This is a genomic window from Streptomyces sp. 8L (assembly GCF_020176795.1).
GTDB lineage: Bacteria > Actinomycetota > Actinomycetes > Streptomycetales > Streptomycetaceae > Streptomyces.
Genome location: NZ_JAIUKE010000015.1, coordinates 1 through 55,031 on the forward strand (window position 1 = coordinate 1; position 55,031 = coordinate 55,031).

The window sequence follows — 55,031 nt, forward strand, 5'->3', positions numbered from 1 at the left end:
CGTTCCTACGGAACGCTAACGATGCCACCGCGCTTCGCGCGGTTGGTCGGCCTGCGGCCTCCCTTGACCGGTCACCTTCGGTGACCTACGGACCTTCGGTCCGGGCCCGGCCTTCGGCCGGTCCTGCTAGCTGGCTACGAGGGACGGGCCCCGTTTCGGGGAAATCCCCTGGTCAGGCGTGATTCTGACGGGGCGTCTCCGTGGTCCTGGTGCTCGATGCCGGGGGCCGGCCTCTCTCCTCGCGTCCCTGCACCACTACATTATGTATCCGCCCAGCCTCCAAGACAACCCACCACGACACACCGAACTGACAGCCCACCACCGCAACACACCGACAACCACTCCCGACAATTGGTCTACACCACTAATTACCATAAACCCCCTCCTAACCCTGCATCAATTCCATGTCGGGTGGCTTTCACTTACGCTCGATATGGGCTACCCACGTGACGGCCTGAACCTTGCTGGGCACCTCTCCAATTTCCTGCGCGGCGGCGCGGTAGCAGTCGGCGAGCAGGTTGTAGTGTCCGAGTGCGCCAAGCCCTCTTTCCCGCTGCCCATAGATCTCGCTTACCGCGATGTCGTGTGCGTGACGGTCAATCACAACTGCTTGCGGGTCTTCGGGGTTGGCGATGCACACGTAAAAGCATCCCGTTTTGATGTTCATGGGGAGAACTTCGGTGGGGTCGGTCCCGGCCATGATGCGGTTGGCTTTCGTGATCGCGTCGCGGACGTGCCTGCTTGCGGTGCCCTCCGTGAATGCCTTTCGTGCGAGCCTGCAATTCGGCCACCCGCCTCCGGCGGACTGAGGGTGCCGGCGGCCATTTGTATGGTCGGCTGCGCTCCTTCGCGGGATCCTCAGCCTCATCACTACGACTGCGGTAAAGAGCGCCTATCCAGTCAGAGTTGCGAGCAAAGCCGCCACGTCGACACAACTTCCGGCCGTCCCGGCGCGCTGCTCTTCATGCTGATGGCGGGACCGGACATCGGTGACTGCAAGCGGGAGAGGGCGACAGCCAGGTGCTGACCATCAACGTGGCCGTACTACTGGCCTTCATCGTCGTGATGCGACTGCGGCGGCGCACCCAAGCGCGTAGCCGGCTGGACGAGAAGATGACCGTGGTGATCGTCCTGGTCCTGGGAGTTCTCATCGCTCCCACGCCCTTCGGGCACAGTCTCGGGCAGGTGATCGGCCAACTGGCCAGCAGCATCACCCACGCCAACTCCTAATCCGCCGGCGATGGGCAGACCGCTACTCGGCAAGCGGACCCCGTCAGGCTGTGGGGCGCCGCCTGGTGCCGCCGCCGCGGCCGTTGAGCGGGATCAGGGTTTCCAGGTGCGCGCCCTTGACCCAGGAGCCCAGTAGGTCGCGGTGGAGGGCCACGATGTCGTGGCGCAGCGCCAATCCGAGTGCGGCTTTGCTGAACGCTCGGCTGGTGGTGACGAACAGGGCGACATCGGCACCGTGCTCCAGGCGCGCCGTGCCGACGAACTTCTGCATGTCCTCGGAAGGGACGCTCCGGTGCGGCGCGTACTTCTTGCACTGGACCACGAGCTTGCGGCCGTCAGCCAGGTAGCCGACCACGTCCGCGCCCAGGTCACCGCTCTTACCGCTGACCGCGACCCTCGTGCAGCCGTCCCGCCGGCACAGGCCGGCGACGTACCGCTCGAAGTCCTGCCACGACAGACCATCGACCTCGGCCATCGACAGCTCATGCGCCCTGGCCTCCTCCTGAGTCCGCCACACGCGATCCTCGCCCACCGCGCGACGGTGCGCCCCAAGCAGCACCCAGCAGACCGCCGTCGCCACGGCAAGGCATAGCACGCCCACCAGCACGGGCCACACCGCAGCCCAATGCTCGACCAGAACCACGATGAGAATCACCACGACCGGCACAGTCCAGCCCTGGATCTGTCGACGCGTCCGCTTCTTCATGTGCCAAGGCCGTCGACGTCCCGCCATCACTCCCCCACCCCAACCCGGTGCGCACCACAGCACGCCGTGCCCCGCGACGTGCAGTTCCGGATACTGAGGGTCGAGCGGCCCCGGGGGCGGCGACTTCCAGGGACGTGGCGAAAAAAGCGCCCAGGAATGGCCGTGATCAAGCAGGCACTAGGGATCGACGCCCGGCAGCCGCGGTGTGTCGCGAGGACGAACAGCCCCGCCCTCCCGCGGCCGCGCGCCGCCGGTGCCGTGCCGCGAAGACGTCCACGTCAGTGGTGTCGGCGCCCAAGGCATGGCGATCGATTCTCTGGAAGACCACTTTTGGGAGCCGCAGACCGGCTGTCCCGGCATCGAGGCAAAGAGCGGCCGGCTGCGATCGGGGGGTCCGGTGTCCAGCTGCAGCCCGGGCACTCAGGCGGGGGCCGCGGCGCCACGCGGAACGGGAGCGGACCGGAGCGCTTTGAGGCGCCGCCTCACGCCGAGCTCTCTCAGTCAGGAGACAACTTTCAGCTAAGCAGACGCAAAGTGGCTGTGGACAGCAATAAACATGAGCCGCAGGGTTCAAGTGCAGGTGGAGTATGTCGCTCCGCCTGGACAAACAGGGAGATTCCTTGTCAAGATCAAAGAACGCGTCCATGATTTCGATCGCCGTCAGTACCTTATTGACTCTGGTGATGGCCTCCTCATCCCGAGTGATCCACCACTCATTGGGGGACCGGTTACCGGTCGGGCGCCCCAGACAGCCGCCACCCAGATGCGGTCCAACAGAAAAACCGAATCAACGAACAATTAACTGGGCGGCGCGCAAATAACAGACCCGGAGGGTTTGTGCGACCTCACCGGGTCGATCGGAAGGGTGCTGTCGACCGTGAAGGTCTCTTTCGGCACCCCTGTGAGTGGGATACCGATCGTACCTCTGACGATGTCCAGCCCGGACGTTCGGAGTGACACGACGGCTACCGCGGGAACTATAGGATGCGTATTCTTGCAATACGTACCGACGATGGTCCTGACGCTCAATAACGCCGGAGTGGCGAACGTCGACTGGGGCATGGCAAACACAAGTAGCCACTGGGGCTGGGAGGGCGAGGGCTCTCCGCTCACCCGTCAAACCAACGACGCCGTAGCAAACGCCAACCGGGAGGCAATCTGCGATGCAACAAAGGACGACCCGATCGGCCTCCCATCCATTCACGCTTTTACCGCAGATCCCGGAATCACCGATGACTCGTGCGATGAATATCCATTTGCGCACGCTCATGAGAGCGGAGGCGAGAAGAGGTTGACTGGATTCGACTGCTCACAGATCGAACCAGTTCAAGTTGCCGGCGGGTGGCAGGTCAAGAACGTAAGCAACGTGTCCTCGTCGAACAACTGCGTCATCGGTCACGTCCCGCTTCCCGAAAACCAGTCCGTCGGTGGCTCACTTACGGCCTTCTTCAGGGCAGCAAGAGTTGCAGAAGAAGATAAATTCTGGGTGGCAATCATAGCCCCATAACGCATGTCACGAGCGTGGGCGCGCGCCCCGATAGCCGAGGCGGGCGCCCACGCCTGAGTAAAAAATGGGCCTCCTCCCGGCGATCCGTCACGAGATCGAGACTAACCGGCCTCGGGCCCGAGGTTCAGTGCCGGTATTCGACCGGCCAACATCCCTTCCTGCCGTATATCGGGGAACGGGAAATATGTTTCTGGGTACGGTATTGCAACCCCGGTGAGAGACATAGAAAGTGCCAGGTTGACTGCGGAGTAATCTCTAGACTCACCGAAGAATCCGGCACGGCGCATGTTTGGCAAGTAAAGGTCCGGGGAGGCGCCCCTCGGTTCCTCTTTTCCCCTGACATCGCAATGAACAACAAGCCGTCCATTTTCCCATGCGTCAAAGTAGTAAAGTAAGCTTTCCACGACATTCGAGCTGCAAAATACCTTGGTTCCACGAGATGCCTGGCGGAGCCGCTCAGGAATGCTGGCATATACGCTTGTCGGTTCAAGGGCGAATGCCCAACTGCCAGACTTTCCAGCAATCACAATCGGAGCGGTGTCATAGTTTTCCGCATCCTCTAAATATATTTCCTGCATCGCCTCGTTATCGTCAGGCACGAAAAATGAATCCGGGTTGCAACCTAGGCGGCGCAGCAACTCATCCTTTTCGAGATTCTCCGCGATCGTGAGGCAATGACAACGAAAAATCCCGTAGATCCATTTCGGGTCGGTGGTCATCGCCATGCGGCATTTACTCCAAGTGTAAGAACTCGCCGATATTAGGTGATTCGTCCGAATGCGCCAGTTCCACTGACTGATCACTGTAGTTCGATGATTCGCTGCATCGACAGACAGGGGTTACGCGAGAGTGACATCCTTCGTCGGCTCAGCCCACGACATCCTGGTCGTGATCGGGATCGCCTCACCGTCGATCAGATGCACAGACCGTACGCAGCCTCAGCGCGACGCAGCATGGCAGCGGACCTGGAAGACGCTACGGACGCGGTCGTACGGCGCCGTGGGGCGGGGGGCAGGGCCAAGCGGCAGCACAGGCGATGGCGAGACGGACCCAAAATCGGCCACATCCCGTGGCCGAGAACTGAACCGGCACGCAGCGGACTTCGGTATCGGCCGGGTCGATGTGCGTGCGGCGGCCGCGTCGAGGCTGTCGCTGATGATGCCCACGAACGGGGCTCCCTTCGAGGAATCCGAGCATGATCGCCTGTGCGGGCCGTAGAGCGCCGATCTCCGCCCCGGGTGAGGAAAGCTTCAGGGCAGGTGATCGTCGGCGTACGGGGCGCACAGACGGCTTGGCGGGGGCGTGAGGACGATATCCCGCCCGCCGCTACCAGTTGGGTTCGTCCTCGGCGCTCATGTCGCGCAGCCGCGAGTACTGGAACTGGTGGGCAACCGTGACCGTGCACGTGGGCCCGTTGCGGTTCTTGCTCAGGATCAGGTCGCTCTCCCCGGAACGGGCGCTCTCGGGGGTGTAAGCGTCCTGGCGGTGCAGCAGGATGATCCCGCTCGCGTCCCACGATCGCCCGCCAGATCACCTCTGCTGCGGGCTGTACCAGTCCCCCGGGTCCGCGAGGACCCGCGCAGCTCCGGGGATCGGGGCGTAGGCCGGTGTCGTCATCAGGCAAGCACCGGACATCGCGGCCTCCCAGGCGGCGGGAAGCCTTTGTCCGGTCGTGGACCATAGCTGTCTCGGGCTGTGTTCCACGCTTCGGCTGGAGGGAGCGGAGGGAGCGGCTGCTGAACGGTGGCGCCGCAGCAGGCGTCGGCCGTGGTGCTGCAGCTGTCCGGGGCGGTTTCGGTGCTCTTGCCGAGGGTGTCGGCATCGTCCTTGACAGCGTAGACCTTCCAGAGCTCGCGGCCGGGGCCGTGGGCCCAGACCTTGTCCTGGAGGGCGTAGCAGCAGGAGGTGTCGATCTCCTCGAAAGTGGCCAGGCCGGCGTCCTTGAGCCGGTCGGTGGCCGCGGTGACGAGGCCGGTGGACTCCGCTTCGACGCCGAGGTGGTCGAGGCGGGTTTCCTGCCCGGGGTCGCCCTCGATCAGGACGGGCTTGAGGGGGTTGGGTGAGGGCGAAGTTCGCGTAGCCCTCGCGCCGCTTGGCCGGTGCGGTGCCGAACGGCTTCGGGTAGAAGGTGATCGACGCTTCGAGGTCTCATCGACAGCGAGCGGCGTGGCACCTGGGTCTCCTACCTGCTCGTCCCGGAGATGACCGACCGGCTCGCCGACATCCTGACGCGCCTCGCGGGCAAGGCCCTGCCCGAGTCGGCCGGAGGTGCCTCGTGAGCGCATCCGCACCCGTCGGAGGCGGTCGGGGCGGCTGTCATTCCTCGACCGCTGTCTCGCCGTCTGAATCCTCGCCGCGATGGCCCTCGGGCTCGGCCTGGGCCGCCTCGCGCCGGGGTTGGGAGATGTCCGGCGAAGGTCGCCGTCGTGGCGGTGTCCCTGCCGATCGCACTGACCAAGCGGTGGGCCACTCGCCAAGTTCCGACTCTCGCCGAAGACCTGGCAGCCAGACTCGACGAGGATCTGGCCATCAGCGCACGCCTGACGGGTCCCAGTAGCCAAGACGCACCGTAACCGATCACGGATTCTGTGCCAGGGCCGAACTCGTGAGCAGAGCCGCTGGGCGGTACGCGGCGCGCTGTGTGGCGCCGTGGGCCATGCCCCGGAAGAAGGGGGCTCTGAGGGGCTTCTCGCGGCCTTTGCTGCGCCCCGGCGGCCTGCTGCGCCCTGGAGGGCGGGAAGGCCCCCGGTGGCCTGGTGCGGCGTCCCGGGGGCCTTCGGCGGGGTGTGTGGGTCAGGCTCCGATGCTGATGCTCGATACGTAGGCGTAGGCGGCGTACATGGAGTCCATGTCTTGGATGACGTCGAGCCAGATGTCGTCCATGGTGTTGACGTCGCCGTCGGCGTAGGCGGCGACGACGTCGTCCCAGATGTAGCGGCCTTGGATGCTGCGGACCTGGTCGACGTTGTGGCGTGCGCGTCCGCCGGTGCCGGGGCCTGCCGAGTATCCGCCCAGGACGTGGGACTGGTCGACGGGGTAGATCTCGATGCGCCGGCCTTGGCCGTCGTTGTTGAGCAGGCGTACGAGGGCGCCGGAGCGGATCAGGTTCGCGCGGCGCCGTTCCTGGTATGCCTTCTCGACGGCGTCGCGTTTGGCCGCGCTGGGGTGTCCGCCGGCCTTCCAGGAGCGTAGTAGGCGGGGGCTGACGCCGTGTGTGCGGAGGGCTTCTTGCCCGGCGGGGCTGGAGAGGTAGCGCAGGCGGGCGTTGAGGCCGCGGGTGGTGGTGGCGGGTGAGGCGATGCCGCCTTCACGGACGATGCGGTCGACTTCGGCCATGAGGGCCTCGGCGCCCTTCTTGCCCTGGGCCCCGAATTGCTGCCATCCGGGCCACAGCTCGGATGCTCCGGCCATTACTGGTCCCCTCCGAGGGTGTAGGTGCGCTTCTGCTTCACCTGGGCCAGGTCGCGGCCTTCCACGAACACCTGGCGCCAGTCACCGGCGACGTGCAGTTCGTCGGTGCCGGACATCTCGATGACTGTCAGTCCGGACGCGTGTGCCTTCTGCGCTTTGCGCCACAGATTCGCGAATGCTTGCGCTCGGATGATGTGCATCCAGTCCGGCCGCCGAATCTCGCGATTGGCGCTGGATTCTCCGATGGTGGACACGAACTTAGAATACATGAACTTCACGTACTGCGTGGTGAGTTCGTCATTCTTCGCAATGGCTTCCTTGCGTACCTCCACCAGTGCGCGGCGCATTTTCTCCAGCAAGCCTTCGGTGCTGCCCGATGTGAGTGACTCGTGAATTGTCGGTGCTTCGCACAGGCCGTTTTTCGCGCAGTCGAGGAGGAGGCGCAGCGTCGGTTCTGCGATCCACAGGTCGCCTGGGACTTTCCGGGCGCCGAGCGGATTGGGGAGGTCCGAGGTCGTCCACTGGGGCGGGGTGATGCGGTGGATGCCCGAGCGCCGGGGGTCGAGGGCGGCTTCGTCGCCGGGCGAGGGCACCAGCCGGCCGATCGGGAGATGGGTCTTGAGTGCGGCGAGGTAGGCGGCGTTCATGTCCAGGGCGGTGACGTCCAGGCGCAGGAGGCCCGCGCCGGCGGCGCGGTGCAGCTCGGTCGCGCGCCACTTCGGCCGGCCTTCCCAGACCTCGTCGGCGCCCTTCTGGCTCTTCTTCTTCAGCAGGTCGGCGGTCGGGGGGAACTCGGTGTGCTCGTAGCGGCCGCCGACGCGGGAGAACTTGAACAGGGCCATCACGTCCGGGATGGTGCTCTTGGTCAGGGCGGCCCCCGCGGCGTCCAGGTCTCCGTCATGCTCCGTCAGGGTCCGCGTGACCGTCGCGCGGATCTCGTCCGCGAGAGGGGCGGAGGGCGCCGTGCGCCGCCGAGGCGCAGTAGCCGGTGCCGCATCGGCCGCAGGTGCGGCGGCCGGCGGTTTTGGGTCCGGTGACGTCGCCTCGCGGGTTGCCGGCAGCGGCGCGGCAGCGGTCGGCGAGGCGGGTGGGGTGAGGGGTGCGGGACTGCCGGCGGGCACCGGGGCCGGTTGTGGCGCGAGGCGCGTCGTGTGCCGCGCATTTCCCGCGTGCTGGGACAGGGCGAGTTTCTCGGCTGCGTGCGTGGGCCCGGCCAGCAGATCCAGCGGGAGCATCCCGTAGTGCGCGGCCAACAGGTCGACGTCGTCCAGCGACCAGGACCGCTGCCCCTTCAACTTGCGCGACACCTGCGCCTGCGTCTGCCCGATACCCGCGGCCAGATCAGTCTGCCGTTCACCGCTCTGCGCCATCAGGGCAGCCACCGTGAGCCGCAGCAGAGCCTGAGTACTCATCACCATGATCACAACCTAGCATGCCGAATACCAATATGGCATTCGGCATGCTGTTTGTGCCTGAGTGCGGTCTCCACCCCCACGCGCCGCTCGACCAAGAGGCTCTGTTCACGAGAGGAAGTCGTGAACGAAGCCAGTGAGCAGCACGCCGTGCGGCTGGGCGTGTTCCTGAGCAACAGCCAGATCCGCCGGGCGACGCTGAGCGAGGAACGCGCCCAGCAGCTCATCGCACTCGGCATCTGAGCAGCGGCGCATACGGGGGCGTAATCGACCGTTTCCGCCTCCCTGATTTATTGGATGTCGGGCGATGCGACCCGGATCACGGGTGGGCCGTACTGTCCTGCGGGCCACGAGAAGGGCGAAGAGGCGAAGCCCGGGAATCTGCCCGGCGTCAGCAGAAACGGCCTACGCCCATGACTCCGCTCTACCTCGCCCTGCTCGCTCTCGTCGTCTTGGGTGCCCTTGCCGCATACGGCCTCCACCGGGCGCGCGTCCTCGACATCCCCCGCATCCTCCGGACCGGGACCCGGGCCGTGGTCGTCCTCGGCCTCGGTTCCCTGGCCGCGCTCCTGGTCGACCCGGCTGACGTCCCCGCCGTCCTGCGGGCTCTCCTGGGGTGGTTCTGAGGCGGGACCTTCTGCCCTCCCGGTGTGGCCGTTTGCCGGGAGTCCGCTGAACAGCCCTCTCCTACGCGCGACTCGGGAACCGGCCGACGATGCCCGCGCAGAGGCGGGAGTCGGCGAAGGTCTTCGTCCAGCCGCCGAACGACTCCTTGGAAGCGATGGCGACACTGTCCTTCTCCTCGCGCTCGGTCAAAACTTGGAAGAGGAACTCGGCACCGTGGCGGTCGAGTCCCATGGGGCCGGCCCAGCGTGCCGCCGTAGATCTCCCAGTCAGCTGCCGGGCCCCCGCCCGAGCCGCTGCCCGTATCCACATACACCGGCCCCGGCACACTCCGGACCTGAAGAAGCGCAACCGCACGCCCCGTATGCACCATCCCGAACCGCTCCGACACCCAGCTCATCCCAACCCCCAACCCCCGACGCCGCCCCCGGGCATCCGGCCACGAGCATCCCAACCCGAGGAGCGCGCCGAAGAGAAATAAGTGAAATCTTCACCCCCATCAGCGATGCACTGTGCCAATAGATCAGCTGCGCCTTTGCGAGGCAGACCCGGCCCACTTGGTCACGCTCGCCCGCGCCCTCTCACCGCGGGACGAGGGCGATGCCAGTGTTCGTGCGCCTGCTGATCACGGCATGAGCCGATGAGACGGCCGAGACCCAATGGAGGCTGCACGGGGCGGCCCAAGGCGCCTTCGATCAACCGCTGTCCGCGCACAGGCGTGGGCGAGCTGGGTCCGATCGAAGGAAACAGCCCCCTGACCCGTCCCGAGGACCCGTGCACGGACCGCGCGCGCCGCCGTACGAGTGGTCCCCCGCATGAGCACGAACCACACCGCCCGCGCACGACGCCTCAGCAGACACGAACGACATGCACCTGACAGAACCCGGCCTGCCTGTCCCAGATATCACCACGCCCGACGAAGAAACAGCACGCGCTGCAATACGAGAGCCGGAGCAGTTGCGGCACACCTCGGGCACTGCGCCCATGCAGCACCTCCCCGGGCAAAGCCGCCGTCGCCGCCCGCGCATACACCAACCCGCGGCCCGCAGAGGCCACGACGCCCGAAACTCTGAACGTGAAACCGCCCCGGCAAAACGGGGAGACCTGCCAGGGCAGCATATGAGAGTGGTCGCGAAGGACCGTCGCCCCACGGCCAAAGACCCCGTGGGACTTCAACCGAACAATCTCCCCCACGGGCAATGAATGGGTGGAGCCCGGGAACACTCACCCCCCCCACGGCCACGGCCACGATCCGCTACAACACGTCCGCACACCCGCGTGTCCCCTAATCTCGCACTCAGTAGCGCCGCCGCCGCGAGCAGAGTGCTACGCACATTCCATTCGACTAACCCATCGCTGACATACGTCAACGATGATCGGCTCGAACAGCTCAGGGCTCGAAACCTCGAAGAGGAATTGGGTCAGCATCTCAACGTCCGCGTCGTCGATCTCGACACGGTCCAGCATATGAATCGCCCCAGCCCATCGCGGCAATTTGAGAACGTCTAGTTCTCCGGAGATACACCGCTGCAGAACCTCTCTTACGGCATCACGATCCAAGCACGCGGACGGCCCCTCGTATCGATCGCATCGGTTGGCGGCATCGATCAGACCACCCAACGACGACTTCCAGCGAATCAGGTTGACCAAAGCCTGGCAGGCATCCGCTCGCATGGCCTCACCCTCACTTGAACTTGATGCGTGCAATGCTGCCATCCGGAAGGAAGGTTGTCTTGTAAGCCAACTCCGTGCCCCCTTCATGATTCACTCGCTTCCGGTACATAGCGTACGGCCCAGGAACCCTTCCGGGAACCTTGTAGCTGAACTCCGCACCGCCTCCGGGCAGCCGAACGATCTGGGGAATCTCGACATCCCCAGGGTCCTTCGACACAACGTCTGCCGCCAAGACGGCCGTCACGAAAAGGCTGAGTAACGTCACGCTGGGCATGCGCGCCGACAACGAGAGCGACGTGTACGGATGGAAGAAGTTCGACGCCAAATCGGCCGTCCTGTCCACCACCTACAACACACTGCCGAACACACCCACCAGCCTCGGCACCATCCCCTCCAGCGGCGGATGCGACACGACCGCCCCGTACACGACGATCGGCAACACCGACATCACGCTGACCGCGAAGGTCAGCGACCCCGACGGCGGCACCGTCAAGGGCCAGTTTCGGCTGTGGGGCAGCAACAACTACTCCAGCGGCGCGGAAATCTTCAACCAGGCCGTCTCCGTGCCCTCCGGCAGCGTCGCCAAAGTGAAGGTCCCCAAAGCCACCCTGTCGAAATACCTGACCGCTGCCGGAGGAACCTTCGGCTGGAAGGTCCAGACACTGGACACCAGCACCTCATCCGCCTGGGCGCCGAGCACCACGTGCCGCTTCAACTTCGATCCCAACCGGCCCAGCCACATCCCCACCATCACCTCCACCGACTTCCCCGACGGCAGCGACGGATGGCCCGCCACCACCGGCCAGGCCCGCAGCCAAGGCACCTTCACCATCACCAACGCAGGCATCACCGACGTCACCAAGTACGAATACTGGAGCGACTGGGACACCACCGTGCGCACCCTGTCCCCCACAACCTCCAACGATCCAAACGACCAGGCCACACTCAAACTCACCCCGCCCGCCGCCGGCGCCCACCGCCTCGTCGTGCGCAGCCTCGACGCCGCAAGCAACCGCTCCGACCAGGCCGCCTTCTACTTCTACGCCAACGGCCCCTCCACACCCGACAAACCAGGCGACCTCAACGGCGACGGCATCGGCGACCTCTACGGAATCCGCACCGACGGATCCCTCAGGCTCTACGCCGGACAGGGCAACGGCTTTCTCGCGCCCTACACCGCGGCCGGCAACACGGACTTCGACGGCGCCTCCATCACCCACCGGGGAGACTGGAACCGCGACGGCTACGAAGACCTCGTCGCACTCCTCCCCGGCAGCGAGGAAAAGACCCTCGCCGTCTTCCCCAACAACGGAATCGGCTACGCCTGCACCGCACGCGACGAACAGGCTGACGGCCAGTCACAGTCCTGCCTCACCGACGAACAGCCCCTGGACGTCTACGACCCCGCCGACAACCACTGGGCCAACGCTGACCAGATCCTCGCCGTCGGAGACGTCGACGGCCCTCTCGACACCGACGGCGACGGCACCATCGACGTCCCCGGCCACACCGACCTGCTCGTCAAGACCGGCGACCTGCTCTGGCTCTACTACGGATCCGACACCCTCTACCTCGACGAGACCCGGCCCCCCGTCCTCATCGGCAACGGCTCCTGGTCCGACTGCGACATCACCGCACCCGGCGACCTGAACCAGGACGGCCACGTCGACCTCATTGCCCGCAACCGCAACACCGGTGACCTCAAGCTCTACGCGGGAACCGGCACCAACGGCGAAGGACTCGGATCCGGTACCGCCTCCACAGTCATAGGAACCAACTGGACCACCACCCACCGGCCCCTGTTCACCGCCACCCCCGATGCCAACCTCGACGGCACGCCCGACATCTGGTCCACAGGAGACGACGCGAAACTCTACTTCTACCCCAACAGCCAAGGCGGCGGCACCGAAGTCGGCACCGCCGGCTGGGACCAATTCCAACAACTGAGCTGACCCAGCTCCCCGTCTGCGGGGGCGGCACGCAACAGCCTCCCGCCCCCGCAGCACACTCACTCGCGACCGACCCGCAAGGCAAAGACACGCACCCGCACCCCTCCCCCGGGCCCAGTGGATCGCCGCATCCGCCCAACGATGCCGCATCCCGGCAAAGCACGGTCCGACAGGCTGAACTCCGGCGCACGGATCCAGGGGCCGTGAGCCACCCCAGATCCAGCCCGCGGGACGTCCTCGCTCATCGCTCCCCCACTGGCCGAGCAGACTGCACCCGACAACCGCCGCCCAGACGCCTCTTCCCCAACCGAGGACGCGCGGCCGCGCCGTGCCGTCTCCAACAGCCTGCCTGGAGAAGGGGTATAGGCCAGGCGAAGACTTGTCATGCACGGTTTCAACGCGCGTATAGCAGGGGGGCCTGGCGACGTTTCACCCTCTCATCGGTCCTCACCCCCACGGAGACCTGCATGCGCCGCACCGCCCTGGCTCTCTCCGCCACAGTGCTCGCCCTCACCTGGTTCGCTCACCGTCTCCGCGTCCGCCCCGTCGGCCCTGTCCTGGCCTGATGACCGCGATGAGCCCCCGTTTTGTACCGCACCTGTCCGCTGACGTTGCCGTCAACTCCTGCCGTCTACCGTCTGGATACAGTAGACCTTCTAAACAACTCACACCGACTCGCCAATAGAAGAGATCGAGAGCTGCGTGGATCTAACTACAACTCGATCAGGGTCGGATGATATTCAGGTCGACCGCACGTCAGAATGCTACGCAAACAACTCCGAAACTCTTCTCGATCGAATTCATTTGAATCAATCCGAAATTCAAACACGGAATCTTCAAGGTGCAGATCCCGAACAGCACTCGCTGTGAAAACGACACGCAACACGTCGCCTCGAAATTCAATTTCACGAACGGCGCCATAATTCGTCATTCCAGCCTGATTGGTGACGCAGTAAGAATCACCTTCAGGCCAGTTACTGCCCGAGCGATATTCATTCCTGCGAAGGTCGCACTGGAAGACGAAGTCTCGTCCGTCGTCTGCGGACTCGGCTAGTCCCACCATCAGCAGCGGAGATTCATCCTCCACGCCAACTTCACGGATCTCCAGTACGACCACTCGAACCAGCTCCTAACTGTTAGGGCCACGCCACCAGAACTGACGCGTACCTGCATCATCCATCCACGTATAGACCCAATTGGTCCCCGTGTTCGTGGCAGCTTCCTCCATGGCGGATGCACACCAGGAACATGGCGGTAGTTGCCCCTCTACATAGTACGTGTCTCCCGCTACAGCAGGGGCACGACCGAGGAGTGGATCATCTCCCACCTTCCAGTAGGGGTGCGGCGATCCTGCAACTCGTGTCGCTCTGGCCTCGGTGTGAGACATCATGCCGCCCTTGAATTTACCTTGGGCCTTCTCGGCATCAGATGTTCTGCCGCTCCAATAGCTCGCCGACCCTTCTTCTCTGGACCCGGAACCACGCACATTTCCATTCGAGTCAAGGCCAGAAACCTCTGCGGTGTGATTCGGGCACGTATTGTGCACCAATACCGGGGTCTGGCCCGCGAGTACATAGTACGTATGCAGCTGGTTGACGGTCAGGTTGTACCGGTCCGCCGCTCCCGGCGTCGCGTGCACGGCGAGGAGGGTGACCTTCGCCGATTTGTCCGTCGTGAGGCTGTCACCTGGCTTGAGGTCGCCGGCCGGGGTCCAGGTGTGTGTCGTGGCATCCCAGAAGGGGTGGTTCGATGTGGTGTGCAGGGTCGCCAGGCGGCCCGAGGGTTGCTTGACGGTGACGTCTAGCAGGTCGTGGTCGTGGTTGAGCCAGCGGGCCTCGACCGTGCGCGGGCCTTTGTGTTTGCCCGTGTCCGGGTCCGCCGCCTCGACCTTGTCACCCGGCTTGATCTTGGAGATCGCCTTGGTCTTGCCCGCGGCCATGAGGACGGCCGTGGTGGGTGCGAAGCTGCATTTCTCGGACTCGGACTCGGCTGCCCGCTGCGAGCCGTCTGCCGATCCTTCGGATGACGTGGCTTCGGCGTCGGCGGCGGAGTCGGCCGCTCCCGAGGCGCTCGCCGATGTCTCTGCGTCGGCCGCCGCCCCCTGCGAGGCCGCGGCAGCCGTGTCGGCTGCTCCGCCCGCTGTCCCCGCGGAAACGTCGGCGGCCCCGCCCGCGAGTAGTTCCGCGCCTCCCGCTGCGGCAGCCTCTTCGCCTGCGACCGCGCCACCCGCACCGAGGAGCCCGGCACCGCAGATTCCGGCCGTCCCCACGACACACACGAACGCCCCGACCACGCCGACCGCTATCGCGCTCGCCATCACCGGATGTTGTGTCACGTAGTGGTAGGTCTTCTTGGCGGCGTGCCACACCGACGCGCCTGCATTCTTCACCTTGTTGCTGAGGGAGCAGGACCAGTTGCAGCTCTTGTGTGTGGTGGAGCCGCCACCCTCATAGCCCGCGTAGCCGGACGCGGTACCACCGCCGGTGGGGTTGCCTCCCTTGGACTTGCTGCCGTCGCCGTGGGTGGCGACTCCCGTTCCGCAGCCCGGCATCCCGGGGCCGCCGCAGGCAAGCCCCTCGCCCGTCGGGTCCGAGGACGACACCGGGTTGTCGGCCGCGTAGGTGTAGCCGTTCAGGGTCTCCTGGATATTGGTCTGGAGCAGCGGGTCGAGGCTGACGAAGCGTCCCGTCGTGGCGTCGTACTCGCGGGCGCCCAGTTCGGTCAGGCCGGTGTCCGTGTCGCTGGTCCCGCCGACGAAGCCCTTGTCGCCGAGCCAGTCGGTGGAGTTCTCGTCGTCAGTTGCCTGTGGGCCTCGGGCGTTGCCGTACGGGTCGGTGTAGCGGCGTACGACGGCCTGCGTGGCGGCGTCGATCTGGGTGGTGGCCGTGCCGTGGCCGTCGGCGAGGACCCACGACAGGCCTCCCCCGCTGGTGCGGACGGCGATGGTCTGGCCGGCCCAGCTGTAGTAGCGGGTCGCGGTCGCCGTCGTGGCGCCCGTCGCGAGGTGGACCTCTGTGTCGCCCAGGTAGAGCGTGGTGCCGGTACTGTCCGTGGCCAGCAGGCGGTTGCCGTCAGGGTCGTAGAGGTACGAGACGGTCGTGCCGTCGGCATTGGTGACCTTGGCGAGGTTGCCCTCGTCGTCCCAGTCCAGGTGCTGGGTCTTGCCGTCGACGGTCCGGGTGGTGGTGTTGCCCGCGCTGTCGTAGCCGTACGAGGCGGTCTTGTCGGGCTGTCCGGCCTGGGTCGTGACCGAGGAGTCCAGGGTGTGCGGCTGGGAAGTGCCCGCGACGGGATAGGTGTAGGTCGTTGTGGAGTCGGAGGTGTCCGGCGTGGCGGCGTGGTCGACCAGCTTCGTGCGGTCGCCGACCTGGTCGTAACTGTAGTTCTGCCAGTAGGGGGCGGGGCCGCCGAGCATCGCCTCGGACGGGCCGGCGGCGCATCCGTTCGTGGGGGTCCATGCCTGGGTCAGGCGGTCGTGGCCGTCGTAGCTGTAGCACTGGGTGTCGTTCACGCCCTCGGCCCGGGTGTCGACCGAGGTCGGGTTGCCCGCGTCGTCGTAGGTGTAGTGCGTGTCCTGCACCACCCCCGACCCGGTGTCGTCGGTGACCAGTTGGCGGGTCAGGCGCCGGGTGCCGTCCTCGTAGGTGTTGCTGATCTGCGCCCACTTGGCGGTATCCGTGGTGGACGTGCCCAGGGTGACCTGAGCCACGTCACCCGGCTTGGTGTAGGAGGTGCCCAGGACGTAACCGCTTCTCCCTTGAAGCGTCTTGGGCATGCCGAGTTCGTTGTAGCCGTAGATCTCGGACTCACTCGGAAGACCCCCCGCAGCCGGGTCGGTCGCCGAGTACTGGGTTTCGTCGAGGTTGTAGGCGGCGCCGAAGGTGTAGGTGCCGGCCAGGGCCTCCTCACCTGTCACCGACGGGATGGTCACCCGGCTGAGAGTGGGCCGGTACATCTCGTCCAGCTGGACGACCTGGCTGGTATAGGCCTTGCCGCCGGTCCCGGAGCCGCCCACGTAGCGCACCGAGGAAGCCTGCTGTCCCTTGGCGACCGTGTCGTAGGTCCACTTCGCCAGCTGGTGGTCGGCGTCCTGGACGGCGCCGTCGTACTCACCGGTTTTGCGGCCGAGTTCGTCGTAGGTGTAGCTGAGCGTCTTGCCGCGGCTGTCGGTTGTGGAGGTGGTCTGGTCGAGGTCGTCGTAGGCGGTGGTGCTGGTGCCGCCGTCGGGGTCCGTGGTGGACGTCTTGCGGCCCAGCAGGTCGTAGCCGTAGTGCCAGCTGTTGCCGTCCTGATCGGTGATCTGGGTGAGGCGGCTCTTGCTGTCGTAGTGGTAGCCGACGGAGGTGTAGGTGCCGGACGCCGTGCCGTTGTCGTAGTCGCGGGTCTCCGTGGTGCGCCCCAGCGTGTCCACGAGTGTGGTGGTCGGGGTGCCGCCGTTCGGCGGGACGACGGTGGTGCGGTCGCCGCCGTAGACCGTCGTGGTGGTCCACTTCTTGGTGCCGTCGGCGTAGAAGTCCGCTGCCGTGGCCCGTCCCGCGCCGTCGTAGGTGGTGAGGGTCTGTGAGGGCTGGGCGGATGTGATGTTCGCCAGGGTGCCGGTGGCGTCCGTACCGTCCGTGTAGTCGGCGTCGGCCTCCACGGCGAGGCCGCGGGTGTCGTACTTCGTCTCGCTGATGAGACGGCCGCCGCCCGGGGCCGCGGTCTGGGTCTGGCGGGGGCGCAGCATCGCGTCGTAGATCGTGTACGTGTAGTCGTACGTCGAGCCGTCGTTGCGGAGCTTTCCGGTACGGATGTACGGGGCTGCCGTGCTGGAGAGCTCGTAGTCGTAGACGAGGCTGGCGGTCTGCCCGGCCGCCTTGACCCGGTCGGGGTTCCAGAGGCTGGTCAGGCGGCCGAGAGCGTCGTAGGTGTAGTCCGTGCGCCTGTTGTTCGGGTCGATGACCGACGTGGCCAGGCCGCGCCCCGGGTCGTAGCCGGTCGTCGTCTTGTAGTTCTTGGCGTCATAGCTGTCGGTGCTGGTCAGCGGGCCGCCGGTAGCCGGCGTGTAGGTGGTCTTGGTGGTGTGGCCCGCGGCGTCGGTGACGGAGGTGACGCGTCCCTGGCTGTCGTAGGCCGAGGTGGAGACGGTCTGGTAGACGGGGGCGCCGTCCTGGTACGAGGTCAGGCGCTGGGTGGACGTCTCGTCGCCCTTGGTGGGCGCGGCGCCGAAGTCCTGGCCGTCGTAGAGGGTGCGGTTGTCCGAGATGACGTCGTCAGGACGGCTGGGGGTGGTGCCGCAGGGCACGTCGACAATCTCGGTCCGGGTCGGCACGGCCCTGATCCAGGCTGTGTCGTTGTTGACGAGGGTGTTGCGTGTGCACTGCTCATCCCCGGTCGTCTTCGTGTCGCCGCTGTCGTCGACCTGGAGCGTCGCACCGGTGTCCGGGTCGTAGGTGGTGTGGACGGCGGTATCCCGCGTCCCGCCCGTCGAGAGGTCCGTACGGGTGTACACGGCTGAGGGAGCCACGTAGTCGGAGGTGCGCGTGCCGTCCGTGCCCGTCTGGTGCGACCACTCGTCGGTGATCGTCCCGGACACCTCCTGGGTGCCGTTGTACGTGATCGACTCGCGGACGGTCCCGGCGAGTGGGCCGGAGTCGGTGACGGCAGTGCCCTGGGAGTCGGTGATCTTGACGCTGCGCTTGGTGCCGTCGGACTGCTTGTCGCCATCCATCCCGCGGAAGTACGTGTTGACGGTCTTCGTCCTGGTGGACTGTGCGTCGCCGGTGGTTGTCGTCACGCTTCCGTAGCCGCGCCACTGCGACCAGGTGACCCTTTTGGCGGGCGAGGCGACATCCTCGGTGTCGTAGTGCCAGGCGGGCGATCCGTTGTAGGTGTAGTCGGTCTCCTGGAGCGGTGCCCCGCCGGTGGGATCGGACTGGTTGATCTGCTGGACGACGTACTTGTGGAAGTAGTCGAGTTGCGGCCCGTCCGTGTAAGGGGGTGTCCAGTACGACGGGTAGCAGAGCTTGGTGTTCGCGTCCAGCGTGCTGGGCATGTTCGAGCCCACGACGCACGACGGGTCCGAGTAGTTGACCGTCAGGACCGACCCGGTCTCGGAAGTAATGGTGCGGACACGCCATTTGACCAGTGCGGCGATGTCGTCGTGCGTGGTGTCAACGCGGTTGGTCATCTGGACGCCGGCGAACGTGACCGGCTTCATGGCGACAGCCTTGCCGTTCTCACCGGTCCGCGTGATCGACTTCAGCCAGAGGCCGGCGGAGGTCCCGTCGCCCGGGTCGGGGAAGGACTGGTCGAGGCTCCAGGTGTCGACGTCCTGATAGGCGGCCGGGCTCGCGGAGGCGTTCCAGACCCTCGTGGTCACACCGGTGAGCCGCTTGCGGGAGAAGAAGGTCGGCGAGGGATCGTCCTTGCAGACCTTGCCCGACGCGCAGATCTGGTCGAACGGCACGTCCGGCCAGTCCTTGGCCGTGCTGGACGTGAGCGAGTCGCACTTCTCCGTGCTGGTGGGCAGGCACCGTTCCGCGGTGGTGAAGGTCACCTGGTCCGGGGCCGTACCGAACACCGTGGACGACGTGATGCCGTAGTCGATACGGGAGAGGTAGCCGCCCCGGTCGTAGGCGGTGCCGTTGGCGGTGGTCGTCCCGTTCTCCGCGTAGGAGTTGGTCTCCTTGGTGTACCAGTACGACATGGCGTTGCCGTGGGGATCGACGACGTAGTCGAGGTTCCAGCGCCACGCCTGGGTGCAGGCGCTGCTCGCGAACGTCGAGGCGTGGCAGGGCTCGTCGGCGTCGTCGCCGAAGACGGGGACGGTCCAGGTCGAGTTGGTTTCCGCCTTGCCGCTGCTCCAGCCGGGGAGACGGTTCTCACCGAAGACGTACTGCGTGCCGTCCGTGGTGGTGACGGTCCAGTACTCGCCGTCGTTGTCGCCGTTCGCCGCGCCTGTGGAGCGTACGATTCGCTCCCCGTTGTCTCCCTCGGGGTGCCAGTCACCGGTCTTGGTGTCCTTGACCAGTCGGCTCGACTGCCCGTTCAGGACGAGCGTGGCGTTGTCGTTGGCCCAGCACTCGTCGTACTTCTTCGACTGCCCGTCGTCGTCGCACGAGTCGTAGGACCGCTCGATGTAGGAGGAGGGCAGGTCCCAGCCCTCTCCGATCCAGGATGGCTGGTTGTTGGTGGACGGCAGGCGGCCGTCCACGCTCTGTGAGTCGTAGGTGATCGCGAGGCTGGGGGCCGGGCCGCCGGAGGAGGGCGGCGCCGCGAGCGGGTAGGACCAGTTGAAGTCGCCGCTGGAGCCGCCGGCCTGCCAGGAGGCGGACGGGGACAGAGAGGTGGCCTGGTACGAACCGGCTCCCGACGACGGCGCGGCGGTCGCGGCGAGGACGGTCAGGCCGGTTGCGGCGGCGGTCAGCGGAGTCGCCGGGGACACGGTCTTCGCCATGGCGTTCTGCACCAGTTGCGACGACGTGTTCCGCGGGATCGCGACCGTGGCCGTCAGGGTGTGGTGGTCGATGTCGTTGCGCGTCTTCAGCGGCGTCCGGGTGCGGCAGCCCGGTGTGCCAGGTGTGGTCAGCGCGCAGGCGGGCATCTGCACGAGGGACAAGCGGGAGGCGTAGTCACCGCCGTAGGCATCAGCGAAACCCGAGTAGTCCAGAGTGAGTTGTGCTGAACCCGAGTGGTCGCCCACTCCTCCCGACACCGATACGAGGGCGCCGTCCGCCCCGGCCGCGAGGGCTGTTGCGTGGTCCGCCACCTTGACGCTCGCGGAGGTGGGTGGGGTGCCGGAGCGCGTGGGGGCGGCGGACAGCCTCACCGGCAGGCGGCCGACGGATACCGCCTTGGCCGGGTTGGCGGCGGGCGCCACCTCGAGAGTCGCGTCCCCCGGCTCCGGCCACACCACGGTCTTCTTCAGCGCGGCGGCCGTGCGCTGTGCGGCTGCCTTGGCCGGGTCCTTACCCGTGGCGGCCTTCGCCTTGAAGGGTACGGCGGTGCCGGGCTTCGACTGGGCCGCCTGCACCGTGTGGTGGCCGTGGTGCTCGGTCGCCCAGACCGCCGGGGCCGTACCGAGCAGGGTGGCCATGATGGCCCCTGAGCTCACGGCGACGATCCAGCCTCGTATCCGGCCGGATCGGCGTCCGCGCCAGGCGGGCGCTCTGAAGGGTCCCGCGTGTGTGCCGCCACGCATGTGTGTACTCCGCATCCTTGGGGTGGTGCGAACCGGTGCCCCACGGACGCTGCCGCGGGATGGTGCCGCCGTCTGAGAATCGGGAACCGAAGAGGAAGGGGCCCGAGATCAGAGTGGGAAGAGGTATTCGTCGTAGAACATCTGGGCGATGTCGGGACCGGACATCACACCCGTCCATAGGCGTACACGCTGGACGAGGCCCGTCGCGTAATCGCCGTAGGTGCCGGCATCCGTGCGGCCGCGCCCGATCGAGAAGGTGCCGGTCGCCTGCCAGGGCTGATCGAAGGCCACCCCGCCGTCGGAACCCTCGTCGGACTCGTTGTCACCGATCGTGCCTTGCTGCACACCGTTGACGTACAGCGTCAGCTCCTGGTTCGCCGCGTCGTACACGCCGGTGAGCAAGGTCCAGGTGGAGGGATCGTTGTTCTGGGTTGCGTCGGTGCCGGTCGGGTCGGAGACCACGGTCGCCGTGGTGGAGTCGGCCGTGGTCCTGCCGAACATCCAGGCGCCCTCGGTCGAACCGGCGGGCTGGCTGTACCACAGCGCCCACGAGTCGCGTTTGGTTCCGGACTGGCCGGCTATCCGTACGGTGTGCGCGACGGAGGTGTCCGCGAGGGAGTCAGGATCGAGCTTCACCCAGGTGGCGATGGTGAAGGCGCCCTGCGCGTCGACAATGGGTCCGGGCGCCGAGACGTATCCGTTCGACGTGCCGTCCAGCGCGAGGGCGTTGCCCATCCCGCCGTCGATGTCGTCCTTCCAGGTCGCACCGCTGCCGAGCGTGGCGGTGTGGCCGTAGCCCGAGGTGTCGGCGGCGGTGGTTCCCGAGGTGGCACCGAGCTCCCAGTCGGCGACCAGGGCCGGGTGGGTGTCCTCCTGGTCGTCGGTCATGTCCTGCAGGTCCGCGACCTCGTCGGACGACATGATCCGGTTCCACAGCCGGACGTCGTCGATCTGGCCGGGGAAGTAGTCCGTGTACGAGCCCCCGTACTGCCCGCGCCCGATCTGCAGCGACCCCGTCGCTTTCCACGGTGTCGTGAAGGCCACCGGATCACCCTGCGGGAGACCGTTCACGTAGAGCTGGATCGTCTGCGCCTGGGCGTCGTAGACACCCATCAGATGCGTCCACACACCGACCGCGGGGGCCGACGTGGACACGGACCGCACGATGGTGGGCGCGGTCGCGTCCGTCGCGTACCGGTTGAAGATCCACGCCTTGTAGGACGTCGAGTAGTAGAGGGCGAAGGACGACCCGTTCGTCCCCGCCTGGGCGGCCACCACACCGTTGTGCGCGTCATCGGTGAGCCGGGCCCAGCCCGAGATGCTGAACGACTTCGTCGTGTCCAGGCCGGTTCCGCTCGCCGAGGCGTACCCGGTGATGCCGTCCACGGCCAGGGACTTGCCCGCTCTCGCGAGATCCGACCACGACGACCCCGCGGACGAGAGGGTCGCGGGGTGCGCACCCGCTCCGTCCGCGGCCGAGTTCCCGCTGCCCTCGTCGAAGGACCACGTGTCCACCGGCGGCGCGCCCTCGCCGACCTTGAAGTAGTACGTGGAACTCGCCGAGACGTTGCCCGCCGCGTCGGCGGTCTGCACCGTCAGCGCGTTCAGTCCGCGGGCGTCGGGCGCCAGGCTGAGCGGGAGGCTCGCGGTGGGCGACGAGAAGGACTTGGTGGTCTGACGTCCCTCGTTGAGGGTGTAGGTGTACTTGACGACGTCGGACGCGCCAGCCTTGACCGTGAAGGCTCCGGGCGCCCCCACGCCGCCCGCCGCCGTGCAGCTGTCCGGGTCGTCGGCGGTGGCGCACTCCGGGTACGTGGTCGAAGTGACGGCAGGCGGCGCCGGTTTGCTCGTATCGATGTGGAAGGCGCAGGCCCCCGTCGTCGTCCAGCCGGAATACATCGAGCCGGTCGTGCCGCCGGAGGAGTACTGGTACTCGGTCCTCGCCTTGAACCAATAGGTCTGGCCGTTCTTGAGCGTGGGGGTCTTCCAGGTTCCGGCCTTGCCCGAGGTCGTCCAGGCCGACGGGCTGCCCGAGGCGACCTGCGGGTCCGGGATGTCCGGGTCGTACTGGTAGAGCTGGAAGTTCGGACGCAGCTTGGACTGCGACCCGTCCGCGGACTTCGGCGCCGCGGTGAGCGTCGGTGTCAGGGTCCGGATGTTCACGGCGACGCTCGAGCTCTTGCCGCAGGCGAGGTTCGGGTCGGACAGCTTGAGCGCCGTGGGCGTGCTGGGCTTGGAGACGAAGGTGACCGACAGCGTGGGCTTCGTGTCCGCGGGGGACGTGAACTGCTTCCATTCCAGGTCGTTGGACTCACTGCTCGCCCGCAGGCCGACGGTCGTGGTCGCACCGGAGCGGTCCGCGCCGTAGGCGACCGCGCTCGTGGCGTCGAAGGAGACGTTGCCGCCAGGGCATTGGGACGAGTACCCCTTGGCCGCCGAGACGGCGTCGACCTTCGACATCCAGGATGGCTGCCTGTTCCACGTGGACGAGGAGGAGATCCCTCCCGTGTGCCACAACTCCACTGGTTCCTTCGTGCAGTTGGCCGCCCAGTTCTCCACGGCCGTGAAGGTCGCGGACAGGATCTTCTTCCCGCCCAGGCTGTGCGTGTCGAACTGGTAGAGCGAGCGGACGATCTTGCTGTCGTCCCATGAGTCGTAGCCCGAGCCCAGCGAGTGCTTGGTCTTCCAGAACGACGTCGACGGCTCACCGGACCACAACGCCGTCCAGCCGGACAGGGAGGAACTCGTCGTCTGCGGATCGAGGACCACCGGATACGTGGTCCCGGGGTCGCTCAAAAACGACCGGTCGGGCGAGACGGACAGTGTGTCCCCCGTCGCCGAGACACCCATCACGGCCGTCTTCGCGCCCGGCCCCGGGCCGTCCGCCGCGTCCCCGGCGGTGTCGGCGCTCGTGGCCGCTTCACGCGTGACGGCGCTCCGCGACGCACCGGTGGAATCCCCACCGGTGGGATCGGCCGCCGGGGCAGGAGTCGAGTCCCACATCAGCGCCGTGCCAGTGGTGAACTCGGGGCGCCCTGAACTGTCGACGAGCGCCACTGCGCCGTCGTCCTGTGGGGTCAGCGTCACCCCGGTCGTCTCGACCGGGAAGCGTACGGTGGCGAGGTCGGGGTCGAGGGCGGCCTCCCTCGTCTTGACCACGAGGTTCTCGCTGAACCCGTCGGGGAGCGCCGAGACGACAAGGTCCACGTCGGGCAAGACCGACGCATAGGTCGCCTCCGCGCCCGACAGCGTCGGAGTAGGCAGCGTCCAGGGCGACTTGACGCTGTAAGAGACGCCTCCCCGGGAAATGGTGGCGAGGGGGTCGGACGAGCCGCCGCCGGAGAACGTGATCTTCGCTGCCGCCGCCTTCGCAGTGATCGAACCGCCGGGAGCGGACTGGAGCGTCGTGTCGATCGGCACCCATGCGGAACCGGACTTGGCGCGTACGGGCGTGACGTCGGCGTTGAGAACGAACGTGCCGTCCGGCTGGGCGGACACCGTCTGTGTCGGTGTGGTGTCGGCGGGGACCTCCACGGGCGAACCGGTCTGTGCCGCCTTCGCCGACGCCGCCGCCTCCGGCGAGAGGTCCTGCCGCGTGCTGTCTGCCGTGGTGCTGGGGGCCGTGGTCGGCGTATCCGCCGCGGCTGTCCAGACACCCGCGCCCAGGGCCGGTTGCACGGCGAGGACCGCGGCGACCAGCCATGCTCGTCCTACGGGCATGGCTCTGCCCGTCTTTTTCCTGCCCAACGTGTGCCCCCCCCCGGGCTTATTTACGTGTGGACAGCACCGATTGATCGTCCACGGTCACGCGGATCGATCATGGCAGTCACATGGGCACGGAACCGTATGCGGATCGGCATGCCCTCCTTTGCATCTGCCCACGGTTCAGCAAAATAGGGAAAGAAATCTCCATCATCATCACGTGACATCCACATACATAGTCGCTTCGTCACGGTTCGCCCGGGCCGCTCGCGCAGGCCGGTCCAGCCTCGATTTGTCAGGCACCGTCCGTGGCACTACGGGCTGCACGTTTCGGCGTCCGCATGGATCGACAGTGCGCTTCCTTACTTACGCCCGTTCGACCTCGACGAGTACGTCGGGACGACGCTTTGCCCACTGGGCAAGCATGTCGTGCTCAGCCAGATCGACGCCCAGGAACCAACGCGTCTTCACCACCCGCCCGGTGATGCAGTCGCACGTGTTTCCGGCGCAGGGAGGCATCCATGCACTGGGAGAGTCCCGGCCTGTCCTGCCGCGATTGGATTTCATCGACACCGCGAGCAGGTTCCGCGGTCGGCCGGGGCCGTTGGCACAGTCCCGACGGCACGGAACGCTCCACACCGACGCACCGGAGTCCCAGGCCTCGGCCAGCAAAACCCGCCTTGAACACGAGCGAGCCATCGGACCAGGAGGTGAGCGGCTCAGCACTGCCACAGGATGCCAACAGACCGGCGGCGACCCAAGCCCCAGGTTCTCACCACCCACACCGCAAAGCACCCAGCGCCGCCCCCATATGGGGTCTCAAGTAGCAACCGGGAAAACCGCACTCCGCTCGATCAAGCTGCACATAGTGCATATGCACAGGTCAGGCAGCTACTGCCGCGCATCCCCGCACTCCGAGGGTCCTGCCCACCAGGAAGAGCACCCACAAAACCGCGAAACCGCAGCTCGCATGTAGCCACTGTAGCCACACAGAACGACTGGACGACGACAGAAATCGTGGCCCCACTGGGCACGACTCGCCGCTCTCAACCCGTGGCGCGACCCACCCTGGCCAGCCGCCCGGAACTACAGCCACCACCAAGTCCGCACCCACCACAACACCGGGCACGCCTCCCCCGGCCGGGCCACCCTGCAGATCCGCATCCGGCAACGAGCGTGGCGACAGCTCCGCCCCATCAACAACACCTGATGACCACACTCGGCATCCTCGGACCCACATCCACCCGTGCGGCAGGTCGCCTCGCGCTCCGGTACGCCGATCGGCCACACCGACCGAATCCAGGCCGCTGGGCCGACAGGGTATATGCCCGGCGATAATGCCGCCTTTGTCTTTCTCTTACCAAATCAGGTGTTTATCGTTCGACGCGTCTGCTGGAGCGCGGTGCGCGTTCCGGCTGCTCGACCATCCGGGAAAGGACTGAACGTGAACGTTCGATTTGGCATGAACAGGAAAGCCGCTCTGGCAGTCACCGCGCTGACCGCCCTCGCCGTCTCAACCCTGTCGACCGCCTCGCCCGCCGCCGCGGGCGGCGGTCACACAACGGGGGACCACTGGGGTGTCATCGCCCGCAACACCATCGGTTCGCCCGTCGCCGCCCTGCGCAACGGTCCCTTCGTCCCGGCCGGCGGGAACAGACAAGCGAGCAGACCACCCTACGGGCAGGGCAGTCTCGGCATCGAGGTGGCCGACCACTCCACCTCACTGACACCGCCCAGCGAGAAGGTCGACTTCGGCAACGAGGTCGACTTCGCGGGCGACCCGGTGCAGGGCCTCAAGCACGTCGGATTCCACGTGTTCCAGACCGGCGAGAACATCGGCTACGGCGGTGGCGGCGCGACCGGCGCGAAGAACATGCCGAACATCAGGTTCGAGATCGACCCGAACCTGACCGCGGCACCCACCAACCACTTCTCCACACTGAACTGGCTGCCCGACGCCTCCCCCGTGACGGACGGATGGAGTCCCTATCTCGACGCCACCACCACCGGCAGCTGGTGGCTCACCGGTGCAGCCGGTACCACGACCGGGTGCAACCAGGCCACGCCGTGCAGCTTCCAGCAGGTCAAGACCAAGCTGAACGACGGGGGGCCGGCGGCGACCATTCTGACCGCCGCCGTGGGCAAGGGGCGGGACTACATGTGGATCGGAGCCGTCGACGGACTCCGCATCAACCAGAACATCTACGACTTCGAGGCGGACGGCGTCCACCGACTCCGCGTCAGGTAACACGCTCGGAGCGGGCAGCACCTCCCCCGGCCCGCCGTACCGGCCGGGGCACTGTACGTGGACGAGGTCTCCGACGCCCGCGGCACCGGGCTCCCGCCCGCCCCTGGACAGACCGGCGCATCCGGAGGTCGCGGCGCTCGGCCCAATGGCGCTGGATGTACGTGTTCCGGACCGGGGCCGAGTCACCGTGGGCCGGGGGCGGCCGAAAGGCCGGAGACCCGGGAGGAGACTCGGGAAAGGGTTCGCGCTGGTAGGGTCGACTCACGCTCGTAGACGGCCTGGGCCCGTACCGGACAAGGTACGGGCCCAGGTCCGTTCGGGGCGCCTGGCCGAGGAAGGGACCCCATGAACGCGAAGCAGCCGGCATCCGGGAGCTCCCGCCCCGGCGGGTCCGAGCGGAAGAAGGCTCCTCGGGGCGAGCTCTCGGTACCGACGACGGCTGTGCCCGGCCTTCCACCCGTCGAGTCATTCGCGGAGCTGGACCTGCCGGTCGAGCTGACGAGCGTACTGGCGCAACTCGGGGTACGGGAGCCGTTCCCCATCCAGGCAGCCACCCTGCCGAACGCGCTGGCCGGCCGCGATGTCCTCGGCCGTGCGCGGACCGGCTCGGGAAAGACCCTCGCCTTCGGGCTCGCGCTGCTCGCCCGTACGGCTGGCCGGCGCGCCGAACCCAAGCGCCCCCTCGCCCTGGTTCTGGTGCCGACGAGGGAACTCGCCCAGCAGGTGAGCGAGGCCCTCGCCCCTTACGCACAATCGCTCGGGCTGCGCGCGGCGACCCTGGTCGGCGGGCTGGCGATCAATCGGCAGGTGGCGTCGCTCCGTGCGGGTGCCGAGGTCGTGGTGGCCACGCCGGGGCGGCTGGCCGACCTCGTCGCGCGGCGGGACTGCCACCTGGACCGGGTGCGGATCGCGGTGCTGGATGAGGCAGACCAGATGTGCGACATGGGTTTCCTGCCGCAGGTCTGCGAGATCCTGGACCGGACGCTCCCCGAGGGCCAGCGGATGCTGTTCTCCGCCACTCTCGACCGCAACGTCGATCAGCTGGTCAGGAACTACCTGAGTGAGCCCGTGTTCGCCTCGGTCGACCGGGCGGAGGGCTCGGTCACGACGATGGAGCACCACGTACTGCACGTCCACCCCGCCGACAAGTACGCGACGGCCACCGAGATCGCGGCCCGGGACGGGCGAGTGCTGATGTTCCTCGACACCAAGCACGCCGTGGACCAGTTCACCCGTCATCTGCGCGGCAGCGGCATCCGCGCGGGTGCCCTGCACAGCGGGAAGTCGCAGCCGCAGCGCACGCACACGCTGGGCCAGTTCAAGGACGGCGGGATCACGGTGCTGGTGGCCACCAACGTCGCCGCCCGTGGCATCCATGTCGAGCACCTGGACCTCGTCGTCAACGTGGACCCGCCCCAGGACGCCAAGGACTACCTCCACCGCGGCGGGCGCACCGCCCGTGCCGGGGAGTCCGGCAGTGTGGTCACACTGGTCACGCCCGGCCAGCGCCGCGACGTGAACCGGATGCTGTCGGACGCCGGGGTCCGGCCCACGGTCACCCAGGTGCGCTCCGGCGATCAGAAGCTGACCGGCATCACCGGCGCGAAGCGCCCCCCGGCACAGGTCAGGGCAGAGCCCGGCAACGCGGCGTTCCGGGGGCTCGGCACCCGCGCCGGGCGTCCGAAGGAGTCCCGGAAGGCCGTGGAGGCGCGCAGAACGGCAGAGGCCCGCAGGGCCGCCCGGGTACGCAAAGCCCACTGACGGACAGGACAGGGCCCACCGTGGTGGGGAGTCGCGAGGAAGAGCGCATCCCGCCGCCTCGTCCGGATGCGAAGGTCAAGGAGCGCCCATGGCAAGCAGGGTCCATCAGCCGCTGGAGGACGCCGAGTTCGAGTTCATCCTGACGAGGGCCCAGGTTCCGGTGCTCGCGTACTTCCACGGGACGTGGCCCAAGGCGGTGGCGGCCTGCAAGGAAATGGATCTCCTGGTGCGCGAGGTGGCCGACACCTACCAAGGCCGATTGATGGTCGTACGGGCCGACATCGCGAGGTGTCCCGGACCCGTACGACGGTACGGCGTCACCGGCGCGCCCTCCTTCGTGCTGATCGATCAGGGCGAGGCGACAGCGACCGCCACCGGCCCGATGTCCTCGGCCGAGTTCAGGGAGTTCTTGGCCACCACGCTGTGAGGCGGACCGGGGGCCGACGGGGCGGTTCCAGCACGGCACGCCCTGGCGGTCCGTTCCCGGGTGCTGGAGGCGTGCGTATGCGCGGGGCCGATCGACGGGGCACCGGAGTCGCGCCTCGCGCCCGCTCTCCCCGTCCAGCATGCGCGGGCTCCGCTTCTCGCCGGGGGCTGACGGTCCCGGTCGGACGCCCGCCCAGTCGGGGTATCCGCGTGGCTGACCGCTCCCTGGTACGCCGGAGCGCCCGGAGGCCGGGGCGCGGAACGCCGCAGCGCCGAGACACCGTACGGGCTGACCTGGCCCCGTCACAGGCGCGGGCGCCGTTGCCCAACCGGCGCCGTCCAAGGCCTGTTGGTCGTCTGTGCAACGTTGTAAAGTCCCTTCGGCTCGAACGTGATGAGACGTGCTGACCCCCAGCTGCCCCCCACCGTCCAACGAGGAGGCCGTCCATGTTCCCTACCGCGTCCAGCTCTTCGGGGAGACCGATCGGGTACGTCCTGCTGGTGCTGCTGCTGACCGCCCTGTGCTGCGTCGGGTTGAAGCCGCCGACCGCGCAGGCCGCCGCCGGAACGTTCCGCAACCCGCTCGGCACCAGCCCCGACCCGTACATGACCTACTACCAGGGCAACTACTACCTTGCCGCCACCGAGGGGGACGCGGTGCGCGTCGCCGTGGCGCCCACGCTCGGCGAGCTGCTCACCGCGCCGCGCACGACGGTGTGGAAGGACACCGACACCTCGCGCAACCAGCAGGTGTGGGCGCCGTCGTTCTACCTGATCGACGGACACTGGTACATCTACTACACCGCCGACAACGGAGTGGACGACAACCACCGGCTGTACGTGGTGGAGTCCGAGGGCACCAACCCGCTCGGTCCGTACCACTACAAGGCCGAGCTGCAACCGCCGAACGCACCTGACCAGTGGGCGATCGACCCGGTGCTGCTGCGGCAGAGCGACAACAGCCTGTACGTGTTGTGGTCAGGTGCCGGTAGCGAGGGCCACAACCTGATCTACATCGCTCCGATGTCCAACCCCTGGACGATCTCCGGCAACCGCGTCTACCTGCCCGCGGACGGCGGTTGCACCAGCGTACGGGAGGCGCCCTCGATCCTCCAGCACAACGGCACCACCTACCTGGTGTACTCCACCTGCGACACCGGCCTGCCGGACTACCAGCTGTGGATGAAGTCCATCCCGGGCAGCGCCGACCCGTTGCAACCGGGAAACTGGACCCAGCACGCGGGAGCCGTGTTCTCGCGGGACGACGCGACCGGCGTGTACGGCCCCGGCTCCAACGGCTTCTTCAAGAGCCCGGACGGCACCGAGGACTGGATGGTCTACCACGGCAAGAACACCTCGGACTACACCTATGACGGTCGCACCACCCGCGCCCAGAAGATCAGCTGGAACGCGGACGGCACCCCCAACTTCGGGACGCCGCTCGCGGCCGGCGCCACCCAGGATCTGCCCTCCGGCGACCCGGGTGGCGGCCCGTACTGGATCAACGACACCAATACCAGCAGCGGGGCCGGCTCGGTGGCCTACACCGGCGACTGGAACTCCGGTACGGGCTGCGGCGTTCAGTGCTTCTGGGGCGACGACCACTGGAGCGCCCAGGCCGGCGCGACCGCGACCTGGACCTTCACCGGCACCCGGATCGCCCTCCTCTCGGTGCGCGACACCGGCAACGGCATCGCCGCGTTCTCGGTCGACGGCGGCGCCGAGACGACCGCGGACTACTACGGGCCGATCAGGATGGGCGAGCAGCTGAACTACGTCAGCCCCGAACTCCCCGCAGGCAAGCACACCTTGAGATTGCGGGTGACGGGCGACAAGGACGCCTCGTCGGGAGCTGCGTACGTCTCGGTCGACCGCGCCGAGGTGTACGGAAACTGAGCGACGCCGACCGTTGCAGCACAACTCCTCGCTATTGACGTGGAGTTCGTACGGTGGCCCCAGGGCTCAGGCTCCGGGGCACCGTACGAGCAGCAGTGACCGTGCGAGGGGATGCAGGGGCGCGCCACCCCTGTCCAGCGGGCGCCTGGCGTCTCGAAAGTGCCCGAGGCGCTCCGGGGAGTGTGCGCGGCTTCCGTGGATCTGCACAAGCACCCTCGCCATGTCCGTAACGTGACAGCACCTCCTCTCACCAGCCGGCTCCCGACACAGCGGCTTGTAACCTGGAAAGGAACGGCGAAGGCCCTCCGACAGGAGAGCCGAATTTCTTGGAGAGTCTGTGGACGAGCGGGCGGGCGGCCCGGATGCGGGACCGGAGTCGGAGCCGCCGGTGGCGGTCGTCGGCCGGACTACGGAGCTGACACGCCTTTTCCATGCGGTGGACTCTGTGTCGGCCGACCCGGTTCTGCTGATCGTCGGCCCCACCGGTGTCGGGAAGAGCGTGCTGCTGGAGCACGCGGTCCGCCGGGCCGAAGCCGGTGGTACTCGCGTACTGCGTGCCGAGGGAAGCGAGTCGGAATCGAGCCTCGCGTTCTCGGCGCTGCACCAGTTGCTGCGGCCGGCGCCGGCCGAGCTGGACGAGCTGCCGGAGAGGCAACGCGCAGCGATACAGGGCGCGTTCGGCGCCGGACCGGCCGGGCTCCGGGCCGAGGGAGGGCCTGATCCCATGCTGACTGGGCTCGGTGTGCTGTCCCTTCTCTCGGCGCTGGGCGATCAGCGTCCGCTGCTCGTCGTCCTGGACGACGCCCAGTGGTTCGATCGTGACTCCCTGGATGCCCTGTCCTTCGCCGCCCGGCGGTTGGAGGGGGAACGGGTCACGATGCTGATCGCGGTCCGTGACGGCGATCACCTCCCGGGATTCGACCGCCGCACACCGGTGTTGCCCCTGAGACCGCTCGACGACGGCGCGGCCGACCGGCTCCTGGACATGCAGCCGACCCGCGCCACCGGACGCACCAGGACACGCATCCTCGACCAGGCCCGCGGCAACCCGCTGGCCCTGGTCGAACTGGCGCGGGCCGCCACCACCCGCGACGCGGCCACGGCCGTGCCGGCCGCGGGCCCGCTCCCGCTCACCGCACACCTGGAGCAGATCCTCGCCGCCCGTCTGACCGGCCTGCCCGCCTCCACCATTCGCGCCCTGGTGCTTCTGGCCGCCATGGACAGCGTCGACTCCGCGATCGCCACCGCCCGGTTGCCGGGCGCCGAGGACGACAGGTGGTCGCCCGCCGAACAGGCCGGTCTGATAAGGCGCACCGGCCAGGACATCCGCTTCCGCCACCCGCTGATCCGGTCGGTCGTGTATCACACCGCCTCCTTCGACGACCGGCGCGAGGCCCACCTCGCGCTGGCCGCCCTGCTGCGCGAGGAACCGGACCGGCGTGCGTGGCACCTGGCCGCCGCCTGCCCGCACACGGACGCGGCCGTATCGGCGGAGCTTGAGCGGACCGCGGGCCGGGCCCGCCGGCGCGGTGGTCATGCCGCAGCGGCCAAGGCTCTTCAGCGCGCCGCCGAACTCACACCGCGGCGCGAGGACAGCGCCCGGTTGCTGGTCGAAGCGGCCTCGGCGGCCGTGTTCACCGGAGACCTCGCCTGGGTCGAGGAACTGGCCGCCGCGGCACGCGCCCGCACGGACGACCCGTCCCTGCTGACCGCCGTCGCCGTGCAGGCCGGACGGCTGGCGGTCCTGACCGCACGCCACACCGTGGTCTTCTCGCGGCTGGCCGATGCCGCCGAGGAGCGGGCCGCCCAGCAGCCCGCCGCCGCTCTGGACCTGCTGGCGGACGCCGCGGTGGTCCGCTTCTACTCAGGAGACGACACCCAGCGGCGCCGCATCCAGGACATCCTCGGACGACTCCCCGAGGACGCCTCGCAGTCAGCCCTCCGCATCTGGATCAGCGTCGTGTCCGACCCCTTCGCCGACCGGGCCGAGCGCGTCCGCCTGCTCCGGCAGCTGTCCGCCGATGCGGCACGGCGGCCCCAGCAGCTCACGGCCGTCGGGATCATGGCGTGGCTCCTCGACGAGACGCCGGACGCCGTCCGGGCGTTCGACCGGGCCTTCGACCGCTGGGACCGGCGGGGAGGACTGCCCGAGGGCATGGGCGGGGCCGTCGCCTGGGCCTATCTGGAACAAGGACGCTGGGACCAGGCACGGGAGGCATGCGCCCGCACCGCCGCGATCGCCGGCAGGACGGGCCTCGACCATGCTGTGGCCTGCGCGGCCACCGTGGATGCGACGCTCCTGGCCTTCCAGGGGGACACACCGGCCGCACGCGCCAGGGCCGACGAGGCGCTCGCTCTGATCGATCCGCTGGAGAGCCGCTCCGTCTCCGTCTACGCCCGTCGCGCACTCGGTGCCGCCGCGGCGGCGGAAGGCGCGTACGCGATCGCGTACGACCACCTCCGCATGGCTTTCACGGCAGACGGCAGCCCTGCGCACTACCACGCCTCCTATCCGGCCCTCGCGGATCTGGCGGCCGCCGCGGTGCGCTGCGGCCGCGGGGAGGAAGCCGCGGCGATCGTGGAGCGTTCCGCACGTGCGCTCGGGCAGGCCGCTTCCCCCCGTCTGGATGCGCTGTTCAACCGTGCCCGCGGCCTGCTGGCGGACCCCGAGGACGCCGAGCCGTACTTCCGGGCGGCTGTGGCGGACCCGGAGCTTCGGCACTGGCCCTTCGAGCGCGCCCAGGCCCTGCTCGACCTCGCCGCGTGGCTGCGGCGCCGTCGGCGCATCGCCGAGGCGCGGACACCGCTCACCGAGGCGCTGGAGACGTTCCGCCGTCTGGGCGCTCAGCCCTGGATCGAACGGGCACGGGCGGAATCCCGGGCCGCCGGACTCGACGTCACGGACTCGGTCCCCGACGCGCTCGCCGAACTCTCCCCACAGCAGCAGCAGATCATCAGGCTGGCCGCCCGCGGGCTGACCAACCGCGAGATCGGCGAGAGGCTCTTCCTCTCCCCGCGCACGATCAGCTCGCACCTCTACCGCAGTTTTCCCAAGCTGGGCGTCACCGCCCGGTCCCAGTTGCGAGACCTGGTCGAGAATACCTCCGCGAGCACGGGCCTCGGGGACCGAACCGACCGCAGCGGCTGAATCCGGACGCGGGGCTGACGGCCACGTGTCGCAGGGCGCGGTCACGGGGCGCGGGTGATCGGGGTGCGGGTCACGGCTCCCGGGGGCAACGGTCTCTCCCTGCGGTGTGGCGAGGGGACCAGGTCGATCAGGTCCGGGAGAACGGCGCCCAGTTGGCGAGTTCGAAGCCGGAACCGCGCCTGCGCAGCTCGAAAGCCCCGTGACCAGGCAGATGCGCCGGGAGCACCAGCGCGTTGGTGTCGGCCGCGTGGGCGAACATCCGCGCGCGGCTGGCGCGGGCGCCTTCCTCGTCCTCCTCGAAGCAGCTGTTGATGTGCGGCTCGTGGATCTGGATCGCGCCGTGCAGCAGGTCACCGGCGAAGATGGCGCGATCGCCCGCGGACTCCAGGTGGATGATCGATGCGCCGGGGGTGTGTCCGGGCGCCGGTTCCAGGCGGAGGTTGGAGTCGATGGTGTACGACTCGTCCCAGACCTCCACCAGGCCGGCCTCGACGACCGGATCGATGCTGTCCTCGTAGACGTTCTGGTTGCCGCGCCCGAACACCGTGTTGTGGAGGTTCTCGGGCTTCCAGTACTCGAAGTCGCGCCGTGGCATGAGGTACGTGGCGTTGGGGAACGTGGGCACCCACTCCCTGCCCTCCAGCCGGGTGTTCCAGCCGACGTGGTCGTCGTGGAGGTGGGTGTTGACGACGAGGTCGACGTCCTCGGGCCGCACACCGACGGCAGCGAGATTCGCCAGGTAGTCCGTACTCAGGTAGGACCAAATAGGCTGTAGCGGGCGGTACTTGTTGTTGCCGGCGCCCGTGTCGACGAGGATGATCCTGCCCTCGCTGCGCAGCACCCAGGACTGCGTGGCCGCGCGGGTGAGGTCACTCTCCGGATTCCAGTGGTCGGGCGCGAGCAGCTCGGTGTGGCGCTGCCACTCCTCCGGCCTGCTGTGGGGAAAGAACACGTCTGTCGTCATCGGTGTCGTATCGGAATACTCCATGACGCGGTGAATCCGCACATCACCAAGCTCGATCGTGCTGACCGTCGGCGCTGCGACCGCGTCCGGCTGGGCGCTCTGCCGGGTCTCGGATTCATGGGAGGAAGGCGTGGACATCGTTCTCCTTCGAAGGTGACGGACGCTCCTCAGCTTGGTGGCGAAGGTGCCCCTGGCGGTATCGGACACCTGACTGCATGTGTGCCTGCCGTACGACGCGGACCGAAGGAGGGACGCGGGTGCGGGCGGGGCGCGCGGGGCGTGACAGCAGCGGCAGCGGCAGCGGCAGCGGCAGCGGCAGCGGCAGCGGCGATCTTGAGGGCCGGCGGCCCCGCAGCCGTTAGCCGAGAACCGTCGCCCGCCACCCCTCACCCCTCAGCCGTCAGTCGTCACGAGGTTGTCGATGAGCAGACCGAGGGCGAAGTCGAAGCGTTCGTGTCCCGCGCCCGCGGTCAGTTCGGCCGCGTGCCGCCTGATCTGCGGAAACCTGTCGGCGGGCAGCGCTTCGAACCTGCTGACCAGTTCGTCCCGGCTCAGAACCCACTCGTGGTCCTGGCGCTGCTGCCGTTGCTTGAGCAGGGAGCGTTCCAGGGCATAGCCGCTGACGTAGAGGAAGAGGCTGTCGATGGCCCACGCCGCCGTCCGTGCTTCGATGCCGCCCGCGAGGAGGATGGCGAGCATGCCCTCGTTGACCCGGAGCGTCTCCAGATGGGTGGGGATCATGGCGAGCGCGGCGCGCGAGACGCCGGGGTACGCGAGGAACTGATCACGCAGCTGGGCGCAGACGTCCCGGATCTGGGCCCGCCAGGCCGCCGGGTCGGGCTCGGGAAGCACGATCCGGGAACAGAGCCGGCCGATGATCAGGTCGTCGATGTCGTCCTTGTTGACGATGTGCGCGTACAGCGAGGACGGTCCGGTGCCCAGGACATGCGTGATCCTGCGGACGGTGAGCGAGCCGTAGCCCTCGGTGGCGACGACATGGAGCGCGGCGTCGGTGATCCGCTCAAGCGTGATCGGCGCCTTCCGAGGGGGCGTCGGCGCGGTGTCGGCGGGCTGTTGTGCGTGGCGGGCGGCTCGGCCTCGCCGTGGCTGATCGGAGGGCATGGGGACATCCTAGCTTGACACGAACTAAGTTCGTAACGTAGAGCTTAGTTCATGAGCACAGAACAATGTTCGTTGATCCCTTCCAGAGCCGGCCCGCTTCCGCTACGGCGCGCCTGGCTGGTCCTGGCGGTCGTCTTCCTCGGCGAGATCATGGATCTCATCGACTCCAGCGTCGCCAACCTCGCCGGGCCCTCCATCCGCGCCGACCTCGGCGGCGGGCCGATGACCCTCCAGTGGGTGTTGTCGGCCTACACCGCGGCCTTCGCGCTCGGTCTGATCACCTCGGGCCGACTCGGCGATCTGATCGGCCGCCGCCGGCTGTTCCTGATCGGCATGGCCGGGTTCACCATCGCCTCGCTGGCCTGCGGACTCGCCCCCGGCCCCGTCCTGTTGATCGTCGCGCGCGTGGCGCAGGGCCTGTTCGGGTCCGTGCTGATTCCCCAGGGCATGGCGCTGGTGAAGGTCGTCTTCCCGCCCGAGCTCCTGCGCAAGGCGCTGATGCCCTTCGGCCCGATCATGGGTCTGGCCACGGTCGGCGGGCCGATCCTCGCCGGCTGGCTGCTGCATCTGGACCTGTTCGGCAGTCAGTGGCGCTCGATTTTCTTGATCAACGTCCCCTTCGGCGTCATCGCTCTCGTGCTCGGCCTGCGCGTACTGCCCCGCCGCGGCGGCGAGGACCCCGGCGCCCGCCTCGACCTGACCGGCGTGGGTCTGCTCACCGCAGGCTCGGCCCTGCTGATCGTCCCGCTGATCCAGGGACGTGAACTCGGCTGGCCGTTGTGGACGTACGCCATGATGGCGGCCTCGGCCGTGATGCTCGCGCTGTTCGTCGTCTCCGAGCGCCGCAGCAGCCATCCGGTCATCGCGCCGTCCCTGTTCCGCAAGCGCAGTTACGTGGTCGGCCTGTTGATCGTCACGGGCTTCTACGGCGCACTGAGCGCATTCGTCCTGGTCATCAACCTGCTGCTGCAACTCGGCATGAACTGGACGCCGTTGCACACCGGCCTGACCCTGATCCCCTGGGCTCTGGGCACCGCCGTCGCCGTCCTGTTCGGCGGCGGGGCGCTCGCCGGCAAGCTGGGACGTGCCACTTTGCGCGTCGGGCTGTCCCTCGCCGTCATCGGTGTGCTCGCGCTGTGCTGGTCCACCGCCCACTGGGGTTCCGGCATCACTGTGCGGACGCTGGCACCATCGCTGTTCCTGACCGGCTTCGGGGCCGGCCTGGTGTTCATCCCACTGTTCGACTTCATCCTCGGCGACGCCACCGCGGAGGAGGCGGGCACCGGGGCGGGCATGCTCAACGCCGTCCAGCAGTTCGCCAACGCCATCGGTGTCGCCGCCCTGGGCACCGTCTTCTTCGCCCACGCGGGACACGCGTCCACCCACTCCTCCTTCGCCGCGGCGGAGCTCGTCTTCGGCATCTGCGCCGGACTGTATTTCCTGACCCTGCTGCTGGCCGGGCTCCTGCCCAGGCGTCCCCTACGGGATCAGGAGTGAATCAGGGGCCCGGCCGCCGCGGGTTCTCCCTTCTCCGTGGCTCCCGGCCGGACCGGCCCCGGCCCGGGGCCCGTATCTCCGAAAGGCACACCTGCATGACAACCAAGACCGCACTCGTCACCGGCACCAGCCGTCCGATCGGCCTCGGCTTCGCCGTCGCCCGCGGGCTCGCCGAACTCGGCTACCACGTGGTCCTCACCGCGCGTGACCTCTCCCGCGCCGAACCCCTGGCAGCGCAACTGCGCCGGGAGAACCACCGGGCGACGGCTCTTCGTCTCGACCTCACCGACGCGGCCTGCATGGCCGAGGCCGCCGACCATCTCTCCCGGACCGCCGGCCGTCTGGATGTCCTGATCAACAACGCGAGCGACGCCGTCGACTTCACCGTCCTGTCCGCGCTGGACGCCGACCTCGACGCCGTACGCTCCGCACTGGAGGTCGATGTGCTCGGGCCCTGGCGCCTGGTCCAGTCACTGCTGCCGCTGCTGAAAGCCGCCCCGGCCGCCCGTATCGTCAACGTGTCCAGCGTCTCCGCCCAGCAGATCGCCGCCGGGCTCGACCTCGGCGCCGGCCTGCGCGCCCCCGCCCACTCCTTCGCCAAGCACACGCTCAACGTCCTGACCACCGTGCTGGCCCGGGCCCTGGAGGACACGCCGATCCTCGTCAACGCCGTCGACCCGGGCGAGACCGCCACCCATCCCGAGCGCGGCGACGAGGACGGCGCGCGTCCGGCCGGCGAAAGCGCGCGCGGTGTCGTGTGGGCGGCGACCCTGGGCGCGGACGGCCCCACCGGCAAGCTCTTCCGGGACATGCGTCCGGTGCCGTGACACCGCGCACCGTTCATCGCTCCATGTTCACCGTTCCTCGTTCACCGGTTTGCGGCAGGTGGTGCGGGGCCCGCGAAATCGGTTTCAAGCGTTGTGCCGGTGCCTCTACTGTGGCGCGGTGATGACTCAGGTGATCGTTGTCAACGGTGGTTCGAGCTCGGGGAAGTCCGGGATCGTCCGATGTCTCCAGGCGGTTCTGCCGGGTCCGTGGCTGGCTCTCGGGACAGACGCGCTGGTTGATGCGATGCCGGCGTCCCTGCGGGCATCGGATGGCGGTATCGAGTTCGCTCCGGACGGAGAGGTGATCGTCGGCCCGGAGTTCCGAACGCTGGAAGCGGCATGGATCGAGGGAATCGCGGCAATGGCCCGTGCGGGAGCCCGGGTCGTCGTCGATGAGGTCTTCCTCGGCGGGGTGTACTCACAGCAGCGGTGGCAGAAGGCCTTGGGCGAACTGCGGGTGCTGTGGGTCGGCGTCAGGTGCGACGCCGCGGTGGCTGCGGCCCGAGAGGTGGCACGAGGTGATCGGACCATCGGGATGGCCGCGTCTCAGGCGGAGGTGGCCCACCAGGGCGTGGCCTATGACCTGGAGGTGGACACCACGCATGCGGAGGCGATGGAGTGCGCACGGACCATTGCGGCACACGTCAAGTGATCGACAGCCCGGTTGTCTGCCGCTATGACCGCGGCCCAGGGGCGCGCCAGGCTGCGCTGGTCAGAGGGCGCCCGCCCTGGCGGATGCCTTTTTCGCTCAGGAGGCGGGAGCATTCCTTGCGCTGGACAGCGAGGACGTGGGGGTGAGGTGATGGACGCCATCGCCTGGACGTTCCAAACCGGAGCCCAGTGGGTGCGGCTGCCGCAGAGGTACGGCAACTGACGGGCGTCTGCAACCGGCTGCGGATGTGGTCCGCAGCCGGCACCTGGGAGCGAGTGTTCACCGCGCTCCTGGCCCTACACCTCACCGCCGGACAGGCCGGTGACGCGCCCGCCTTCGCTGACGTGATGGCCCGCCTGCACGTTCCCCGAAGGCGTGGACGACCCTTCTTTGGGCGGCGCGGCGGCGCGGCGGCGGGCGAGCAGGCACCGTAACGCCTCGCGGCCGATCCGGACCACACGGCCGTGCACCCTGCGCAGGCAGGCGGCGAGTTTGCGGATGGACCAGCGGGAGAACTGCTGGCCGAGCCTGGTCCGGCGGGTGGTGGCCGTCCGTCTGCACGACGAAGTCCTCGTCGTCAGGGCTGAGTAGGCGGACAGGCTCCCGCCACCGCACTCCAGCGATCGGACGGACGTCACCACCCGTCCGATCGCTCCGACCACCACCCCGGCGGACCCTCCCGGTCCGGCGCGTCCCGGTGGCGTTCCGTGTCGCGGCGTCGGTACGTAACCGGCCCCGGGCCCGGCCTTGGGGAAAGCGTCCGGTCCTTCTCGGCCTCCCTCAAGGCACGGCCCCCGGTGTATGCAGCGGACTGACGCGGGTCCCGAGGGCGAAGGAGCCACCGGTCTCGAGCCTTCAGGATGAACTGAACCCGCTGACGCCTTACGGGCGGCCGATCTTGTCCAGCTCGGCGATGTCTTCTCCCGTGAGCCGCAGACCAGCTCCGGCCGCGTTCTCACGCAGGTGCTCCACCGACGAGGTGCCGGGAATCAGCAGGATGTTCGGCGACCGCCACAGCAGCCAGGCCAGGGCGAGGGACATCGGCGTCGCGTGCAGCCGGGCTGCCACATCCGAGAGCGTCGAGGACTGTAGCGGCGTGAAACCGCCGAGCGGGAAGAAGGGAACGTAGGCGATGCCCTCGTCTGCGAGCCTGTCGATCAGCTCGTCGTCCTGGCGGTGGGCGAGGTTGTACATGTTCTGCACGCACACGATCGGCGCGATCGCCTGCGCCTCGACGACCTGCTCCGCCGTCGCGTTGCTCACTCCGAGGTGCCGGATCAGGCCCTCCTGTTGGAGTTCGACGAGTGTCTCGAACGGCTCGGCGATCGATCCGGGCTGGGGCCCCTGAGCGTTGCCGAGTCGGAGGTTGACCAGGTCAAGTGCTTCGAGGCCGAGGGATTCGAGGTTCCCGCGGACCGAGCGGCGCAGGTCCTCGGGCTCTCTGGCCGGGGGCCAGCCGCCCTGCTGGTCGCGGATCGCCCCGACCTTGGTCACGATGTGCAGCGACTCGGGATAGGGATGCAGCGCCTCACGGATCAGCTGGTTGGTGACGCGCGGCCCATAGGCATCGCTGGTGTCGATGTGGGTGATGCCGAGGCCGACGGCCTCGCGGAGGACGGCGAGGGCGCCGTCGTGGTCGGCGGGCGGCCCCATCACCCCCGGGCCGGCCAGCTGCATGGCGCCGTAGCCGAACCGGGTGACGGTGAGGTCACCCAGAGTCCAGGTGCCGCCGGGAAGCGACGTGGGGAGCGTGCTCATAGCTCTGCCTTTCGGGTTGAGCCGGACGGTGGTGCCCAACGGCTCGTTGCTCCAGTATGGAGATGTAACTTCCCGGCAGGAAGTAGGCACTTCGGAGTGCGTAAGGCACCCCCGGATTGGAGGAGCGGTCGATGGCACCCATGACGACGGTCCAGAAGAAGGCGCAGACCAAGGTGGAGTACGACGCTTTCCTTGCGGCATGTCCCAGCCGCAAGCTGCTCGACCGGATCTCCAACAAATGGGTCGCGCTGATCCTGACTGCACTGGGGAACAGCTGCTCGCAGCAGCCCGGCGCCGGGTCCGCCGGCGAGCCCCGTCCGATGCGCTACTCGGAGCTGTCCCGCCTGCTGGCCGGAGTCAGTCAGAAGATGCTGACTCAGACGCTGCGCTCCCTGGAGCGTGACGGCCTGCTCACCCGCACCGCGACACCGACCGTGCCTGTCACGGTCTCGTACGAGCTGACGGCTCTGGGTCTCTCGCTGCTTGAGATGATGCGCGGCATCAAGAGCTGGGCCGAGACGCACATGGACGACGTGCTCGCCAACCGTGCGGCGTACGACACCCGGACCGACTGAGCAGGTCCGGCGGGCCGGGGCCGCCGACCGGGTCCCTTCAGTCGGGTCCCTTCAGCCGGGTTCCGTCCGACCGGACTCTCCGGGTGAGCCAGGTCCCGATCTGCCGATTCGCGGGGCGCGAGCCGGACCACGAGGCCGGGCTCTTCTGCCCCGTGCCCGACGGGACCGGCCCCCAGGACCGGCCCCGTGACGAGCCCGCGCGTCGCGCGCAACGACTGCGGCGATCTCCCACTCCCCAACCGGCACCCCGGGGCCGCACCCCCGCATGGCCGGCCCAGTGATCGTTTCCGCTTATCCAGATCCGGCGTTCACCAAATTCAGCACCATGCTTTAAAAACTCGACATCGTGTAGATTTATGAGAGCGCGCCCTACTCCATGGCGCCTTCCATGAAGCGACAACGAGGCGAGTCAGATGAAGACGTTCCTGATCACCGGCGTGAGCAGCGGTCTGGGCAGGGCATTCGCACAGGGTGCTCTCGACGCCGGGCACACCGTGGTCGGCACCGTACGCAAGCAGGGGGACCTCGATGCCTTCGAGGCCCTGAAGCCCGGCCGTGCGCACGCACGGCGACTGGACGTTACGGACGACGCGGCCGTCTTCGCGGTCGTCAAGGACGTCCAGGAGGCCGTGGGCCCCATCGACGTACTCATCGCCAACGCCGGATACGGCCTGGAGGGGACGTTCGAGGAGACGCCACTGGACGAGGTGCGTGCCCAGTTCGCCACCAACGTCTTCGGCGCCGTGGCCACCATCCAGGCGGTTCTGCCGGCGATGCGCGAACGGCGGAGCGGGCACATCATGGCCGTCACCTCCATGGGAGGGCTGATGGCGGTGCCCGGCATGTCGGCCTACTGCGGCAGCAAGTTCGCGCTCGAAGGGATGCTGGAGAGTGTGGGCAAGGAAGTCGCGGGCTTCGGCATCCATGTGACCGCGATCGAGCCCGGCTCCTTCCGCACCGACTGGGCGGGACGCTCCATGACCCGCTCCGAGCGCTCGATCCCCGACTACGACGAACTGTTCGCACCCATCCGCGAGGCCCGGATGCGAGCGAGCGGCAACCAGCTGGGCGACCCGGAGAAGGCCGCCTCGGCCGTCCTGCGGATCATCGACGCGCCGAAGCCGCCCGCCCACCTGGTCCTCGGCTCCGACGCGCTGCGCCTCGTCGCCGCGGGCCGCGGCGCGGTCGACGACAACATCAGCACATGGGAGGCGCTCTCACGCACGACCGACTTCCCTGACGGCCACCAGATCACCGGCTGACGACCGCCCGCCCCGGTGCGCACACCACGCGCGGCATGCGACGCCGCCCGCCCTGTGACGTCTGCCCCGCGAGGCTCACACTCCTGGATGCCGGCGTGCGTGCCGGTACTTCGTCACACCTCCTCCGTACGGACTCCGCGGTGTGACCTGAGTCCGGGGCCTCTGCCTCTCTCAGTGTGATGTCCGAATGCCGCCAGCGAATGCCTCCGCCGAAGAGCAGAGTGAACGGTGAGACGAACGCTGACGAGGGAGGACACCATGACCGTCCGTACGACGATCGACAGTCCGCTGGGCCGCCTGCTCCTGGTGGGCGAGATCACCGACCGGGGGCTGAGCCTGACGTCGCTGTCCGTACCCGGCCAGAAGAACGCCCCGGCCGTCCGGCCCGAGTGGCGGCGCGACGATGCCGCCTTCGCGGACGTCGCCCGGCAGTTGGCCGCGTACTTCAGGGGCGAACTCACCGATTTCGACATTGAGTTCACCGAAAGTGGCAGCGACTTCCAACGGCGCGTGTGGCAGGCGCTGGAGGACATCCCCTATGGCGCCACCACCACATACGGGGCCCTCGCACGACAGCTCGCTCTGCCACGCGAGCAGGTGCGGGCCGCCGGCGCTGCTATCGGCGCCAACCCGTTGCTGGTGGTACGTCCCTGCCACCGTGTGATCGGCGCGGACGGAACGATGCGGGGCTACGCGGGCGGTGTGGAACGCAAGGTGGACCTGCTCACCCTGGAGGGCGCCCTCCAGCCCACTCTGATCTGAACCCGGCCCGAGCGGAGGGGCTGCGACCGAGGCTCCGGGGGCGGAGACGGGACCGGGCGGCGATGGACCGGGCGGGGCGCCGGACACAGCCGGCCGGCCGCGTCCGGCACGCTGTCGATCACGGACTCGTGCGCCTGCGGACACATTCCAGGCCGATTGGTCAATATTTACTTTTCCCGACCTCGTCTGCATAGTGGCGCCGAAATACGGGCGGTTGAGCCGAGAGGGCCCTTTCTTGTCTTCGATCAACGAGGTTGCCGCGCGCGAGGTGGAGCGTGAGCGAGCCCAGGTTTCCGTCATGGGGAAAGTGTTCGACGAGTTGCTGGCCGGTGTGCGGGAGCAGTTGGCGCGCGTCCTCGCGGCGCCGCCAGGCGACGCGGGCGAGGCGTACGAGAGGGAGGTGGCGGCGGAGCGGCTGACCAGGGAAGTACGGCGGCTGGAAGCGGCCGAGGAGGGGATGGTCTTCGGCCGGATCGACCGGGCGGACGGAACCGTCCTGCGTATCGGGCGGCTGGGGCTCCAAAGGGATGCGGACGAGCTGCCACTGCTGCTGGACTGGCGGGCTGAGGCCGCGCGGCCCTTCTACGAGGCGACGCCGGTCCATCCCATGGGGCTGCGGCGGCGCCGCCATCTGCGCCTGGCGGGCCGGACGGTGGTGGGGGTGAGCGATGAGCTGCTCGACGGCTCCGCGCCCACCGGGCAGGATGTGGTCGGCGACGGTCCGTTGTCGGCGGCCCTCCAGGAGAGACGTACGGGGCGGATGGGTACGGCGGTCGCCACGCTCCAGGCCGAGCAGGACGCGATCGTCCGGTCGCCGCACCGCGGGATCACGGTGGTGCAAGGTGGTCCTGGCACCGGCAAGACGGTGGTGGCACTGCACCGCGCCGCATATGTGCTGTACGCGTTCCCGAAGGCGGCCGAGCGCGGCGTACTCGTACTGGGGCCGAACGCGCGGTTCCTCGACTACATCGGCCAAGTCCTGCCCTCCCTCGGGGAGAACGACGTGGTCCTGGCGACGTGTGAGGAACTGGCCGGCGTCGAACCGGGTGCCGCGGAACCCTTCGAGGTGGCGCGCCTGAAGGGGAGTTCCGCACTGGCCGACGCGCTGGCCGCTGTGGTCCGTTCGCGGCAGGCCCCGGGCGGCGGGTTCGGTGTCCGGGTCGGGCGGGAGTGGATTCAGCTCCAGGAGAGTGATGTCGCATCGGCCCGGGAGACGGCGCGGACCAGTGGTCTCGCGCACAATCCGGCACGCCGGATGTTCAAGGAGCTGCTGGTCGAGACCGTCATCCGCGAGCTCGCCCGCAGTGGCACCGAGGCGCTGGAACTCATCGACGCTCAGGTGGCGCAGCTGACCGGCCTCGACCTCGACCGGGTCGCGGCAGGTGACCTGCGCCGCCTCGGACCTGACACGGCGCCCCCGACGGATTCCGACGCGTTCGACGCCGATGCCCTGCGCGACGATCTGCTGGAGGACGCCACGTTCGACCGGACGGTCGAGGCGGTGTGGCCGAGGCTGACCCCGGACGAGGTGGTCGGCGCCCTGCTGGCGAGCGACGACACATCGGCCGGGTACCTGCGGGAGTTCACCGACTCCCAGCGGGCCCTGTTGTGGCGTACGTCCGCTGCGCCGTGGTCGGACGCCGATGTGGCGCTGCTCGACGAGGCGGCGAGCCTGGTCGACGGCCCGCCCGAGCGGGTCTTCGGGCACGTGATCGTCGATGAGGCGCAAGAGCTGACCGACATGAAGTGGCGGATGGTCGAGCGCCGTTGTCCCGGCCGGTCGATGACACTGGTCGGTGATTTCGCCCAGGCAGGGCCGGTGACGGTGGCACGGGACTGGAAGGAGGCGCTCGGCCCCCGCCTCGGGCGGCGCTTCGACCTGCGCACCCTGACCGTCAGCTACCGGACGACGCAGGAAATCCTGTCCACCACAGAGGACTTGCTCGCACGGATCGCTCCGGACCGGTCTCCGATCCGTTCGATCCGGCATGGCAAGGTGCCCCGCACCGTGGTCGCGTCCCCTGAGTCACTCGTCACCGCCCTCGTACGGGAGCTGAGGGAGCAAGGCGCCGCTTACCCGGGCGAGTTGGTCGGGGTGATCTGTGCCGACGGCAGGGCGGAGCAGCTCGGGGCAGCGGGGATCGAGCGGTACGCCCGGCTGGTGCCGGCCTCGCAGGCGCGCGGCCTGGAGTTCGACGCCGCCGTCGTCGTCGACCCGGACGGGATCACCGCCGCCCGCCCCGGGGGCGAGCGTGACCTGTACGTCGCCCTCACCCGGGCCACCAAGCGACTGTGCACCGTTACGGTCCCCCTGCCGTGAAGGTCACGCGGCGGACGGCCGGCGTCGGCGGCCCGCAGGGGCAGGAGTCCCACGGCCTGCGCCCGCCCGGCCGCCTCCCCTGCCGGGAGACCGCCTCCCCTCTCGCGGCACCGGACATCGACACACCGAAACGGTCCCCCACCATGAAACTCTCCCCCGAGTCCTCCCCCGTCAGTCCCTTCGACTCCCCACCGGAGCAGGACGAAGCGCCCCTCACCGGGCCGAGGAACCGTCTGGCCGTCGAGGCGGACGACCCGCGTCGCCCCGACATCGCGTACCGCACCGTGGAATCGCCGATCGGCACACTGCTGCTGGCCGCGACGGACCGGGGGCTCGTGAGAGTCGCGTTCCCGGTGCAGGACCACACCGCGGTCCTGCACCAGCTCGCGGATTCCGTCAGCCCTCGCATCCTGCACGCCCCGGCACGCCTGGACGATGTCAGCGCGCAGCTCGACGAGTATTTCGCCGGGCGGCGCCGGCACTTCGACGTACCGCTCGATCGGCGCCTGTCCAAGGGATTCCGCCGCGAAGCCCTGGTGCAACTCTCCGACATCGCTTACGGGCACACTGCCAGTTACGCGCAGATCGCCGCGGCCGCGGGCAGCCCGCGTGCCGTGCGCGCCGTCGGCACGGCCTGCGCGACGAACCCGCTGCCGCTCGTCGTCCCCTGCCACCGTGTGATCCGCTCCGACGGCACCGCCGGACAGTATGCGGGCGGCGCGGAGGCCAAGCACTTTCTGTTGCGTCTGGAGTCAGCCGCTTACAACCTTGGGAGCGATTGAGTTCGGGGCGTGTTGGCCTGGCGGATTGGCCGGTGGGTGATCAGCGGGCGCCCTGCCGGGCGAGCACCGGTTCCGTGCTCGACTTGCGGCGGGTTGCCCGCCGGGCGGGGCGATCGGAGACCAGAGCGGCGGTCGCGAGGTGGGTCTCGGCGTAGGTCTCGCGGCGGTCGGTGAACCGCTGCAGGGGCCGCCACTACTTGTGCCAGGCGTCGGTGTGCTTCACGCAGATCCGCGCGAAGGATTGGCGCGAACGGCGAAACCGCGGGCCGCCCGCAGCGGCCGGACCTCGCAGATCGCTCCGGAGACGGTGGAGCGGTCCATTCCGTACAGTTCAGCCGGCGCGGCGTGCGGGAGCCCGAGCCGCAGGTGAGCCAGCCTGACCAGGAGCCGGTCGACGAAGACCAGGCACTGCTCGGGCCCGGCGGCGGCCGCCCGCCTCCGGTCTGCGCCACGCCGCTCGTGCGACGCCGACTCCTGCGCGGCCGTCCGTCGGGGCGTGAGTTCTTCTGGCAACTCGCCGAAGTGCGCGCGAGATGCCGGACAGGGCAGGCTGGGAACAGGCCGCACGGGCCCAAGTAAGCCTCACAACTCACGCAACTCGTACGGCCGTTCTCATAGTGCGGGCCAGTGGGCACCACTCTCTTGATCGTCTTCCGAGCGGCGCCTAGGCTCCCATGCCCATGGAGACGGGGGAAACAGACCGCGGGCAGCGGCCGTGGCTGGACGGGCTGGTCAAGCGTCGTACAGCCGCAGGTCTGCTGGCCGGAGCGGGGTTGGTCATTCTGGGCACGGTGTTCGTCGTACTGCCGGGGGTGGTGGTCGACCACGATCTCGCCGGGGTGAGCGTCGCCGCGCAGGATCGGCTCAAAGCGGTGAACGATGTCCGTACGACCCTTCTGCAGACGGTCGGCGGCCTGGTCGTGCTCTTCGGCGCATACGCCACCTGGCGACAATTGCGGGTGAGCCAGGAGGGTTTGCGTGCCACCCAGGAGGGTTACGTCACCGACCGATTTAGCCGGGCCGTGGACCAGCTGGGCAGCGACAAGCTGGATGTGCGCATCGGCGGGTTGCACGCGCTGTGGCGGATCGCTGAGCAGTCCGCCCGCGACCGGGAGGCCATCATCTCCATCCAGGCCGCGTATCTGCGTACACACCTGCCTTGGCCACCCGCGGGGCCGGTATCACCGGCGGCAGACGTGCCCATCAACGACGTCGCGCCCCTGGAGACCCGCGCCGCCGACGCCCAGGTGGCGCTGACCGCGCTCGGCGTGCTGTGCCGGCACCGGGAGCAGTCCTGGGTCAATCTCAGCATCACCGACCTGCGACGGGCCGACTGCGACGGACTGTGGTTCCCCGAGGTCAACTTCGACCGCGCTTATATGGAGGCGGCGGGCCTGTACCACGCCAACCTGACCCAGGCGTCCCTGGTCTCGGTCAACCTGCGGCACGCCGACCTCACGACCGCGATTCTCCGCCGGGCCCGCTGCATTCTGGGCGACCTACGGGCCGCGAAGCTGGTCGAAACCGACTTGCGTGAGGCTGACTTCACCGAGACCGACCTGCGCGAGGCAAATCTACGCAAGGCCGACGCCCACGGCGCGGTCTTCCACCGCGCCGATCTCCGCATGGCCGACTTGCGCGGCACCGACCTGCGCACCGCCAACCTTGCCGAAGCACGCCTGACCGGCGCCCTGGCCAGTGAGCGCACCCGCTGGCCCGCCGACTTCGACCACACGGCCGCCGGAGTTGTCGACACCGATGACCCCGGCCCCGAGCCCTCGCCCTTGCTCCAGCCGCCCGGGATGACGTGGCAGGCACCGCCGCTGCGGTCTACTCCCTGACAGGGACGCGCCGATCAAGATCGCGGGGGCGCGTCATTGGTCTCCTCCCCGTCACTGTCGCGGCCGGGAGGACCGCGGGCCGTCCCGCACAGGACCCACGGCGGGGGCTCCGGCGGCGGCCCCGTCAGCGACGGGGGGCCGGGATGTCGTCGTCGGTTCGGACCGTCATTCCCGTTCCAGGGAGGGCAGGTCCGGGGTGTGTCGCAGTGCGTCGAGCACCACGCGGACGGCCGCACGGGGCGGTGTGCCGCGGCGGATCGCGGCCGTGATGGTGCGCGACACCGGTGTGGTGAGCTGCGTGGTGGCCACGCGGTAGCGGCTGTGGTCGACGGCGAGACCGGGCAGCAGTGTGATCGAGAGCCCGGCCTCGACGTGCTGGAGGGCCATCATGTAGTTGCTGAACCGGCACACGACGTGTGGCTCGAACCGGGATTGACGGCACAGCCGCAGGGTGAGGTTCGCCATGTACGACTGCGGGACGTCGATCGCCCACGGCTCGTCGGCGTAGGCCGCGAGGTCCGCCGCACTCCGCCCGGCCGCGGGATGCTCCGGTGGGACCACGAGCAGGATCGGGTCCCTGGCCAGTGGTACGAGGTCGAGGTCGGGCCCGAGCGGCAGCTCGTCGAAGTCGGTGGTGGTGATGATGAGGTCGGCGTCGCCTCCGCGCAGCGCGGGCATGCTCTCGTGCGGTTCCAGTTGCAGGAGTTCGACGTCGAGGCGTGGATACTCCCGCGCCAGGCGAGTCACCGCGGGCACGGCCATGGTGTGGATCGCGCTCTGGAACGCCCCCAGTCGTACCGTTCCCGCCGGTTCTTCGCCGAACCCGCGCAGCTCCGTCTCGACGCTGTCCATGTGGTCGAGGATCGCCCGGGCCCGCCGTGCGAGGATCAGCCCCGCCGAGGTCAGCCGGACCCGGCGGCCCGTGCGTTCCAGCAGCCGGGTACGCGTCTCGGCTTCCAGCACGGCGAGCTGCTGGGACACGCTGGACGGGCTCAGGCTGGCGGCCTGGGCGACCGCGCGGATGGTTCCGAGTGTGTCCAGCTGGGTCAGGAGCCGCAGCCTCCAGGGATTCATCACGCCTCCCATTCTTGTGCGGTTTCACCGAACAGGACAGCAGGAAATGTGCGATGGACGTGTCGCTCGCACGCCCCCTACCGTCGGGACCATGACTGCTCCGAGCACTGCCCCGACGCCCACCGAAGCCTTCTGGGCCGACGCCGGGCGCCATCTCGTACGCTACGGACCCGAGTTCACCCACGAGGTCATCGACCGCGCCGCGGGCAGCTTCCTGTTCACCGCGGACGGCCGGAAGATCCTCGACTTCACCTCGGGCCAGATGAGCGCGATCCTCGGCCACTCGCACCCGGAGATCGTCGCGACCGTGCAGCGGCAGGTCGCTGCTCTCGACCACCTCTACAGTGGCATGCTCAGCCGCCCCGTGGTCGACCTGGCCCGGCGGCTGGCCGGTACGCTGCCCGCCGAGCTGGAGAAGGTGCTGCTGTTGACGACCGGCGCCGAATCGAACGAGGCCGCGATCCGGATGGCCAAGCTCGTCACCGGACGGCACGAGGTCGTCTCGTTCGCCCGGTCCTGGCACGGCATGACACAAGCGGCCGCGTCCGCGACCTACAGTGCGGGCCGCAAGGGCTACGGGCCGGCGGCGCCGGGCAATTTCGCCATCCCCGCGCCGAACGCCTACCGGCCCGACTTCACCGCGGCCGACGGGTCGCTGGACTGGCGCCGCCAACTCGACTTCGCCTTCGACCTGATCGACGCCCAGTCGACCGGCAGCCTGGCCGCGTGCCTGGTCGAGCCGATCCTCAGCTCGGGCGGCGTCATCGAGCCGCCGGCCGGCTACTTCGCGGCCCTGCGGGACAAGTGCCGCGAGCGCGGCATGCTGTTGATCCTCGACGAGGCCCAGACCGGCCTGTGCCGCACCGGGACCTGGTACGCGTTCGAGCGCGACGGCATCGTCCCCGACATCCTCACCCTGTCCAAGACGCTCGGTGCGGGACTGCCCCTGGCGGCCGTGGTCACCACCGCCGAGATCGAAGAGGAAGCACACAAGCGCGGCTTCCTGTTCTTCACCACCCACGTCTCCGACCCTCTCGTGGCCGCGGTCGGAAACACCGTCCTTGACGTCCTGAGCGACAACGCGCTCCATCAACGCGCCCAGGCTCTCGGCACCTTCCTCCGCGACGGCCTGGACGAGATCGCCGGACGCCACGCGGTCGTGGGAGACATTCGCGGCCGAGGCCTGCTGGCGGGGCTCGAACTCGTCGTCGACCGGGAGACGAAGCAGAGTTCCGACGAGCTGGGCGCTCGCGTGACCCGGCGGTGCCTCGAACTCGGCCTGCACATGAACATCGTCCAGCTCCCCGGCATGGGCGGCGTCTTCCGTATCGCACCGCCGCTCACGGCCACCGAGGACGAACTCTCGCTCGGGCTGGCGATCCTGGACCAGGCGATCGGCGATGCCTGCGCCGCACGGTGAAGCACCGCGGAGACCGCGGGCGGGCGCCCTCCCCTTGCCTAAGAACCCCTAACGAAATGATCTTCGAGGTGGTTTGATCGCTTCGGGACTGTTGATCTGGGGGTGTGGGGTGGCTCGACTGAAGCCGTGGGATGTCGATGCCGGACTGTGGGCAGCGATCGAGCCGTTACTGCCCAAGGTTGAGCGTCGTGTCCGGTATCCCGGGCGAAAGCGGCATCCGGACCGGCTGGTGTTCCAGGGCGTCCTGTTCGTGCTGCACACCGGGATCGCCTGGGAGCACCTGCCGCAGGAGCTCGGCTTCGGCTCGGGAATGACGTGCTGGCGGCGCCTGGCTGAGTGGACCGAGGCGGGAGTGTGGCCCCCGCTGCACCAAGTGCTCCTGGCCAAGGTGCGCAGCGCGAACGCGCTGGACTTCTCCCGGGCAGCAGTCGACGGCTCCCACATACGGGCGTTAAAGGGGGAGCCAAGACCGGACGAAGCCCTGTTGACCGGGGCAGAACCGGCAGCAAGCACCACCTGATCACCGACACCACCGGCATCCCGCTCGCCGCCGCCCTGACCGGCGGCAACCGCAACGACGTCACCCAGCTGATCCCGCTCTTCCAGGCGGTGCCACCGGTGCGGGGCAAACGCGGCCGCCCCCGGCGCCGCCCGGACATCGTGCTGGGCGACCGCTGCTACGACCACGACAAGTACCGCCGACTGGTCTGGGATCTCGGCGTGAAGCCGGTGATCGCCCGCCGCGGCACCGAGCACGGCTCCGGCCTGGGCACCCAACGCTGGGTCGTCGAGCGTGCCTTCGCCCACCTGCACTGGTTCCGTCACCTGCGCATCCGCTGGGAGATCCGCGACGACACCACGAAGCCTTCCTCACCCTCGGATGCGCACTCCTGTGTTGGCGACGCCTACGGGGGCTGTCCAGGAACGAGCGGGAGAGCCCACATGCCGGGAGGGTTACTGACGGCTGATAGTCCGGGTGATGCCGGTAATGACGGTGGTGGCCAGGACCCAGCCCAGGGAAATCAGCAGATACGACAGCCACTGGTACCAGCTCTGCGGCTGGAACGCCGTCTCCTGCCCGAAGTCGACGACTGGCAGCAGCAGGTCGAGCGAGTAGACGAGCGGATGGAATGCGGGGCCTTCCCCGGGCTTGGACGGCGCGGGATGGTGCAGCCAGAACGCGCAAGAGCCGACGAGCAGCAGGGCGAGCAGCCAGCCGGCAGCGCGTATCGGGCGGAAGCCGTAGCCGACGGTGACGTCCTGTATGTATCCCCAGATCCTGGCGTATCCAGGCTGTGTGGAACGATGGTGGCGGTGCTTGGCCAGGCGGACGGTGCGGGCCGCTGCGTCGTCTCCCACTCTCTGGTAGGCGGCGGCGAGTTGCTCGTAGGAGTGGGGAACGTATCCGTCTCCATCGCGTTTCAGGGGCGCCAGGCGCTGCCCGGGTTCAAGACTCGGGGACAGGGTCTGGTAGGTGAGTCCGTCCAGATACACCTTCGCGGGAAACGTCTCGGGTTCGGCGTGGACGGTGGTGAAAGTGGAACTTCGAAGGGAGAGGTGGCCCGCGGCCAGGTCGGTCCCGTCGAGCCAGAGCTGTGCGGCCGTGCAGCCGCTGGCCAGCAGGGCCGCCCCATCGGGATGGGACAGGCGGGCGCGGGTCAGGACCAGGGCTCCTGTGATGTTCGCGCCCCTGGTCTTGACCTGCCCCTGGGTCTGCAGACCGGTCGCCGCTACCTCGGCGCCGAGCGTGACACCACCGAGCCGCAAGGCCGCGTGCCCTGGGTTGGCGATCCGGGCCCTCTCCACGTTGAGCCGTCCGCCGATCCGGGAACGGGTGAAGCGCACCTCGCCCTTGGCACGCAGGCCGTTGCAGAGTACGTCCAGGTCGACGGTCATCACGGCGGCAGCGAGGGCCTCGGCACCGGGGTGCACCAGGTGGGAGCCCTCCAGGTCGAGGGTGCCGCCCACGCGCAGGCCGGTCAGCAGGACCGTGCCCCGCGCAGTGAGGTCTTTGCCGACGACTCCGCGGCCGACACTGGCGTTGACCGCACTCAGGGACGCCTCCTCACCCCCGTCCAGCTGCGCGGCCTCGACCACCAAGGCCCCGTCAATGCGCGCACCGTCCAGATGTATCGGGCCTGTCGTTCTCGCCCGGTCCAGGAATAGGCTGCTGGTGACCTGCGCACTGGTGAGTACAACGGGGCCGGTGAGGTGGCAGCCGGTCAGGCGCAGTGCCCCGTCCGAACGGACATCACTCGCGTGCAGCCCCGGCAGGCAGGACCGGCTGAAATCCAGCTGCCGTGTACGGGCTTCATACAGATCTGGGGCCTGCTCGAAGGAGCAGCCCAGCAGCCGGACAGGACCGGTGAGAGTTCCGTATGCCAAGTCCAACCGCCCGACGATACGCGCCCCCGCAAGCCACAAGCCTTCGCTCGCCCCCTCGGCCGAGGCGCCGCGGAGCAGAAGCGCGCGAAGTACCTGGCCGCGTACCGCGCGGTCCGGCCCTCGCACCTCCCAGCCTGCCGCGTCTTCGTCTTCGCTCTCGCGCAAGTCGACCGCTGCACCATCCGGAAAGGCATGCCACACCCGTTGCTCAACGATCGTCAGGTCACTGATCTCCACCACCGCACGATCTCGGCACCCTTGCTCCTGCGTCAACTACACGAGCGAGGAGGTACGCGACGCGCGGAACGACTGTTCCGCATTTCGTTAGGGCTCTAAGCGCGAGAAGGCGGGCACCCGCCTCGTACGTAAGACCGGGAGGGCGGGCGCCCGCCCCGCGCCCTCAGAGGGCACGCCGCGCCGCGGGCTCCGCCTCGGTACCGGACGGGCAGACGGACAACGCCCGAGCCGTCAACGCTCAGCCCGGAGGCGGGCGTCCTATTGGTCCCGCATTGCGCAGGCTCACCGCTCCCGTCGCGAACAGCACGGCGCCCACGCCCGACAGCGGTGCGGCGAGCACCAGCGCCGTCACGGGCTGCGGCCAGTTTCGGTCCGTCGCACAACGCTCCGCGCGGTCGTGTCCGTCGGTGTTGAATTCTCCGTAGAGCGCGTCTCGATCGGCGAACACCGGCGCGGAGCAGCCCACTTTCCCCCAGGACGAGGTGTAGGGCACGAAGACCTGCCACGCCGCGTACACCCAGAGCAGGCCCGCGACGACCAGTAGCCCCGCCCTCAGGCCCGCAGCCGCCCGGCCCGTTCCCTGAAGTCCCGCTCCAGCGCTGCCGGATGCATCGCTCTCCCTCTGTAGGACGCGCGTCGGCACGTCAGCCGGGACTACAACCATGCCGGTCGGGCCTCGCGACACGGCATGCCCGCGTACGGTGGGGGCCTCCGGCAGCCACTTCCCGTAGGTCAGCAGGCGTGAGGGTTCCGTACGCCTTCGCACGTGCGGGTCCGTCCTCGTGGTGCGCTCACACCGACGTGGCGGGGAGCGCGGCAAGGAATTCGCGTACATGACGCAGCCAGGTCGCCCGGTCCGCCGGGCTCGGGACATGGGCGCCGCCGGGCAGTTCGATCAGCTGGGTACCCGGGATGCCGGCCGCCAGACGGTACGAGCTCTCGGGCAGCACCAGTCGGTCGCCGGTCGGCGCCACCACCAGGGTGGGCGCGGACACCTGCGCCAGGTCGGCCCGGACGTCCACGCGCGACACCAGGTCGAAGTGGTCCAGCATGCCCGGTGGGATCGCGGTGAGGGTCTGGGCGACCGGTCCGTCGAGGTCAGCAGGTTCGAGGTCCGCCAGGTCCGCCGGGGACATGCAGGACAGCAGGGCGAGCCGTGCCACGTCCTCCCACTGCCCCGCAGCCGCAAGGGACTTGATCAGCCGGGCGGCGAGCGCCAGGACGGGATCGGCGGCAGCGAAGCCGGCAGTGAGGACGAGGGCCCGGACACGGCCGGGGTGCCGTGTGACGATCCGGACGGCCACAGCACTACCGAGGGACTCCCCCCAGGACAGCGAACGAGTCCTGGCCGGCCGCTACGGCAGCCGCGACCAAGCGGTCGGCGAGGTCGTCCAGATCGAGGGGCTCGGTGGCCACGGCAGAACCACCGGCACCGGGGTAGTGCGGACCCACGAGGGTGTGGTCCTTGGCGAGGTCGTCGAGGACGAGGCCGAAGTTTCCCTCGATGCCGCCGCCGGCGCCGTGTGCGAGCGGGAGTGCGGGTCCGCGCCCCCGCACGAGAACATCGAGGCGAGAGGCGGAGAGCGCGTGATCAGTGGTCATGCCGCTGACGCTAAACTCCGACATCAATGTCAGAGTCAAGTCGCGGCACGGGCAGGGGGACCAGGAAGGGGGCGG

Annotated in this window: 37 protein-coding genes and 7 pseudogenes; 23 read left to right on the plus strand and 21 right to left on the minus strand. The window is 68.5% G+C overall.

Annotated elements, in window-relative coordinates; all coding sequences use genetic code 11:
• Positions 1–418 precede the first annotated feature (418 nt).
• Positions 419–868 carry a DUF7178 family protein gene (locus tag LCE31_RS41485; RefSeq protein ID WP_441349404.1) on the minus strand — a complete coding sequence of 150 codons (450 nt, stop codon included), beginning with the start codon at positions 866–868 and terminating at the stop codon, positions 419–421.
• A gap of 152 nt (positions 869–1,020) precedes the next feature.
• Here LCE31_RS41485 and LCE31_RS02150 point away from each other — a divergent pair, with 152 nt between their 5' ends.
• Positions 1,021–1,230, plus strand: coding sequence for a hypothetical protein (locus LCE31_RS02150; RefSeq protein ID WP_225012209.1), 210 nt, complete (start codon positions 1,021–1,023; stop codon positions 1,228–1,230).
• 43 nt (positions 1,231–1,273) lie between these two features.
• Here the strand turns inward: LCE31_RS02150 and LCE31_RS02155 are convergent, their stop codons facing one another.
• A complete protein-coding gene (locus LCE31_RS02155; protein WP_374118378.1) occupies positions 1,274–1,762 on the minus strand; it encodes a restriction endonuclease in 489 nt (162 codons plus the stop codon).
• Positions 1,763–2,948: 1,186 nt separating this feature from the next.
• Here LCE31_RS02155 and LCE31_RS02160 point away from each other — a divergent pair.
• Complete coding sequence (locus LCE31_RS02160; RefSeq protein ID WP_225012210.1) at positions 2,949–3,443, plus strand: NucA/NucB deoxyribonuclease domain-containing protein; 495 nt, start codon at positions 2,949–2,951, stop codon at positions 3,441–3,443.
• Positions 3,444–3,544: 101 nt separating this feature from the next.
• Here LCE31_RS02160 and LCE31_RS02165 read toward each other — a convergent pair whose 3' ends face one another.
• From LCE31_RS02165 to LCE31_RS02175, 3 genes and pseudogenes are all read right to left on the minus strand, one after another.
• Positions 3,545–4,168, minus strand: a complete 624-nt coding sequence (locus LCE31_RS02165; RefSeq protein WP_225012211.1) for a DUF6461 domain-containing protein — start codon at positions 4,166–4,168, stop codon at positions 3,545–3,547.
• Between the two features lie 601 nt (positions 4,169–4,769).
• A pseudogene (locus LCE31_RS02170) lies at positions 4,770–4,973 on the minus strand (DnaB-like helicase C-terminal domain-containing protein); the annotation flags it as partial.
• A gap of 86 nt (positions 4,974–5,059) precedes the next feature.
• Positions 5,060–5,576, minus strand: a pseudogene (locus LCE31_RS02175) (ArsI/CadI family heavy metal resistance metalloenzyme).
• 11 nt (positions 5,577–5,587) lie between these two features.
• On the opposite strand from LCE31_RS02175, the pseudogene LCE31_RS02180 reads away from it, so the two are divergent.
• Positions 5,588–5,722, plus strand: a pseudogene (locus LCE31_RS02180) (transcriptional regulator); the annotation flags it as partial.
• A gap of 79 nt (positions 5,723–5,801) precedes the next feature.
• Positions 5,802–5,959 (plus strand): annotated as a pseudogene (locus LCE31_RS41080) (ACR3 family arsenite efflux transporter); the annotation flags it as partial.
• A 277-nt stretch (positions 5,960–6,236) separates the two neighbouring features.
• On the opposite strand, the gene LCE31_RS02190 reads toward LCE31_RS41080, so the two are convergent.
• Both LCE31_RS02190 and LCE31_RS02195 read right to left on the minus strand, forming a co-directional pair.
• Positions 6,237–6,854: a hypothetical protein gene (locus LCE31_RS02190; protein ID WP_225012212.1), complete on the minus strand. Its 618-nt coding sequence runs from the start codon at positions 6,852–6,854 to the stop codon at positions 6,237–6,239.
• Positions 6,854–8,272: a helix-turn-helix domain-containing protein gene (locus LCE31_RS02195; RefSeq protein WP_225012213.1), complete on the minus strand. Its 1,419-nt coding sequence runs from the start codon at positions 8,270–8,272 to the stop codon at positions 6,854–6,856. The genes LCE31_RS02190 and LCE31_RS02195 overlap by 1 nt, the downstream gene beginning before the upstream one ends.
• Before the next feature lie 407 nt (positions 8,273–8,679).
• Between LCE31_RS02195 and LCE31_RS02200 the strand changes: the two genes are divergently transcribed.
• Entirely contained in the window at positions 8,680–8,892 is a 213-nt protein-coding gene (locus tag LCE31_RS02200; RefSeq protein WP_225012214.1) for a hypothetical protein, read from the plus strand.
• Positions 8,893–8,971: 79 nt separating this feature from the next.
• Here LCE31_RS02200 and LCE31_RS02205 read toward each other — a convergent pair.
• Positions 8,972–9,130 (minus strand): annotated as a pseudogene (locus LCE31_RS02205) (ATP-binding protein); the annotation flags it as partial.
• A gap of 627 nt (positions 9,131–9,757) precedes the next feature.
• Between LCE31_RS02205 and LCE31_RS41090 the strand changes: the two are divergent.
• On the plus strand, positions 9,758–10,093 hold the full coding sequence (locus LCE31_RS41090; RefSeq protein WP_225012215.1) for a DUF6207 family protein: 336 nt from the start codon (positions 9,758–9,760) through the stop codon (positions 10,091–10,093).
• A 743-nt stretch (positions 10,094–10,836) separates the two neighbouring features.
• Positions 10,837–12,516, plus strand: coding sequence for an FG-GAP repeat domain-containing protein (locus LCE31_RS02215; RefSeq protein WP_225012216.1), 1,680 nt, complete (start codon positions 10,837–10,839; stop codon positions 12,514–12,516).
• A 709-nt stretch (positions 12,517–13,225) separates the two neighbouring features.
• Here the strand turns inward: LCE31_RS02215 and LCE31_RS02220 are convergent.
• The 3 genes from LCE31_RS02220 to LCE31_RS02230 all read right to left on the minus strand — a co-directional run bounded on the left by LCE31_RS02220 (position 13,226) and on the right by LCE31_RS02230 (position 24,415).
• A complete protein-coding gene (locus LCE31_RS02220) occupies positions 13,226–13,630 on the minus strand; it encodes an Imm10 family immunity protein (RefSeq protein ID WP_225012217.1) in 405 nt (134 codons plus the stop codon).
• A gap of 12 nt (positions 13,631–13,642) precedes the next feature.
• On the minus strand, positions 13,643–20,608 hold the full coding sequence (locus LCE31_RS02225) for a polymorphic toxin-type HINT domain-containing protein (protein WP_225012218.1): 6,966 nt from the start codon (positions 20,606–20,608) through the stop codon (positions 13,643–13,645).
• A 195-nt stretch (positions 20,609–20,803) separates the two neighbouring features.
• A complete protein-coding gene (locus tag LCE31_RS02230; RefSeq protein ID WP_225012219.1) occupies positions 20,804–24,415 on the minus strand; it encodes a LamG-like jellyroll fold domain-containing protein in 3,612 nt (1,203 codons plus the stop codon).
• A gap of 1,426 nt (positions 24,416–25,841) precedes the next feature.
• On the opposite strand from LCE31_RS02230, the gene LCE31_RS02235 reads away from it, so the two are divergent.
• The 5 genes from LCE31_RS02235 (at position 25,842) to LCE31_RS02255 (ending at position 33,876) form a co-directional block, all read left to right on the plus strand.
• Positions 25,842–26,645, plus strand: coding sequence for a hypothetical protein (locus LCE31_RS02235; protein ID WP_225012220.1), 804 nt, complete (start codon positions 25,842–25,844; stop codon positions 26,643–26,645).
• Between the two features lie 345 nt (positions 26,646–26,990).
• A complete protein-coding gene (locus tag LCE31_RS02240; protein WP_225012221.1) occupies positions 26,991–28,406 on the plus strand; it encodes a DEAD/DEAH box helicase in 1,416 nt (471 codons plus the stop codon).
• An 88-nt stretch (positions 28,407–28,494) separates the two neighbouring features.
• Positions 28,495–28,833, plus strand: coding sequence for a thioredoxin family protein (locus LCE31_RS02245; protein WP_225012222.1), 339 nt, complete (start codon positions 28,495–28,497; stop codon positions 28,831–28,833).
• Positions 28,834–29,279: 446 nt separating this feature from the next.
• Complete coding sequence (locus LCE31_RS02250; RefSeq protein ID WP_225012223.1) at positions 29,280–30,728, plus strand: glycoside hydrolase family 43 protein; 1,449 nt, start codon at positions 29,280–29,282, stop codon at positions 30,726–30,728.
• A gap of 337 nt (positions 30,729–31,065) precedes the next feature.
• Positions 31,066–33,876, plus strand: coding sequence for a helix-turn-helix transcriptional regulator (locus LCE31_RS02255; protein WP_225012224.1), 2,811 nt, complete (start codon positions 31,066–31,068; stop codon positions 33,874–33,876).
• A 127-nt stretch (positions 33,877–34,003) separates the two neighbouring features.
• Here LCE31_RS02255 and LCE31_RS02260 read toward each other — a convergent pair whose 3' ends face one another.
• Positions 34,004–34,864, minus strand: coding sequence for an MBL fold metallo-hydrolase (locus LCE31_RS02260; protein ID WP_225012239.1), 861 nt, complete (start codon positions 34,862–34,864; stop codon positions 34,004–34,006).
• A 369-nt stretch (positions 34,865–35,233) separates the two neighbouring features.
• On the minus strand, positions 35,234–35,962 hold the full coding sequence (locus tag LCE31_RS02265; RefSeq protein WP_225012225.1) for a TetR/AcrR family transcriptional regulator: 729 nt from the start codon (positions 35,960–35,962) through the stop codon (positions 35,234–35,236).
• Between the two features lie 51 nt (positions 35,963–36,013).
• Here LCE31_RS02265 and LCE31_RS02270 point away from each other — a divergent pair, with 51 nt between their 5' ends.
• The 3 genes from LCE31_RS02270 (at position 36,014) to cpt (ending at position 38,938) form a co-directional block, all read left to right on the plus strand.
• Positions 36,014–37,459, plus strand: coding sequence for an MFS transporter (locus tag LCE31_RS02270; protein ID WP_225012226.1), 1,446 nt, complete (start codon positions 36,014–36,016; stop codon positions 37,457–37,459).
• Between the two features lie 95 nt (positions 37,460–37,554).
• Positions 37,555–38,286: an SDR family NAD(P)-dependent oxidoreductase gene (locus tag LCE31_RS02275; RefSeq protein ID WP_225012227.1), complete on the plus strand. Its 732-nt coding sequence runs from the start codon at positions 37,555–37,557 to the stop codon at positions 38,284–38,286.
• A 121-nt stretch (positions 38,287–38,407) separates the two neighbouring features.
• Complete coding sequence (cpt, locus tag LCE31_RS02280; RefSeq protein WP_225012240.1) at positions 38,408–38,938, plus strand: chloramphenicol phosphotransferase CPT; 531 nt, start codon at positions 38,408–38,410, stop codon at positions 38,936–38,938.
• Between the two features lie 410 nt (positions 38,939–39,348).
• Here the strand turns inward: cpt and LCE31_RS02285 are convergent.
• Together LCE31_RS02285 and LCE31_RS02290 are read right to left on the minus strand one after the other, a co-directional pair.
• A pseudogene (locus LCE31_RS02285) lies at positions 39,349–39,532 on the minus strand (IS630 family transposase); the annotation flags it as partial.
• Positions 39,533–39,820: 288 nt separating this feature from the next.
• On the minus strand, positions 39,821–40,696 hold the full coding sequence (locus tag LCE31_RS02290; RefSeq protein ID WP_225012228.1) for an aldo/keto reductase family oxidoreductase: 876 nt from the start codon (positions 40,694–40,696) through the stop codon (positions 39,821–39,823).
• Between the two features lie 131 nt (positions 40,697–40,827).
• On the opposite strand from LCE31_RS02290, the gene LCE31_RS02295 reads away from it, so the two are divergent.
• The 5 genes from LCE31_RS02295 (at position 40,828) to LCE31_RS02315 (ending at position 46,397) form a co-directional block, all read left to right on the plus strand.
• Entirely contained in the window at positions 40,828–41,271 is a 444-nt protein-coding gene (locus LCE31_RS02295; protein ID WP_374118380.1) for a winged helix-turn-helix transcriptional regulator, read from the plus strand.
• 413 nt (positions 41,272–41,684) lie between these two features.
• Positions 41,685–42,533, plus strand: coding sequence for an oxidoreductase (locus LCE31_RS02300; RefSeq protein ID WP_225012229.1), 849 nt, complete (start codon positions 41,685–41,687; stop codon positions 42,531–42,533).
• Between the two features lie 258 nt (positions 42,534–42,791).
• Complete coding sequence (locus LCE31_RS02305; protein WP_225012230.1) at positions 42,792–43,295, plus strand: methylated-DNA--[protein]-cysteine S-methyltransferase; 504 nt, start codon at positions 42,792–42,794, stop codon at positions 43,293–43,295.
• Between the two features lie 298 nt (positions 43,296–43,593).
• Complete coding sequence (locus tag LCE31_RS02310) at positions 43,594–45,615, plus strand: HelD family protein (protein WP_225012231.1); 2,022 nt, start codon at positions 43,594–43,596, stop codon at positions 45,613–45,615.
• A 143-nt stretch (positions 45,616–45,758) separates the two neighbouring features.
• Positions 45,759–46,397, plus strand: a complete 639-nt coding sequence (locus LCE31_RS02315) for a methylated-DNA--[protein]-cysteine S-methyltransferase (protein WP_225012232.1) — start codon at positions 45,759–45,761, stop codon at positions 46,395–46,397.
• A 219-nt stretch (positions 46,398–46,616) separates the two neighbouring features.
• Here LCE31_RS02315 and LCE31_RS02320 read toward each other — a convergent pair whose 3' ends face one another.
• A complete protein-coding gene (locus LCE31_RS02320; protein ID WP_225012233.1) occupies positions 46,617–46,910 on the minus strand; it encodes a transposase family protein in 294 nt (97 codons plus the stop codon).
• 167 nt (positions 46,911–47,077) lie between these two features.
• Between LCE31_RS02320 and LCE31_RS02325 the strand changes: the two genes are divergently transcribed.
• On the plus strand, positions 47,078–48,238 hold the full coding sequence (locus LCE31_RS02325; RefSeq protein WP_225012242.1) for a pentapeptide repeat-containing protein: 1,161 nt from the start codon (positions 47,078–47,080) through the stop codon (positions 48,236–48,238).
• A 165-nt stretch (positions 48,239–48,403) separates the two neighbouring features.
• On the opposite strand, the gene LCE31_RS02330 is transcribed toward LCE31_RS02325, so the two are convergent.
• Complete coding sequence (locus LCE31_RS02330) at positions 48,404–49,312, minus strand: LysR substrate-binding domain-containing protein (RefSeq protein ID WP_225012243.1); 909 nt, start codon at positions 49,310–49,312, stop codon at positions 48,404–48,406.
• Positions 49,313–49,403: 91 nt separating this feature from the next.
• Between LCE31_RS02330 and LCE31_RS02335 the strand changes: the two genes are divergently transcribed.
• Together LCE31_RS02335 and LCE31_RS02340 are read left to right on the plus strand one after the other, a co-directional pair.
• A complete protein-coding gene (locus LCE31_RS02335) occupies positions 49,404–50,732 on the plus strand; it encodes an aspartate aminotransferase family protein (RefSeq protein WP_225012234.1) in 1,329 nt (442 codons plus the stop codon).
• A 109-nt stretch (positions 50,733–50,841) separates the two neighbouring features.
• A pseudogene (locus LCE31_RS02340) lies at positions 50,842–51,700 on the plus strand (IS5 family transposase).
• Here the strand turns inward: LCE31_RS02340 and LCE31_RS02345 are convergent.
• The 4 genes from LCE31_RS02345 to LCE31_RS02360 form a co-directional block, all read right to left on the minus strand.
• Complete coding sequence (locus tag LCE31_RS02345) at positions 51,687–53,117, minus strand: membrane-associated oxidoreductase (RefSeq protein WP_225012235.1); 1,431 nt, start codon at positions 53,115–53,117, stop codon at positions 51,687–51,689. The pseudogene LCE31_RS02340 and the gene LCE31_RS02345 sit on opposite strands and share 14 nt — an antisense overlap.
• A gap of 475 nt (positions 53,118–53,592) precedes the next feature.
• Positions 53,593–54,120 (minus strand): hypothetical protein, encoded by a 528-nt coding sequence (locus LCE31_RS02350; protein WP_225012236.1) that lies wholly within the window; start codon positions 54,118–54,120, stop codon positions 53,593–53,595.
• 25 nt (positions 54,121–54,145) lie between these two features.
• Complete coding sequence (locus tag LCE31_RS02355) at positions 54,146–54,658, minus strand: alpha/beta fold hydrolase (RefSeq protein ID WP_308042172.1); 513 nt, start codon at positions 54,656–54,658, stop codon at positions 54,146–54,148.
• A 4-nt stretch (positions 54,659–54,662) separates the two neighbouring features.
• Positions 54,663–54,956: a hypothetical protein gene (locus LCE31_RS02360; RefSeq protein WP_225012237.1), complete on the minus strand. Its 294-nt coding sequence runs from the start codon at positions 54,954–54,956 to the stop codon at positions 54,663–54,665.
• Between the last annotated feature and the right edge of the window lie 75 nt (positions 54,957–55,031).

Excerpts from the sequence above, each read along its gene's own strand:
- LCE31_RS41485 (WP_441349404.1), bottom strand. The coding sequence starts at position 868 with ATGAGGCTGAGGATCCCGCGAAGGAGCGCAGCCGACCATACAAATGGC.
- LCE31_RS02160 (WP_225012210.1), top strand. The coding sequence starts at position 2,949 with ATGGTCCTGACGCTCAATAACGCCGGAGTGGCGAACGTCGACTGGGGC.
- LCE31_RS02165 (WP_225012211.1), bottom strand. The coding sequence starts at position 4,168 with ATGGCGATGACCACCGACCCGAAATGGATCTACGGGATTTTTCGTTGT.
- LCE31_RS02190 (WP_225012212.1), bottom strand. The coding sequence starts at position 6,854 with ATGGCCGGAGCATCCGAGCTGTGGCCCGGATGGCAGCAATTCGGGGCC.
- LCE31_RS02195 (WP_225012213.1), bottom strand. The coding sequence starts at position 8,272 with ATGGTGATGAGTACTCAGGCTCTGCTGCGGCTCACGGTGGCTGCCCTG.
- LCE31_RS02200 (WP_225012214.1), top strand. The coding sequence starts at position 8,680 with ATGACTCCGCTCTACCTCGCCCTGCTCGCTCTCGTCGTCTTGGGTGCC.
- LCE31_RS41090 (WP_225012215.1), top strand. The coding sequence starts at position 9,758 with ATGCACCTGACAGAACCCGGCCTGCCTGTCCCAGATATCACCACGCCC.
- LCE31_RS02215 (WP_225012216.1), top strand. The coding sequence starts at position 10,837 with ATGCGCGCCGACAACGAGAGCGACGTGTACGGATGGAAGAAGTTCGAC.
- LCE31_RS02230 (WP_225012219.1), bottom strand. The coding sequence starts at position 24,415 with ATGCCCGTAGGACGAGCATGGCTGGTCGCCGCGGTCCTCGCCGTGCAA.
- LCE31_RS02240 (WP_225012221.1), top strand. The coding sequence starts at position 26,991 with ATGAACGCGAAGCAGCCGGCATCCGGGAGCTCCCGCCCCGGCGGGTCC.
- LCE31_RS02245 (WP_225012222.1), top strand. The coding sequence starts at position 28,495 with ATGGCAAGCAGGGTCCATCAGCCGCTGGAGGACGCCGAGTTCGAGTTC.
- LCE31_RS02250 (WP_225012223.1), top strand. The coding sequence starts at position 29,280 with ATGTTCCCTACCGCGTCCAGCTCTTCGGGGAGACCGATCGGGTACGTC.
- LCE31_RS02260 (WP_225012239.1), bottom strand. The coding sequence starts at position 34,864 with ATGGAGTATTCCGATACGACACCGATGACGACAGACGTGTTCTTTCCC.
- LCE31_RS02265 (WP_225012225.1), bottom strand. The coding sequence starts at position 35,962 with ATGCCCTCCGATCAGCCACGGCGAGGCCGAGCCGCCCGCCACGCACAA.
- LCE31_RS02270 (WP_225012226.1), top strand. The coding sequence starts at position 36,014 with ATGAGCACAGAACAATGTTCGTTGATCCCTTCCAGAGCCGGCCCGCTT.
- LCE31_RS02275 (WP_225012227.1), top strand. The coding sequence starts at position 37,555 with ATGACAACCAAGACCGCACTCGTCACCGGCACCAGCCGTCCGATCGGC.
- cpt (WP_225012240.1), top strand. The coding sequence starts at position 38,408 with ATGACTCAGGTGATCGTTGTCAACGGTGGTTCGAGCTCGGGGAAGTCC.
- LCE31_RS02290 (WP_225012228.1), bottom strand. The coding sequence starts at position 40,696 with ATGAGCACGCTCCCCACGTCGCTTCCCGGCGGCACCTGGACTCTGGGT.
- LCE31_RS02295 (WP_374118380.1), top strand. The coding sequence starts at position 40,828 with ATGGCACCCATGACGACGGTCCAGAAGAAGGCGCAGACCAAGGTGGAG.
- LCE31_RS02300 (WP_225012229.1), top strand. The coding sequence starts at position 41,685 with ATGAAGACGTTCCTGATCACCGGCGTGAGCAGCGGTCTGGGCAGGGCA.
- LCE31_RS02305 (WP_225012230.1), top strand. The coding sequence starts at position 42,792 with ATGACCGTCCGTACGACGATCGACAGTCCGCTGGGCCGCCTGCTCCTG.
- LCE31_RS02310 (WP_225012231.1), top strand. The coding sequence starts at position 43,594 with ATGGGGAAAGTGTTCGACGAGTTGCTGGCCGGTGTGCGGGAGCAGTTG.
- LCE31_RS02315 (WP_225012232.1), top strand. The coding sequence starts at position 45,759 with ATGAAACTCTCCCCCGAGTCCTCCCCCGTCAGTCCCTTCGACTCCCCA.
- LCE31_RS02325 (WP_225012242.1), top strand. The coding sequence starts at position 47,078 with ATGGAGACGGGGGAAACAGACCGCGGGCAGCGGCCGTGGCTGGACGGG.
- LCE31_RS02330 (WP_225012243.1), bottom strand. The coding sequence starts at position 49,312 with ATGAATCCCTGGAGGCTGCGGCTCCTGACCCAGCTGGACACACTCGGA.
- LCE31_RS02335 (WP_225012234.1), top strand. The coding sequence starts at position 49,404 with ATGACTGCTCCGAGCACTGCCCCGACGCCCACCGAAGCCTTCTGGGCC.
- LCE31_RS02360 (WP_225012237.1), bottom strand. The coding sequence starts at position 54,956 with ATGACCACTGATCACGCGCTCTCCGCCTCTCGCCTCGATGTTCTCGTG.